Annotated in this window: 40 protein-coding genes and 1 pseudogene (2 of these 41 only partly in view); 26 read left to right on the top strand and 15 right to left on the bottom strand. The window is 72.4% G+C overall.

Annotation, left to right across the window (positions count from 1 at the left end; translation table 11 throughout):
- Positions 1–646: the 3' portion of a histidine kinase gene (locus D1J63_RS09780; RefSeq protein WP_125628598.1), read on the top strand. The gene continues 596 nt to the left of window position 1, outside the view; only the last 646 of its 1,242 coding nucleotides appear in the window; its start codon lies beyond the left edge, outside the window; the stop codon is at positions 644–646.
- On the top strand, positions 643–1,320 hold the full coding sequence (locus D1J63_RS09775; protein ID WP_164712776.1) for a response regulator transcription factor: 678 nt from the start codon (positions 643–645) through the stop codon (positions 1,318–1,320). Before D1J63_RS09780 ends, D1J63_RS09775 begins: the two co-directional genes overlap by 4 nt.
- Positions 1,321–1,372: 52 nt before the next feature.
- Here D1J63_RS09775 and D1J63_RS09770 read toward each other — a convergent pair whose 3' ends face one another.
- A complete protein-coding gene (locus D1J63_RS09770) occupies positions 1,373–4,207 on the bottom strand; it encodes a glycoside hydrolase family 3 C-terminal domain-containing protein (RefSeq protein ID WP_125628596.1) in 2,835 nt (944 codons plus the stop codon).
- 330 nt (positions 4,208–4,537) lie between these two features.
- Here D1J63_RS09770 and D1J63_RS09760 point away from each other — a divergent pair, with 330 nt between their 5' ends.
- The 6 genes from D1J63_RS09760 to D1J63_RS09735 all read left to right on the top strand — a co-directional run bounded on the left by D1J63_RS09760 (position 4,538) and on the right by D1J63_RS09735 (position 13,239).
- Positions 4,538–6,223 (top strand): extracellular solute-binding protein, encoded by a 1,686-nt coding sequence (locus D1J63_RS09760; protein ID WP_125628595.1) that lies wholly within the window; start codon positions 4,538–4,540, stop codon positions 6,221–6,223.
- Between the two features lie 27 nt (positions 6,224–6,250).
- On the top strand, positions 6,251–7,288 hold the full coding sequence (locus D1J63_RS09755) for an ABC transporter permease subunit (protein ID WP_125628594.1): 1,038 nt from the start codon (positions 6,251–6,253) through the stop codon (positions 7,286–7,288).
- Positions 7,289–7,386: 98 nt separating this feature from the next.
- Positions 7,387–8,259 carry a carbohydrate ABC transporter permease gene (locus D1J63_RS09750; protein ID WP_240798803.1) on the top strand — a complete coding sequence of 291 codons (873 nt, stop codon included), beginning with the start codon at positions 7,387–7,389 and terminating at the stop codon, positions 8,257–8,259.
- Positions 8,259–10,229: a beta-galactosidase gene (locus D1J63_RS09745; protein ID WP_125628593.1), complete on the top strand. Its 1,971-nt coding sequence runs from the start codon at positions 8,259–8,261 to the stop codon at positions 10,227–10,229. The genes D1J63_RS09750 and D1J63_RS09745 overlap by 1 nt, the downstream gene beginning before the upstream one ends.
- Complete coding sequence (locus tag D1J63_RS09740) at positions 10,226–12,478, top strand: glycoside hydrolase N-terminal domain-containing protein (RefSeq protein ID WP_125628592.1); 2,253 nt, start codon at positions 10,226–10,228, stop codon at positions 12,476–12,478. Before D1J63_RS09745 ends, D1J63_RS09740 begins: the two co-directional genes overlap by 4 nt.
- Positions 12,479–12,516: 38 nt before the next feature.
- Positions 12,517–13,239: a hypothetical protein gene (locus tag D1J63_RS09735; RefSeq protein WP_125628591.1), complete on the top strand. Its 723-nt coding sequence runs from the start codon at positions 12,517–12,519 to the stop codon at positions 13,237–13,239.
- Positions 13,240–13,295: 56 nt separating this feature from the next.
- On the opposite strand, the gene D1J63_RS09730 is transcribed toward D1J63_RS09735, so the two are convergent.
- The gene (locus D1J63_RS09730) at positions 13,296–14,309 is read right to left on the bottom strand and encodes a LacI family DNA-binding transcriptional regulator (RefSeq protein ID WP_125628590.1); all 1,014 of its coding nucleotides are present in this window, start codon (positions 14,307–14,309) and stop codon (positions 13,296–13,298) included.
- A 290-nt stretch (positions 14,310–14,599) separates the two neighbouring features.
- Here D1J63_RS09730 and D1J63_RS09725 point away from each other — a divergent pair, with 290 nt between their 5' ends.
- The 7 genes from D1J63_RS09725 to D1J63_RS09695 all read left to right on the top strand — a co-directional run bounded on the left by D1J63_RS09725 (position 14,600) and on the right by D1J63_RS09695 (position 24,408).
- A complete protein-coding gene (locus D1J63_RS09725) occupies positions 14,600–16,549 on the top strand; it encodes an acyl-CoA dehydrogenase family protein (RefSeq protein ID WP_125628589.1) in 1,950 nt (649 codons plus the stop codon).
- 554 nt (positions 16,550–17,103) lie between these two features.
- Positions 17,104–18,360, top strand: coding sequence for a 1-deoxy-D-xylulose-5-phosphate reductoisomerase (dxr, locus tag D1J63_RS09720; protein WP_102928972.1), 1,257 nt, complete (start codon positions 17,104–17,106; stop codon positions 18,358–18,360).
- A gap of 8 nt (positions 18,361–18,368) precedes the next feature.
- The gene (locus D1J63_RS09715) at positions 18,369–19,661 is read left to right on the top strand and encodes a site-2 protease family protein (protein WP_102928978.1); all 1,293 of its coding nucleotides are present in this window, start codon (positions 18,369–18,371) and stop codon (positions 19,659–19,661) included.
- A gap of 256 nt (positions 19,662–19,917) precedes the next feature.
- Positions 19,918–21,075 carry a flavodoxin-dependent (E)-4-hydroxy-3-methylbut-2-enyl-diphosphate synthase gene (gene ispG / locus D1J63_RS09710; RefSeq protein WP_087789382.1) on the top strand — a complete coding sequence of 386 codons (1,158 nt, stop codon included), beginning with the start codon at positions 19,918–19,920 and terminating at the stop codon, positions 21,073–21,075.
- Positions 21,076–21,172: 97 nt separating this feature from the next.
- Complete coding sequence (locus D1J63_RS09705) at positions 21,173–22,021, top strand: GNAT family N-acetyltransferase (protein ID WP_164712774.1); 849 nt, start codon at positions 21,173–21,175, stop codon at positions 22,019–22,021.
- Between the two features lie 64 nt (positions 22,022–22,085).
- Entirely contained in the window at positions 22,086–22,631 is a 546-nt protein-coding gene (locus tag D1J63_RS09700; protein WP_125628588.1) for a GNAT family N-acetyltransferase, read from the top strand.
- Positions 22,632–22,704: 73 nt separating this feature from the next.
- Complete coding sequence (locus tag D1J63_RS09695) at positions 22,705–24,408, top strand: proline--tRNA ligase (protein WP_125628587.1); 1,704 nt, start codon at positions 22,705–22,707, stop codon at positions 24,406–24,408.
- A 620-nt stretch (positions 24,409–25,028) separates the two neighbouring features.
- Here D1J63_RS09695 and D1J63_RS09685 read toward each other — a convergent pair.
- The 3 genes from D1J63_RS09685 to D1J63_RS09675 are packed head-to-tail and all read right to left on the bottom strand — an operon-like array spanning position 25,029 to position 27,034.
- On the bottom strand, positions 25,029–25,940 hold the full coding sequence (locus D1J63_RS09685) for an aminoglycoside phosphotransferase family protein (RefSeq protein ID WP_125628586.1): 912 nt from the start codon (positions 25,938–25,940) through the stop codon (positions 25,029–25,031).
- A gap of 39 nt (positions 25,941–25,979) precedes the next feature.
- Positions 25,980–26,504: a ferritin-like domain-containing protein gene (locus tag D1J63_RS09680; RefSeq protein WP_125628585.1), complete on the bottom strand. Its 525-nt coding sequence runs from the start codon at positions 26,502–26,504 to the stop codon at positions 25,980–25,982.
- Complete coding sequence (locus D1J63_RS09675; protein ID WP_125628584.1) at positions 26,501–27,034, bottom strand: hypothetical protein; 534 nt, start codon at positions 27,032–27,034, stop codon at positions 26,501–26,503. The genes D1J63_RS09680 and D1J63_RS09675 overlap by 4 nt, the downstream gene beginning before the upstream one ends.
- 407 nt (positions 27,035–27,441) lie before the next feature.
- Between D1J63_RS09675 and rimP the strand changes: the two genes are divergently transcribed.
- The 9 genes from rimP (at position 27,442) to D1J63_RS09625 (ending at position 40,428) form a co-directional block, all read left to right on the top strand.
- Entirely contained in the window at positions 27,442–27,945 is a 504-nt protein-coding gene (rimP, locus tag D1J63_RS09670) for a ribosome maturation factor RimP (protein WP_102930599.1), read from the top strand.
- A 2-nt stretch (positions 27,946–27,947) separates the two neighbouring features.
- A complete protein-coding gene (gene nusA, locus D1J63_RS09665) occupies positions 27,948–28,946 on the top strand; it encodes a transcription termination factor NusA (RefSeq protein WP_125628583.1) in 999 nt (332 codons plus the stop codon).
- Positions 28,947–29,071: 125 nt separating this feature from the next.
- Positions 29,072–29,377 (top strand): YlxR family RNase P modulator, encoded by a 306-nt coding sequence (locus D1J63_RS09660; RefSeq protein ID WP_125628582.1) that lies wholly within the window; start codon positions 29,072–29,074, stop codon positions 29,375–29,377.
- Between the two features lie 161 nt (positions 29,378–29,538).
- Positions 29,539–32,595 (top strand): translation initiation factor IF-2, encoded by a 3,057-nt coding sequence (gene infB, locus D1J63_RS09655; protein ID WP_125628581.1) that lies wholly within the window; start codon positions 29,539–29,541, stop codon positions 32,593–32,595.
- A gap of 152 nt (positions 32,596–32,747) precedes the next feature.
- On the top strand, positions 32,748–33,041 hold the full coding sequence (locus tag D1J63_RS09650) for a DUF503 domain-containing protein (protein WP_061442259.1): 294 nt from the start codon (positions 32,748–32,750) through the stop codon (positions 33,039–33,041).
- 77 nt (positions 33,042–33,118) lie between these two features.
- Entirely contained in the window at positions 33,119–33,601 is a 483-nt protein-coding gene (gene rbfA, locus D1J63_RS09645) for a 30S ribosome-binding factor RbfA (RefSeq protein ID WP_102928669.1), read from the top strand.
- Positions 33,598–34,503, top strand: coding sequence for a tRNA pseudouridine(55) synthase TruB (gene truB, locus D1J63_RS09640; RefSeq protein ID WP_125628580.1), 906 nt, complete (start codon positions 33,598–33,600; stop codon positions 34,501–34,503). The genes rbfA and truB overlap by 4 nt, the downstream gene beginning before the upstream one ends.
- A 255-nt stretch (positions 34,504–34,758) precedes the next feature.
- The gene (locus tag D1J63_RS37105; protein WP_241235540.1) at positions 34,759–39,315 is read left to right on the top strand and encodes a trypsin-like peptidase domain-containing protein; all 4,557 of its coding nucleotides are present in this window, start codon (positions 34,759–34,761) and stop codon (positions 39,313–39,315) included.
- Positions 39,316–39,471: 156 nt separating this feature from the next.
- Positions 39,472–40,428 (top strand): bifunctional riboflavin kinase/FAD synthetase, encoded by a 957-nt coding sequence (locus D1J63_RS09625; protein WP_102928919.1) that lies wholly within the window; start codon positions 39,472–39,474, stop codon positions 40,426–40,428.
- Between the two features lie 102 nt (positions 40,429–40,530).
- Here D1J63_RS09625 and D1J63_RS09620 read toward each other — a convergent pair whose 3' ends face one another.
- From D1J63_RS09620 to eccE, 8 genes and pseudogenes are all read right to left on the bottom strand, one after another.
- Complete coding sequence (locus tag D1J63_RS09620) at positions 40,531–41,586, bottom strand: ABC transporter ATP-binding protein (protein WP_164712773.1); 1,056 nt, start codon at positions 41,584–41,586, stop codon at positions 40,531–40,533.
- A gap of 737 nt (positions 41,587–42,323) precedes the next feature.
- A pseudogene (locus tag D1J63_RS09615) lies at positions 42,324–43,274 on the bottom strand (ABC transporter ATP-binding protein); the annotation flags it as partial.
- Entirely contained in the window at positions 43,271–44,203 is a 933-nt protein-coding gene (locus D1J63_RS09610) for an ABC transporter permease (protein ID WP_125628579.1), read from the bottom strand. The pseudogene D1J63_RS09615 and the gene D1J63_RS09610, both read right to left, overlap by 4 nt.
- A complete protein-coding gene (locus D1J63_RS09605; RefSeq protein WP_241235691.1) occupies positions 44,200–45,156 on the bottom strand; it encodes an ABC transporter permease in 957 nt (318 codons plus the stop codon). The genes D1J63_RS09610 and D1J63_RS09605 overlap by 4 nt, the downstream gene beginning before the upstream one ends.
- A 94-nt stretch (positions 45,157–45,250) precedes the next feature.
- Entirely contained in the window at positions 45,251–47,113 is a 1,863-nt protein-coding gene (locus tag D1J63_RS09600) for an ABC transporter substrate-binding protein (RefSeq protein ID WP_125628577.1), read from the bottom strand.
- 303 nt (positions 47,114–47,416) lie between these two features.
- Entirely contained in the window at positions 47,417–50,701 is a 3,285-nt protein-coding gene (locus D1J63_RS09595; RefSeq protein WP_125628576.1) for an SCO5717 family growth-regulating ATPase, read from the bottom strand.
- A 288-nt stretch (positions 50,702–50,989) separates the two neighbouring features.
- On the bottom strand, positions 50,990–51,766 hold the full coding sequence (locus tag D1J63_RS09590; RefSeq protein WP_125628575.1) for a hypothetical protein: 777 nt from the start codon (positions 51,764–51,766) through the stop codon (positions 50,990–50,992).
- Positions 51,766–53,094 (bottom strand): type VII secretion protein EccE, encoded by a 1,329-nt coding sequence (gene eccE / locus D1J63_RS09585; protein WP_125628574.1) that lies wholly within the window; start codon positions 53,092–53,094, stop codon positions 51,766–51,768. Before eccE ends, D1J63_RS09590 begins: the two co-directional genes overlap by 1 nt.
- Before the next feature lie 218 nt (positions 53,095–53,312).
- On the opposite strand from eccE, the gene eccB reads away from it, so the two are divergent.
- A complete protein-coding gene (eccB, locus tag D1J63_RS09580; protein WP_125628573.1) occupies positions 53,313–54,839 on the top strand; it encodes a type VII secretion protein EccB in 1,527 nt (508 codons plus the stop codon).
- 86 nt (positions 54,840–54,925) lie between these two features.
- Positions 54,926–56,146 carry a type VII secretion-associated serine protease mycosin gene (mycP, locus tag D1J63_RS09575; RefSeq protein WP_125635344.1) on the top strand — a complete coding sequence of 407 codons (1,221 nt, stop codon included), beginning with the start codon at positions 54,926–54,928 and terminating at the stop codon, positions 56,144–56,146.
- 62 nt (positions 56,147–56,208) lie between these two features.
- Here the strand turns inward: mycP and D1J63_RS09570 are convergent, their stop codons facing one another.
- Together D1J63_RS09570 and D1J63_RS09565 are read right to left on the bottom strand one after the other, a co-directional pair.
- Positions 56,209–56,823: a hypothetical protein gene (locus D1J63_RS09570; protein ID WP_125628572.1), complete on the bottom strand. Its 615-nt coding sequence runs from the start codon at positions 56,821–56,823 to the stop codon at positions 56,209–56,211.
- Positions 56,824–56,826: 3 nt separating this feature from the next.
- Positions 56,827–57,671 carry the final stretch of a hypothetical protein gene (locus tag D1J63_RS09565; protein WP_125628571.1) on the bottom strand. It continues 1,468 nt past the right edge of the window, so only the last 845 of its 2,313 coding nucleotides appear in the window; the start codon falls outside the window, past its right edge — the gene reads right to left on this strand; it ends in the stop codon at positions 56,827–56,829.

The following is a 57,671-nucleotide window of genomic DNA, read 5'->3' as shown; positions in this document are numbered from 1 at the left end:
CCGCGAACTGCACGACATCGTGTCCCACTCGGTGTCGATGATCGCGGTCCAGGCCGAGAGCGCCACGTACACCACGCCCGGACTCACCCCAGCGGCCCGCGACGGCTTCCAGCAGATCGCCGGCACGGCCCGCTCCTCGATGGCCGAACTGCGGCGCCTGCTCGGCGTCCTGCGCACGCCCCAGGACGGCACCGGCCCCGCCACCCTCACCGCACCGCAGCCCACGCTCGATCACCTCGCCGAACTGGTCGAGCAGCACCGGGCGGTGGGCGGCACGGCCGAGTTGCGGATCACCGGCGAGCGGGTGCCGCTGCCCGCCGCGTGGGAGCTGTCCGCCTACCGGATCGCGCAGGAGGCGCTGACCAACGCGCGCAAGCACGCCCCCGGCGCCCGTACGGTGGTCGAGGTCGACTACGGCGCCGACCGGCTGCTCACCCTCCGCGTCCGCGACGACGGTCCCGGCACCGGGCCCGGCTCTTCCGTCGGCGGCACCGGACACGGCCTGACCGGAATGCGCGAGCGGGCCGCCCTGGTCGGCGGCCGGCTCAGCGCGGGGGCGGGCCCGGACGGCGGCTTCCTGGTGGAGGCGGAGCTGCCGTGGGGGAGCGGGCGAGCAGTGGGGGACGAGCAGGGGAGCCGCGCGTGATCAGGGCACTGGTCGCCGACGACCAGGCGGTCGTCCGCACCGGCTTCGTGAACCTCCTGGCCACCCAGGAGGACATCGAGGTCGTCGCCGAGGCGGAGGACGGGGTGCGGGCGGTGCTGGCGGCCCGCGAGACCCGGCCCGACCTCGCGCTCCTGGACATCCGGATGCCGCACAAGAACGGCATCGACGCGGCCCGCGAGATCCTGGCCGCCTCCGGCGGCGCCACGAAGGTGCTGATGCTGACCACCTTCGGCCTCGACGAGTACGTGTACGACGCGCTCGCGGCCGGCGCGGGCGGCTTCCTGCTCAAGGACGCCACGTTCCCCGAACTGCTGCACGCCGTACGGGTGGTGGCGAGCGGCAACGCCCTTCTGTCGCCGGAGATCACCAAGCGGCTGATCGCCGAGTTCGTGCACGCGCGCGGTTCGCGGCTGCCCGTCCCCGCGGCCGCCGACCTCACCGCCCGGGAGACGGAGGTGCTGACCCTGATCGCGCGGGGCCTGTCCAACGCGGAGATCGCGGCACGCCTCACCATCACCGACCACACCGTGAAGACCCACATCAACCGGCTCTTCGCCAAGCTGGAGCTGCGCGACCGCGCCCAGGCGGTGATCGTCGCCTACGAGCTGGGCCTGGTCAGAGCGGGGCGTGAGTCGGGGGCCCGGTACCGGTAGTTCTTGGCCACCGGTGCCGGGCCCCGTCCCCGTGCCGGACCTCTCCGGACCCTCAACCGGAGAAGCCGACGTGCGCGAGCCGCAGTGCGCCGCGCAGTCTGATGCGGAGGTCGTGGACGCCCCCGGCGGTGAAGGCGCCGTCCAGCTCCGTGTAGTCGTACGGCCCCGCGGCCGGCGCGGACGGCGAGAGGGCCGGCGTCCACGCGCCGCCGTCGGGGGCCATCTCGACGGTGCCGGTGCCCGCGACCGACAGGGTCGTCCTCGTCACGCCGGTGCCGAAGTCGCAAGAGCGGTAGAGCAGTTCGCCCGTTCCGCCGGCCGCCGGCGTCACCGCGTCGCCCGCCGTCTTCGTCCGGTCGACGATCTGCGTGCCGCTCTGCTCGTCGAAGTCGGCCGCCTCCAGGCCGCGTTCGCCGACCGGGCGGGGTGCGGCCGGCTCGCCGTCGAGGGTGAGGGTCGTCGACAGGCGCACGTCCTCGCTGGAGGCGCCCACCAGCAGGGCGTACGGGCCCGGCTCCAGCCGCCACCGGCCGTGTGCGACGTCCCAGAACGCGAGGGCGGACAGCGGAACCTCGAAGGCGACCCGCGTCGACGCGCCCGGGGCGAGGGTGAACCGGCGGTGGGCCAGGAGCTCGCGGCGCGGACGCGGAACCGAGGGGGCCTCGGCGCGGACGTAGAGCTGGGCCACCTCGTCGGCGGCGACCTCACCGGTGTTGGTGACGGTGAAGGACACCGACACCGTCCGGTCCCCGACCTCCGCCGCCAGGTCCGCGTAGCCGAACGACGCGTAGGACAGGCCGTGTCCGAAGGGGAACAGCGGCGTCCCCTCGAAGTACAGGTAGGTCTGGCGGCCGCCGATCACGTCGTAGTCGAGGAGGTCGGGGAGGTCGGCGTCGTCGGCGTACCAGGTCTGCGGGAGCCGGCCCGCCGGGGAGACGTCGCCCGCGAGGACCCGGGCCAGTGCGGTGCCGGCCGCCTGGCCGCCGTGCGCGGTCCACAGCACCGCCGGGAGCGTCCCGGCGTCGACCGCGTACGGGTAGGCGGACACCAGCGCGAGCACGGTCGCCGGGTTGGCGGCCCGGGCCGCGCGCAGCAGCCGTTCCTGCTGGCCGGGCAGGCGCAGCGTCGTACGGTCCTCGGTCTCGCGGCCGTTGATGTGCGGGTCGTTGCCCGCGATCACGACGACCACGTCCGCCGCCGACGCCACCCGCCTCACCGCGTCCTCGCCGCGCTCGACGACCGTCAGCCCGAAGACTTCGGCGTCCGCGTCGTCCGCGGCAACCTTCACGCCGTCGGCGGCGACCTGGACCGGACGACCCGTTCCCGTGTGCCTCAGGAGGTGACCGTTCTCGTGCGGTTCCAGCCGGAACGTCTCCTGCACGACCCAGCCGCCGGGCTGGTCGGCGGAGGCGCGCACGTAGCCGTCCTCGGCGACCGACAGGTAGCGGCCGTCGGGCGCGCGCAGGGTGAGCACGCCCTCGCCCCAGTCGATCAGCGCCAGTTCGGTGCCGGTGGCGTCGGTGGTCAGGGGCGGCAGGTCGGTGCGGCCGGCGAGCAGGGCCGGGTCGAGGGCGCCCTCAGCGGCGCGCGCCCCGTCGGGGACGTCGTCCGAGGGCAGGACGTGCAGGAACGTGCCGTCGGCCGTACGCAGCCTGACCCGGTCCACGCCCTCCGCGAAGCTCACGCGGTCGGCGCCGAACCGCTCGTACAGGCCCTCCAGCGGGGTCGAGCGATGGAGGAGCGTGCCGCTGTACCAGTCGAGCTTGCACTCGTCGGCGAGCAGTCCGACGACGGCGACGCGGGTGCCGGGGGCCAGGGGCAGCACGCCGTCGTTCTTGAGCAGGACGACCGCCTGTTCGGCCGCCTCCCGGGCGAGCGCCCGGTGCTCCGGCGTGTCGAAGTGACTCTCCTTCGCGTACGGGTCGTGCTCCGGGTCGAACTCGCCGAGCCGGAAGCGGACCGACAACTGCCGCCGCACCGCCGCGTCCACGTCCGCCTCCGTCAGCAGACCCTGCGCCAGGGCGCCCCGGACCCGCGCGACGATCTTCGAGGAGTCCGTGCCGTGGTCGGTGAAGCTGTCCACCCCGGCCCGCAGCGCGGCGGCGGTCGCCTCCTCGTGGGTGTCGAAGTAGTGCTCCGAGTCGACCAGGTTGGAGGGCGCGCCCGCGTCCGAGCAGACCAGCAGGTCCTCCTCCGTCCAGGTGCGCAGGTGCCGGCCGAGGTGGGGGGAGAGGTGGTTGGGGCGGCCGTTGACCAGGTTGTAGGCCGGCATCACCCCGGCCACCGCGCCCGCCTCGACCGTTTCGCGGAAGGCCCGCAGGTCGTACTCGTGCAGGACGCGCGGGCGGACGGAGGACGAGGAAGTGTCCCGCGCCGTCTCGTTGTTGTGCGCGAGCCAGTGCTTGAGCACGGGCGCGGTGCGCCAGTACGCCGGGTCGTCGCCGCGCAGCCCCCGGGTGTAGGCGGTGGCGATGGCGGAGGTCAGCTTCGGGTCCTCGGAGTAGCCCTCCTCGTTGCGGCCCCACAGGGGGTGGCGCAGCAGGTTCACCGTCGGGGACCAGACGTTGAGGCCCACGCGCTCGTCCCGCGCGCGCATCGCCCGGGCCTCCCTGGACACCGCCTCGCCGACCCGGCGCACGAGGTCCTCGTTCCAGGTGGCGCCGAGCCCCACGGCCTGCGGGAACACGGTCGCCGGGCCCATCCAGGCCACGCCGTGCAGCGCCTCCTGGCCGGTACGGAAGGCGGCGATGCCGAGACGCTCGACCGCGGGCGCGAACTGGTGCAGGAAGGCGGTCTTCTCGTCGAGCGTGAGCCGCGACATCAGGTCGTCGACGCGCTTCGCGAACGGCAGTCGCGGATCACGGAACGGCGGCGTGGGTGCGGTCACGTGGAGGTCCCCTTGCGATGGAGCGGGTAGGACGTCGAAGCGCTTCGATGCTCCGTGCAGCCCTGGGCACGTGTCAAGACGTCGCGCTCGATCACGCTCCTGCCCCGGCCCAACTTCAACTTGATGAGGAGGAGTGTGGTCAAGACCTCTCCTCGCGCCGCCGAACAGGAATCTTGGGGACGACCCTTGTGCCCCCCGAGGGGTTAACTTAACCTCGCTGCAACATCGAAGCGCTTCGACACGAACTGGTCCCAGTTCCCTCAAGACACCGCACCCGACGGCCGCCGTCGGGTCTCCGGTGCGCCACGAAGGCACGAAGGGTTGACGCACATGACGCCGAACGCCGCCTCCGGTCCCAGCCGGAGAAGTTTCCTCGCCTCCACCGCGGTCGCCACCGCAGCGGTGGCCGGAGGGGTGCCGCTGCTCTCCGCCTGCGGCGGATCCGACGGAGGCTCGCGCGACGGCACCACGTCGGGCAAGGACGCCAAGAAGATCCTCCCGGCGTACGTGGCGAGCAACGTGGTCGCGCCCGACATCCCCAGCAAGAACGGTTCCGCGGTCGGCTTCACCGGCAAGCTCGACCTGGCGGACCTGAAGACCTCGGTGCCGAAGAAGCTCGGCAAGGGCGGCAAGGTCACCGTCATGTCGCCCTTCTGGGGCTCGCCGCCCAAGGACGGCAACGCCTACTACACGTCGATGAACGACCTCATAGGCGTCGACGTGGTCTGGCAGAACCAGGACGGCAACACCTACGACCAGAAGCTCGGCGCCGTCCTCGCCTCCAGCGAGGTGCCCGACGTCGTGGTCGTGCCCGGCTGGAACATGACCGGCAAGATCCCCAGCGCCATCATCGGCAAGTTCGCCGACCTCGGCCCCTACCTCTCCGGCGACGCGGTCAAGGAGTACCCGAACCTCGCCGCGATCCCCACCGACGCCTGGCAGCGGTCCATCTTCGGCGACAAGCTGCGCGGCCTGCCCATGCCCTCCTCCTACGTCACCGGCATCGTGCCGCTCTACCGCCGGGACGTCTTCGAGAAGGAGGGGTACGAAGTGCCCCGCTCGTGCGACGAGTTCATGGCCCTGGCCAAGGACGCCACCAGCGCCAAGGCCAAGCGCTGGGCCTGCCTGGACATGAAGTGGACCGCCTTCAACGCCTTCGGGGTGCTCTCCGGCAACGAGAAGTCCCTCGGCTGGAACGAGACCGACGGCAAGCTGATCTACCGCATCGAGACCGACGAGTACCTCGAAGCCCTGGAATGGACGCGCAAGCTGTTCGCCGCCGGCGTCGTCCACCCCGACGCCAAGCTCGGCAAGTCCAACGCCGCCGACCCCGGGCCCAAGTTCGCCGCCGGTGAGTTCCTGATCTACAACCAGGACATGTCGCAGTGGTGGAGCCGCACCGCCGAACAGGCCACCCAGAACCCCGAGTTCGAGATCTGGGGCATGGACATCTGGGGTCACGACGGCGGCGCCCCCACGCTCTGGGCGCAGAACCCGGCGGGCATCTTCGCCTTCGTCAACAAGAAGGCATCCGAGTCCGTGATCCGCGACGTGCTGGCCGTCGCCAACGTCACCGCGGCGCCGTACGGCACCAAGGAGTACATGGCCACCAACTACGGCGTGGAGGGCACCCACTACACCGTCAAGGACGGCGTCCCGACCAAGACCGACCAGGGCAACATCGACGTGATGAACGCCTACGTGATGGTGGCGAGCCCCGCCGCGACCATCGCCCACCCCGACTTCCCCCAGGTCGCCAAGGGACAGGTCGAGTGGCAGCAGCGCATGGGCGCCGTCACCAGGAAGCCGTCGTTCTACGGCATGCAGATCACCGAACCGGCCCGCTGGACCAACCTCTCCAACGACTTCGAGCAGCTGGAGGACGACGTCGTCCGCGGCCGCAAGAAGATCAGCGACGTGCAGCAGGCAGTCTCCGACTGGAAGAGCAAGGGCGGGGACAAGCTCCGCGACTGGTACCGGAAGATCCTCGACGAGAACGGACCGGCGGCCGGCTGACCGGGTACCGAGGCAAGGAGAACCGCCGTGTCCCACAGCACGGTGCCTCGGACCGACACCGAGGCCGAAGAAGGCAAGAAGAACCCTCCGAAGGCGCACGGCGGCGACACCGCGGCCCCCGGCAGACCGCCCACCGGCAGGCTGAGCCTGCGGCTGAGGTTCCGGCGCGACCGCGTCCTGCTGCTGATGACCCTGCCGGCCGTCGTGCTGCTGCTGGTCTTCAACTACGTGCCGATCCTCGGCAACGTCGTCGCCTTCCAGGAGTACGACCCCTACCTCAGCGACAACGGCGTCGTCTCCATCGTGCACAGCCCGTGGGTGGGCCTGGAGAACTTCCAGCGGATCTTCGAGGACTCCGCCTTCTGGAACGCGGTCCAGAACACCCTCGTGCTCTTCGTCCTCCAGCTCCTGCTGTACTTCCCCGTCCCCATCCTGCTCGCGCTGCTCATCAACAGCGTGGTCAGGCCCCGGGTCCGGGCGATCTCGCAGGCCATCCTCTACCTACCGCACTTCTTCTCGTGGGTGCTGGTCGTCGCCGTCTTCCAGCAGCTCCTCGGCGGTGCCGGGCTCCTCTCCCAGCTGCTGCGGCAGCACGGGTACGACGGGCTCGACATCATGACCGACCCCGAGACCTTCAAGTTCCTGATCACCGCGCAGAGCGTGTGGAAGGACGCCGGCTGGGGGATCATCGTCTTCCTCGCCGCCCTCGCCTCGGTCAGCCCCGACCTGTACGAGGCGGCCGCGATGGACGGCGCGAACCGCTGGCGCCGCATGTGGCACGTCACCCTGCCCGCCCTGCGCCCGGTCGTCGCCCTGCTCCTCGTGCTCCGCGTCGGTGACGCCCTCACCGTCGGATTCGAGCAGATCCTCCTGCAACGCGGCGCCGTGGGACCCGGCGCCGCGGAGGTCCTGGACACCTTCGTGTGGTGGAACGGCGTACGCAACCAGGACTTCGGCTACGCGGCCGCCGCCGGCCTCGTCAAGGGCGTCATCAGCCTCGGCCTGGTCCTCGCGGCCAACAAGGTGGCCCACCTCATGGGCGAGCAGGGGGTGTACAAGAAGTGACCGCCGTACCCGAAGCGACCGCCGTACGAGAGACGACGACACCCGCGGCCGGCGCACCGGCGCGCCCGCCCCGCCGGTGGGCGGCCCCGCCCCGCCCCGTGTGGGAGGAGAAGCCCAGCCGCGCCGGACTCACCGGCAAGGGGCTCGTGCTGCTCCTGGCCTGCCTGGGCATCCTGTTCCCGCTGTGGATCGTGATCGTCACCAGCCTGTCCACCCGCAGGACCATCGACGAGGCCGGCGGCCTGGTGATGATCCCCAAGGACCTCACGTTCGTCGCCTACCAGGAACTGCTCAGCGGCGGCCAGGTCACCCGCGCCGCGCTCGTCAGCATCGGCATCACCCTCGTCGGCACCCTGTTCTCCATGGCGGTGTCCGTGCTGTGCGCCTACGGACTCTCCCGCAGCGGCTCGCTGGGCCACCGCTGGATCCTCATGGTGCTGCTCGCCACCATGTTCTTCAGCGCCGGCCTCATCCCCACCTACCTGCTGGTGCAGTCCCTCGGCCTCACCGACAGCTACCTCGCGCTGATCCTGCCGAGCGCGATCAGCGTCTTCAACATCCTGGTGCTGCGCGGCTTCTTCATGGGCATCTCCCAGGAACTGATCGACAGCGCCCGCATCGACGGCGCCGGCGACCTGCGCATTCTGTGGCAGATCGTGCTGCCGCTGTCCCGCGCGGTCGTCGCGGTGATCACCCTGTTCTACGCCGTCGGCTACTGGAGCGCCTGGTTCAACGCCTCCCTCTACCTGAACGACCAGGACATGCTTCCGCTCCAGAACGTCATGATCCAGCTGGTGCAGAAGCAGGAGGCGCCGGTCGGTCTGGGCCAGGCCATCAAGACCGGTGAACTGTCCGGGCTGGCCGTGCAGATGGCGGTCATGGTGATGGCCCTGCTGCCGGTCGCCGTCCTGTCGCCCTTCGTCCAGCGCCACTTCAAGAAGGGCATGCTCACCGGGGCGGTGAAGGGCTGATGCCGCACCTGTCCGACGTCACCCGGGGCCGCATCCTCTACGGCGGCGACTACAACCCCGAGCAGTGGCCCGAGGAGACCTGGCCCGAGGACGTCCGCCTGATGAAGGCCGCCGGCGTCAACTCCGTCACCCTCGGCGTCTTCTCCTGGTCCAGACTCGAACCGCGCCCCGGCGTACACGACTTCGCCTGGCTCGACCGGCTCATGGACCTGATGCACGAGGCCGGCGTCGGCGTCGTCCTCGCCACCCCCACCGCCTCGCCCCCGCCCTGGCTGGGGCATCTGCACCCCGACACCCTGCCCCGCGACGAGGACGGCCGCACCGAGTGGTGGGGCGGCCGACAGCACTTCTCGCACTCCAGCACCGTCTACCGCCGCCACGCCGCCGCCATCACCGAGGCCCTGGCCGCGCGCTACGCCGGCCATCCGGCCCTCACCATGTGGCACATCAACAACGAGTACTGCACCTACGACCACGGCGACGAGGCAGCCACCCGCTTCCGCCGCTGGCTGAAGGACCGCTACGGCACCCTCGACGCCCTCAACACCGCCTGGGGCACCGCCTTCTGGAGCCAGGGCTACGGCGACTGGGCGGAGATCCTGCCGGCCCGCCGCACCCACTATCTCAAGAACCCGGCGCAGGTCCTCGACTTCCGGCGCTTCACCTCCGACATGCTCCTGGAGTGCTTCACCGCCGAGCGCGACATCGTCCGCCGCCACACCCCGCACCTCCCGGTCACCACCAACTTCATGCCGCTGTGGGCGGGACAGGACGCCTGGCGCTGGGCCGAGGAGGAGGACGTCGTCTCCGTCGACCTCTACCCCGACCCGCACGACCCCTCCGGTGCCCAGCACGGCGCCCTCGTCCAGGACATGACCCGCTCCCAGGCACGCGGCCCGTGGATGCTCATGGAACAGGCCGCCGGAGCCGTCAACTGGCGTGGCGTGAACCACCCCAAGCCGCGCGGGCTGCACCGCCTCTGGTCGCTGCAGGCGGTGGCCCGCGGCGCCGACGCCGTCTGCTGCTTCCAGTGGCGGCAGTCGCGGCAGGGCGCGGAGAAGTTCCACTCCGGGATGGTCTCCCACGCGGGCGAGCGGGGACGCACGTACCAGGAGGTGCGGCGGCTCGGCGCCGACCTGGCCCGGATCGCCCCGCACGTCACCGGAAGCCGGGTCGCCGCGGACGTCGCCGTGCTGCACGACTGGCACTCCTGGTGGGCCGGCGACCAGGAGGCCCGGCCCTCCCGCGAGGTCGACTACCCGGACGTCCTCGGCGCCTGGCACCACGCGCTGTGGCAGGCCGGCCTCACCACCGACTTCGCCCACCCCGGTCACGACCTGACCCGCTACCGCCTCGTCGTCGTCCCGCAGCTCTACCTGCTCACCGACGCGGCCGTCGACAACCTCCTCGCGTACGTGCGCGGCGGCGGCACCCTCGTCTGCGGCTTCCTGACCGCAGTCGCCGACCAGGACGACCGGATACGGCCCGGCGCCATGGACGTCCGGCTGCGCGAGCTGTTCGGCATCCGCACCCTGCACGAGTGGTGGCCGCTCCGGCCGGGTGAGAGGGCCGAGTGCGCGGGCGGCCTGCGCGGCACCCTGTGGTCCGAGGAACTGGAGCCCGACGGCACCGCCGACGAGACCGTGCCGTACCGGGGCGGGGAACTCGACGGACTGCCGGCCGTACTGCGCAAGGGCCGCGCCTGGTACGTCTCCACGCTCCCCGAGCCGGACGCGCTGCGTGCCCTGCTGGCCCGCGTCGCCGCCGGCGCGGGTGTCCGGCCGGTCCTCGACGCACTCCCGGACGGCGTCGAGGCGGTCCGGCGCGGCGGCCTGCTCTTCCTGCTCAACCACGGCCGTGAGCCGGTCACCGTCGACCTCCCGGGCACCCACCACGACCTGCTGACGCAGACGACGGCCACCGACCGGATCACCCTCGGCCGCTACGGCGTGGCGGTGCTGACACCGTGAGCGCCACGCCCGTCCACGGCACCTGGGAGCCCGTGCCCGCCGGCCGCTGGGAGGACGCCTTCCTGACCGGCAACGGCCACCACGGCGCCCTCGTGCACGGCGATCCCGACGCCGACCGGGTGATCGTCACCCACCACACCCTCGTCCGCCCGGACGGCGACGACGAGCACCGCCGCCCACCCGCCCTCGCCGCCCGACTCCCCGCCCTCCAGGACCGCCTGCTGGCCGGGGACCGGGCGGCCGCCGAGGACTTCACCGACGGCCGCCCCCTGCAATGGGTACGCCCCTTCCACCCGGCCTTCCAGCTCCGCCTGAACAGACCGTCCCCCGACGACACGGACGCCCCCTACCGCCGCGCCGTCGACTTCACCACCGGCGAGACCACCGCCACCCGGGCCGGCTGGACCAGCCGCGTCTTCGTCTCCCGCGCCGACGACGTGATCGTCCAGCACGTCACCGCCCCGCACCTCACCCTCGACCTGTCCCTCGACCCCCGCCTCCCCGGCGCCCCCGCCGGACTCCGCATCGGCCACGGCGCGGTCCTCACCCCCGAGGGCGCCCTGCTGACCCTGCGCGCCCGCTACCCGGGCAGCGACCTCGCCTACACCGGCGTCACCCTGGTCGCCGTCACCGGCGGCACCACGAAGCTCGTGCCGCCCGGCGTCCTCGTCGAGGGCGCCGCCGAGGTGCTGCTGCTCACCCGGGTGCACCGCCACACCGGCGAACTGGACACGGTCGCCGAGAGCCGCGCCCTGCGCGACCTGCTGCCCGTGACCCCGTCCGCGGCCCCGCAGCCGGCGCCGCACTCGGCGCCGTATTCCGCCTCGTACGACGACCTCCTCGCCCGGCACCTGACCCAGCACCGCACCGCCTACGACCGCGTCACCCTCGACCTCGCCGCCGACCCCGCCGAACGCGCCCTGCCGGGCTCGGAGCTGCTCGCCCGGCCGCACGGCACCGCCCTGCTGGAACGCCTCTTCGCCGCCGGCCGCTACCACCTGTTGTCGGCGAGCGGCCTGTTCCCGCCCCGCCTCACCGGTCTGTGGACCGGCGACTGGAACACCGCCTGGTCCGGCGCCTTTACCACCAACGCCAACCTCAACCTCCAGACCGCCTCCGCCGCGGCCGCCGCCCTCCCCGAGGTCACCGAGGCCCACGCCGCCCTGGTCCACCGCCAGCTCCCGCACTGGCGGGACAACGCCCGCGAGATCTTCGGCACCCGGGGAGCGGTCGCGCCCTCCCACACCGACGGCGAGAGCGGCCACACGTACCACTTCAGCCGCGAGTACCCCCTGCACCTGTGGACCGCGGGCGCCGACTGGCTGCTGCGACCCCTCGTCGACCACGACGAGACCTACGGCACGCGCGACCCCCGCACCACCGCCGCGCTCGACGAAGTCGCCCTCTTCTACGAGGACTTCCTCACCCGCACCGACGACGCCGGAGACCTGGTCGTCGTCCCCTCGTACTCACCCGAGAACCGCCCCGCCAACGCGAGCTGGGGCACCCTCAACGCGGCCATGGACCTCTCCGCGGCCCGGCACGCCCTGCTGACCGCCGCCGACCGACGGCCCGAGCACGCCGACCGCCGGCGCGCCCTCGCCGACCGGCTCCCCCCGCACCGGATCAACGCCGACGGCGCCCTCGCGGAGTGGGCATGGCCCGGCCTGACGGACACCTACGACCACCGCCACCTCAGCCACCTCTACGCCGTCTGGCCGCTCGACGAGATCAACCCGTACGACACCCCCGACCTCGCCGAGGCCGCCCACCGCGCCCTCGAACTGCGCGGTGCCGAGAACGACTCCGCCCACGGCCACCTCCACCACGCCCTGGTCGCGGCCCGCCTCGGGGACGGCGCCCGGGTCGCCCACGCCCTGGGGCGAGTCCTCGACGGGGACTACTTCCACGCCTCCCTGATGAGCGCGCACTACCCCCACCGCGACGTCTACAACGCGGACGCCGCCCACGGCCTGCCCGCCGTGCTCATCGACATGCTCGTGCAGTCCACCCCCGGCCGGCTGGTCCTGCTGCCCGCCCTCCCGGACTCCTGCCCCCGGGGCGAACTCAGGGGCGTACGCACCCGGTTCGGGGCGGCACTGGACCTCACCTGGGCACCGGACGGCAGCGCGAGCGCCGTTCTGCGCCCGCACCGCAGCCACCGCGTCGAACTCCGGACTCCCTCCGGCGCCGAACCGCTCGACCTCGTCGCCGGGGAGGACCGCGTCCTCAGCTTCAGGACGCGGTAACACCCGCGCACCTCCCCCCACCCATGGAAGGAAACGCCATGGCACCACGCACGCGCACCACCCGCACCCGCACGCTGACGGCTCTCCTCGCCCCGGCCCTCGCGCTCGGCGCCACCGTCGGCCTCGCCTCCGCCCCCGCCCAGGCCGCCGTCTGGAACACCTGCGACCAGTGGGGCAACACCGCCCTGGACGGCTACACCCTCTACAACAACATCTGGGGCTCCGGCGCCGGCAGCCAGTGCGTGTGGGCCAACTCCGGCACCAACTGGGGAGTCTGGGCCGACCACCCCAACACGGGCGGCATCAAGTCCTACCCGAACGCCAAGAAGGTGATCAACAAGCCGATCTCCTCCCTCTCCTCGCTCACCAGCAGCTACGACGTCACGGTCCCGTCGTCCGGCGCCTACAACACGTCGTACGACATCTGGGACACGGACTACGACTACGAGATCATGCTCTGGGTCAACCAGAACGGAGCCGTCGGCCCCCTCGGCACCTCGCAGGGCACCGTCGGCCTCGGCGGCCACACCTGGAACGTCTACAAGGGGAACAACGGCGCCAACGAGGTCTTCTCGTTCCTGCGCACCTCGGACTCCGACTCGGGCACGGTGAACATCCTGCCGATCCTGAAGTGGATCAAGGACACCAAGGGCTGGATGGGCAACGAGACCATCGGTGATGTGCAGTTCGGCTACGAGATCACCTCGTCCGCCGGCGGCCTGGACTTCCGCACCGACCGCCTGACGGTCAGCGGCGGCTGAGCGGGACCGCCCGCGCACCGTCGTGGTGCGCGGGCGGGCCTCCGGGGTCGGGGGCGCTACGGCCGCACGGGCGCCGGTCCCGAGCTGGCCCGGACGGTCAGCTCCGGCGCGAGCAGCACCACCTCGTCGCTCCCGCGGCCGTCGAGCTTGGCGACCAGCTGCTCCACGGCCCGCCGGCCCATCTCCTGCGCGGGCACCGAGACCGAGGTGAGCCGCACGGAGGCCTGGGTGGCGACCTCCTCGGGGCAGACCGCGACCACCGACACGTCCTCCGGCACCGCCCGGCCCTGCTGGCGCAACAGGGCGAGCAGCGGCTCCACCGCCGACTCGTTCTGGACGACGAAGCCCGTGGTGTCGGGGCGTTCGTCGAAGATGCGGGCCAGCGTCACGGCCATCGCGTCGTACCCGCCCTCGCAGGGCCGGTGCAACAGCCGCAGTTCGAGCTCCCGCGCACGGGTGCGCAGACCGTCCAGGGTGCGCTCGGCGAAGCCGGTGTGCCGTTCATAGACGGCGGCGGCCTCACCGATGACGGCGATGTCGCGGTGCCCCAGCTGCGCCAGATGCTCCACGCACAGCGCGCCGGTCGCCCGGAAGTCGAGGTCGACGCAGGTGAGACCCTCGGTGTCGGAGGGGAGCCCGATCAGCACGGACGGCTGGTGGGTGCCGCGCAGCAGGGGGAGCCGCTCGTCGTCCAGTTCGACGTCCATGAGGATCATCGCGTCGGCGAGACCGCTGCCGGTGACGCGGCGCACCGCGTCGGGGCCCTCCTCGCCGGTGAGCAGCAGGATGTCGTACCCGTGGGTGCGCGCGCCGGCCGCGACCGCGATGGCGATCTCCATCATCACCGGCACGTACATGTCGGTGCGCAGCGGGATCATGAGGGCGATGATGTTGGACCGGCTGCTGGCCAGGGCGCGGGCGCCCGCGTTCGGGTGGTAGCCGAGCTTCCGGATGCTCTCCTCGACCCGCCGGCGGGTGGTGGTGGAGATGGACCGCTTGCCGCTGAGGACATAGCTCACCGTACTGGCCGAGACTCCGGCGTGCTGGGCGACCTCGGCGAGGGTGACCATCCAGCTCTCCAAGCTTGTGAAGCGCTTCGACAGCGCGGGGGACCAACGGGTGTGGGTGAGAGTGGTTCGACAGTAGCCGCAGCGAGGATGCCTGTCCATAGTCTGTCGAAGCGCTTCGACACGCTTCTCTCCTGCGTTTCTCTCTTCCGCCCTCCCCACGCAGTATCGGCCGAACGGCCGCACGAAGGGTGGTCGGGTCGCCCGGGATCGGGTACATACGATCGAGTAGCACCGACAAGTAACGTACGTCCGCAAGTTCGTGCAGGACGAATCGTGGCGAGGTGAGCCTCATGTCCGCACCACCCACCCCCTCCTCCTCCCGACCCACCGTCACCGAACGTGAGGCACGCCAGGTCGCGGAGGCGGCCCGGGAACAGGACTGGCGCAAGCCCAGCTTCGCCAAGGAACTCTTCCTCGGCCGCTTCCGCCTCGACCTCATCCACCCCCACCCGCTCCCGGCCGAGGAGGACGTCCAGCGGGGCGAGGAGTTCCTCGCCAAACTGCGCGACTTCTGCGAGACGAAGATCGACGGCGCGGTGATCGAGCGCGACGCGCGCATCCCCGACGACGTGATCACCGGGCTGAAGGAACTGGGCGCCTTCGGCATGAAGATCGACACCAAGTACGGCGGCCTCGGCCTGACCCAGGTCTACTACAACAAGGCCCTCGCCCTGGTCGGCTCCGCGAACCCGGCGATCGGCGCGCTGCTCTCCGCCCACCAGTCGATCGGCGTGCCGCAGCCGCTGAAGATGTTCGGCACCCAGGAGCAGAAGGACACCTTCCTGCCGCGCTGCGCCCGCACCGACATCTCGGCCTTCCTGCTGACCGAGCCGGACGTCGGCTCCGACCCGGCGCGACTGGCCACCACGGCCGTCCGGGACGGCGACGACTACGTCCTCGACGGCGTGAAGCTGTGGACCACCAACGGCGTCGTCGCCGACCTGCTCGTGGTCATGGCCCGCGTCCCGAAGTCGGAGCAAGGCAAGGGAGGCATCACGGCGTTCGTGGTCGAGGCCGCCTCCGAGGGCATCACGGTCGAGAACCGCAACGCCTTCATGGGCCTGCGCGGCCTGGAGAACGGCGTCACCCGCTTCCACCGCGTCCGCGTCCCCGCCGCCCACCGCATCGGCCCCGAGGGCGCCGGCCTGAAGATCGCCCTGACCACCCTCAACACCGGCCGCCTCTCGCTGCCCGCGATGTGCGTCGGCGCCGGCAAGTGGTGCCTGAAGATCGCCCGCGAGTGGTCGGCGGTGCGCGAGCAGTGGGGCAAGCCGGTCGCGCTGCACGAGGCGGTCGGCTCCAAGATCTCCTTCATCGCGGCGACGACCTTCGCCCTGGAGGCCGTCCTGGACCTCTCCTCCCAGATGGCCGACGAGGACCGCAACGACATCCGCATCGAGGCGGCCCTCGCCAAGCTCTACGGGTCCGAGATGGCCTGCCTGATGGCCGACGAACTGGTCCAGATCCGCGGCGGCCGGGGCTTCGAGACCGCGGCCTCCCTCGAAGCCCGCGGCGAGCGCGCGGTCCCCGCCGAGCAACTCCTGCGGGACCTGCGCATCAACCGCATCTTCGAGGGCTCCACCGAGATCATGCACCTGCTGATCGCACGCGAGGCCGTCGACGCCCACCTCTCGGTCGCCGGCGACCTGATCGACCCCGACAAGTCCCTCTCGGACAAGGCCAGGGCGGGCGCGCAGGCCGGCGTCTTCTACGCCAAGTGGCTGCCCAAGCTCGTCGCCGGCCCCGGACAACTCCCGCGCTCGTACGCGGACTTCCACCCGTCCGGTCACCCGGACCTCTCCGCGCACCTGCGCCACGTCGAACGCGCCGCCCGCAAGCTCGCCCGCTCCACCTTCTACGCCATGTCCCGCTGGCAGGGCCGGATGGAGACCAAGCAGGGCTTTCTGGGCCGGGTCGTCGACATCGGCGCGGAGCTGTTCGCGATGAGCGCCGCCTGCGTACGCGCCGAGCACCTGCGTGCCAAGGGCGACCACGGCCGCGAGGCCTACCAGCTCGCCGACGCCTTCTGCCGCCAGTCCCGCATCCGCGTCGAGGAACTCTTCGGCCGCCTGTGGACCAACACCGACGACCTGGACCGCAAGGTCGTCAAGGGCGTGCTGGGCGGCGCGTACGAGTGGCTGGAGCAGGGCGTCGTCGACCCGTCGGGCGACGGCCCGTGGATCGCGGAGGCGACCCCGGGCGCCAGCACGAAGGAGAACGTCCGCCGGGCCATCGGCTGAGGCGGGGGCGCGGCCCGGAGACGGGCGGCGGGCCGGGGCCCCGTCGCGGGTGCGGGCCCGCCGTCGAGGCGCGCCCCGGCGTCCGGCCGGGAGCCGTGACCGTCCGCCGGTGCGGGGTGCAACGGCCTGGAGCGAGGCCGGTCGGTGTCCCGGCCGCTCGTGCGGGAGGGGCGACGCAGGGCGCCGCCCCTCGTCCTGGGCGGGGCGCGCGCCGCCGGGCCACGCTGCGGCGGGCGGAGCCGCGGCCGGGCCACGCTCGGACGCCCTGGCCCCGACCCCGGTCCACCTGGGGGTGGCCCGGTGACTTGGCCCCGCAGCGGGGCCGGGCGTCGTCGGCGGCGCCGAGCCGCGACCCGAGCGCCCCGGGGGGCTCGTGAGCCCTGCCGTCCGCCCTGGCCCGTACGGGCACGCCCCCGGATCATGCCTCCTGCCCCGACCCCTTGCGGGCGGGAGGTGGCCGGAGGGGCGTCCCGGCGATCCCCGGCGCGGGCGCGCGACACCCGACCGAGGGACGCGCTGTCCTCCCGGAGGGCCGTTGCGGACACAATGGGGGGATGAGCGACAGTCCAGCCCCACTCGCCGACCCCCACCTCGTCTACGACCCGGTGGCGGGCGACGGCCCGAAGGACGTGGTGATCCTCGGGTCCACCGGGTCGATCGGGACCCAGGCCATCGACCTCGTGCTGCGCAACCCGGACCGCTTCCGGGTCACCGCCCTGTCCGCCAACGGCGGCCGGGTCGCCCTCCTCGCCGAGCAGGCGTACCGGCTCAAGGCGCGGACCGTCGCCGTCGCCCGTGAGGACGTCGTACCGGCGCTGCGGGAGGCGCTCACCGCCCAGTACGGGACGGGCGAGCCGCTCCCCGAGATCCTCGCCGGGCCGGAGGCGGCCACCCAGGTCGCCGCCTCCGAGTGCCACACCGTGCTCAACGGCATCACCGGCTCCATCGGACTCGCGCCGACCCTGGCCGCCCTGGAGGCGGGCCGCACCCTCGCGCTGGCCAACAAGGAGTCGCTCATCGTCGGCGGCCCGCTGGTCAAGGCGCTGGCCAAGCCGGGGCAGATCATCCCCGTGGACTCCGAGCACGCCGCTCTCTTCCAGGCGCTGGCCGCCGGCACCCGCGCCGACGTGCGCAAGCTGGTCGTCACCGCCTCCGGCGGCCCGTTCCGGGGCCGTACCAGGGACGAGCTGGCGGCGGTCACCGTCGAGGACGCCCTCGCCCACCCCACCTGGGCCATGGGCCCGGTGATCACGATCAACTCCGCGACCCTCGTCAACAAGGGCCTGGAGGTGATCGAGGCGCACCTGCTCTACGACATTCCCTTCGACCGCATTGAGGTGGTCGTGCACCCGCAGTCGTATGTCCACTCGATGGTTGAGTACACGGACGGATCGACCCTGGCCCACGCCACGCCCCCCGACATGGGCGGGCCCATCGCCGTGGGCCTCGGCTGGCCCGACCGCGTCCCCGACGCCGCGCCCGCCTTCGACTGGAGCAAGGCCTCGACCTGGGAGTTCTTCCCGCTCGACAACGAGGCCTTCCCCTCCGTCAACCTGGCCCGGCACGTCGGACAGCTCGCGGGCACGGCCCCGGCGGTGTTCAATGCCGCCAACGAGGAGTGCGTCGAGGCGTTCCGCTCCGGCGCGCTGCCGTTTCTCGGGATCATGGAGACCGTCACGCGGGTGGTCGAGGAGCACGGCACCCCCCGTACGGGAACCTCGCTCACCGTCGCGGACGTCCTCGAAGCGGAGACCTGGGCACGCGCCCGGGCCCGGCAACTGGCGGCACAGACGGCGGAGGCCCGTGCATGACGACCCTGATGTTCATCCTCGGCATAGTCCTCTTCGCCGTCGGCCTGCTCTTCTCCATCGCCTGGCACGAGCTGGGCCACCTGTCCACCGCCAAGATGTTCGGCATCCGGGTGCCGCAGTACATGGTGGGCTTCGGGCCGACGCTCTTCTCGCGGAAGAAGGGCGACACCGAGTACGGGGTCAAGGCCATCCCGTTCGGCGGCTACATCCGCATGATCGGCATGTTCCCGCCCGGCCCCGACGGCCGCATGGAGGCACGCTCCACCTCGCCCTGGCGCGGGATGATAGAGGACGCCCGCTCCGCCGCCTTCGAGGAACTGCAGCCCGGTGACGAGAAGCGCCTCTTCTACACACGCAAGCCGTGGAAGCGCGTCATCGTGATGTTCGCCGGCCCGTTCATGAACCTGATCCTCGCCGTGGTGCTCTTCCTCACGGTGCTGATGGGCTTCGGCATCTCCCAGCAGACCACCACCGTGAGCTCCGTCTCGCAGTGCGTCATCTCGCAGAGCGAGAACCGCGACGACTGCACCAAGTCGGACCCGGCCTCCCCGGCCGCGGCGGCGGGCCTCAGGGCCGGCGACAAGATCCTCGCCTTCGACGGCGTACGGACCGACGACTGGGACAAGCTGTCCGACCTGATCCGCGCCAACCCCGGCCAGGACGTGCCGGTCGTCGTCGAGCGCAAGGGCGAGGAGATCACCCTCCACGCGACCATCGCCACCAACAAGGTCGCCAAGAAGGACTCCAACGGACAGATCGTCCAGGGCGAGTACGTCACCGCGGGCTTCCTCGGCTTCAGCTCCGCCACCGGCGTGGTGAAACAGGACTTCGGCCAGTCCGTGACCTGGATGGGCGACCGGATCGGCGACGCCGTCGACAACCTCGCCGCCCTGCCCGCCAAGATCCCCGCCCTGTGGGACGCCGCCTTCGGCGACGGACCCCGCGAGGCCGACTCCCCGATGGGCGTCGTCGGCGCGGCCCGTGTCGGCGGCGAGATCGCCACCCTGGACATCCCGCCCACCCAGCAGCTCGCCATGTTCGTCATGCTGGTGGCCGGCTTCAACCTCTCCCTGTTCCTCTTCAACATGCTCCCGCTGCTGCCGCTCGACGGCGGCCACATCGCGGGCGCCCTGTGGGAGTCGCTGCGCCGCGCCACCGCCAAGGTCCTGCGCAGGCCCGATCCCGGCCCCTTCGACGTGGCGAAGCTGATGCCGGTGGCCTACGTGGTGGCGGGCGTCTTCGTCTGTTTCACCCTGCTCGTGCTGGTGGCGGACGTCGTCAACCCGGTCCGCATAACCTGACCACCGGACCGAGCGCCGCCGCCGGGAACGATCACCCGATCTGCGGACCGTCCGACCGATCCGATGAGAAGCCCGATCCGGAGAGCATGTCCCTCCGGACCGGGCTTCACTCGCCTCACCCGGCAGATGGACGCCATAGGGTGCATCTCCCGTACGCCGTGTGCCCGGCGTTCACGTCGGTGCCGTAATCTCGGATGCCGGAGCCCGCCGCTGAACGGGACCGGACCTTGATCCACGACTTGGGGTTGCACAGCAGATGACTGCGATTTCTCTCGGCATGCCGGACGTTCCGACCAGGCTCGCGGAGCGCCGCAAGAGCCGGCAGATCCAGGTCGGACCCGTGGCGGTGGGCGGCGACGCCCCCGTGTCGGTGCAGTCCATGACCACGACCCGCACCTCCGACATCGGTGCCACCCTCCAGCAGATCGCCGAGCTGACGGCCTCCGGCTGCCAGATCGTCCGCGTGGCCTGCCCCACCCAGGACGACGCCGACGCCCTGCCGGTGATCGCGAAGAAGTCGCAGATCCCGGTCATCGCGGACATCCACTTCCAGCCCAAGTACGTCTTCGCCGCGATCGAGGCCGGCTGCGCGGCGGTCCGCGTGAACCCGGGCAACATCAAGCAGTTCGACGACAAGGTCAAGGAGATCGCCAAGGCGGCGAAGGACCACGGCACGCCGATCCGCATCGGCGTGAACGCCGGCTCCCTCGACCGCCGCCTGCTCCAGAAGTACGGCAAGGCGACCCCCGAGGCCCTCGCCGAGTCCGCCCTGTGGGAAGCCTCGCTCTTCGAGGAGCACGACTTCCGGGACATCAAGATCTCGGTCAAGCACAACGACCCGGTCGTCATGGTCGAGGCCTACCGCCAGCTCGCCGCCCAGTGCGACTACCCGCTGCACCTCGGCGTCACCGAGGCGGGCCCGGCGTTCCAGGGCACGATCAAGTCGGCGGTCGCCTTCGGCGCGCTGCTCTCCCAGGGCATCGGCGACACCATCCGCGTCTCCCTGTCCGCCCCGCCGGTCGAGGAGATCAAGGTCGGCATCCAGATCCTGGAGTCGCTCAACCTGCGCCAGCGCGGCCTGGAGATCGTCTCCTGCCCGTCCTGCGGCCGCGCCCAGGTCGACGTCTACAAGCTGGCCGAGGAGGTCACCGCCGGCCTGGAGGGCATGGAGGTCCCCCTCCGCGTCGCCGTCATGGGCTGCGTCGTCAACGGCCCCGGCGAGGCCCGCGAGGCCGACCTCGGCGTCGCCTCCGGCAACGGCAAGGGCCAGATCTTCGTCAAGGGCGAGGTCATCAAGACCGTCCCCGAGTCCAAGATCGTGGAGACCCTCATCGACGAGGCCATGAAGATCGCCGAGCAGATGGAGAAGGACGGCGTGATCTCCGGCGAGCCCTCGGTCTCCGTCGCGGGCTGATCCGCCCACCGAGGCCGCGTCGCCCTGGGGGCGGCGCGGCATATGCACGACAGGTACAGTGCGGAGACCAGCAGATCTCAGGGTGAGGCCCCCGCACGTGTTGACGCAGACCACTTCCCGCGTGCTCGAACCGAGCGACCTGGACGCCGCGCTCGCCGTCCTCGACCGCGAGCCGGTAGCCAACGCCTTCGTGACCGCGCGCGTCCAGATCGCCGGCCTCGACCCGTGGCGCCTCGGCGGCGAGATGTGGGGCTGGTACGAGCACGGCATGCTCACGTCCCTGTGCTACGCGGGCGCCAACCTCGTCCCCATCTGCGCCACCCCGCGCGCCGTCCGCGCCTTCGCCGACCGCGCCCGGCGGGCCGGCCGCCGCTGCTCCTCCATCGTCGGCCCCGCCGAGCCGACCGCCCAGCTGTGGCGGCTGCTCGAACCGGGCTGGGGCCCGGCCCGCGAGGTCCGGGCCCACCAGCCCCTCATGGTCACCGACCGGCTCCCCGACGACATCGCCCCGGACCCGTACGTCCGCCGCGTCCGCAAGGACGAGGTGGAGCGGATCATGCCGGCCTGCGTGGCGATGTTCACCGAGGAGGTCGGCATCTCCCCGATGGCCGGCGACGGCGGCCTGCTCTACCAGGCCCGGGTCGCCGAACTCGTCGGCTCCGGCCGCTCCTTCGCCCGCTTCGACGCCGACGGCAGGGTCGTCTTCAAGGCCGAGATCGGCGCCGCCACCGACCGCGCCTGCCAGATCCAGGGTGTGTGGGTGCACCCCGAGTACCGCGGCAAGGGCCTGGCGGCACCGGGCATGGCGGCGGTCCTGCGCCACGCCCTCGCGGACACCGCGCCGGTCGCGAGCCTCTACGTCAACGACTTCAACACGGCGGCGCGACGGACGTACCTGCGGGTCGGATTCCGGGAAGTCGGCGCCTTCATGAGCGTCCTGTTCTGAACCGCGCGGCAGACGGCGGCCCGCACCCGGACGACAACCGGAACGCCCCTGTAGGCTCCCCGGCATGGACCTCGTGATCGGCCCACTGGACCTCTCCGCGCACGTGGACGAGGCGCTGGCCGTCCAAGCCGCCGCCTTCGGCCTCGGCCCCGACGAGGTGGCCGTCCGCCGGCAGATCGTCCTGCGCCACATGACCTACGCGGGTGCCAGGGCCCTCGGCGCCACCGAGCGGGGCCGGCTCGTCGGCTTCGTCTACGGCATGCCCAACGACCGTGCCCACTGGTGGTCCACCGTCGTCGAGCCCTATCTCCGCGCCCGGGACAACGACGCCTGGCTCGACGACTCCTTCGTCATCACCGAGCTCCACGTCCACCCGGCCCACCAGAACCGGGGCCTCGGCCGCACCCTGATCACCACGATCACCGACGCCGCCACCCAGCCCCGCTCGATCCTCTCCGCGATCGACCGGGACAGCCCCGCCCGCGGCCTCTACCACTCCCTCGGCTACCAGGACCTCGCCCGCCAGGTCCTCTTCCCGAGCGCCCCCAAGCCGTACGCGGTGATGGGCGCCACGCTCCCGCTGCGCAGGCGGTCACCGGCCGGTCGATAACCGATTTCCACCGCACCGGACCACCCGGCTAACCTCCTAGCACCACCCTTACGCAGCAGGAGACACGAGAACCATGGCCAACGCACCGGTCCAGCGCATGTCGAAGTTGATGGCGAAGACGCTGCGCGACGACCCGGCGGACGCCGAGGTCCTCAGCCACAAGCTGCTGGTCCGCGCCGGCTACGTGCGCCGCACCGCCGCCGGCCTGTGGAGCTGGCTGCCCCTCGGCAAGAAGGTCCTCGGCAACATCGAGCGCATCGTCCGCGAGGAGATGGACGCCATCGGCGCCCAGGAGGTCCAGCTCCCCGCCCTGCTGCCGCGCGAGCCGTACGAGGCGACGGGCCGCTGGGACGAATACGGCCCCGAACTCTTCCGTCTCCAGGACCGCAAGGGCGGCGACTACCTCCTCGGCCCGACCCACGAGGAGATCTTCACCCTCCTGGTCAAGGACCAGGCGTCGTCCTACAAGGACCTGCCGGTCATCCTCTACCAGATCCAGAACAAGTACCGCGACGAGGCCCGCCCCCGGGCCGGCATCCTGCGCGGCCGCGAGTTCCTCATGAAGGACTCCTACTCCTTCGACGTCGCCGACGAGGGCCTCGCCGAGTCCTACGCCCTGCACCGCGCCGCCTACCAGCGCATCTTCGAGCGCCTGGGCCTCGACTACCGCATCGTCGCGGCCACCGCCGGCGCCATGGGCGGCTCCAAGTCCGAGGAGTTCCTCGCCCCCGCCGGGGCCGGCGAGGACACCTTCGCCGACTGCCCGAACTGCGACTACGCCGCCAACACGGAGGCGATCACCTACACCCTCACGCCGGTCGAGGCCACGGACGTGCCCGCCGCCGAGGACATCCCGACCCCCGACACCCCCACCATCGAGACGCTGGCCGCCTCCCTCGGCGTGGAGGCCTCCGCCACCCTCAAGAACCTCCTCGTCAAGGTGGACGGCGAGATCGTGGCCGTGGGCGTGCCCGGCGACCGCGAGGTCGACATGGACAAGGTCGAGGCGCACTTCGCCCCCGCCGCCGTCGAGCTGGTCACCGCCGAGGACTTCGTCGGCCGCCCCGACCTGGTCCGCGGCTACGTCGGCCCGCAGGGCCGGAGCGAGAAGCTCAAGTACATCGCCGACCCCCGCGTCGCGCCGGGCACTTCGTGGATCACGGGCGCCAACAAGGCCGACACGCACGCCAAGAACGTCGTCGCGGGGCGCGACTTCGAGGTCGACGAGTACGTCGACGTCGTGGTCGTCCGCGAGGGCGACCCCTGCCCGAAGTGCGGCACCGGCCTGAAGCTGGACCGTGCCATCGAGATCGGCCACATCTTCCAGCTGGGCCGCAAGTACGCCGACGCGCTCAAGCTCGACGTCCTCGGCCAGAACGGCAAGCCGGCCCGCGTCACCATGGGCTCCTACGGCATCGGCGTCTCGCGCGCGGTGGCGGCTCTCGCCGAGCAGCACGCCGACGACAAGGGCCTCGTCTGGTCCAAGGAGGTCGCCCCGGCCGATGTCCACGTCGTCGCCGCGGGCAAGGCGCTGCAGACCGAGCTGGCCCTGGAGGTCTCCGACAAGCTGGCCGCGGCCGGCGTCCGCGTCCTGGTGGACGACCGGGCGGGGGTCTCTCCCGGCGTGAAGTTCACCGACGCGGAACTCATCGGCGTCCCCCAGATCCTGGTCGCGGGCCGCCGCTCCGCCGAGGGCGTGGTCGAACTCAAGGACCGCCGCACGGGGGAGCGCGAGGAGGTAACGGTCGAGGAGGCCCTCGCCCGCCTCACCGCCTGACGCCGCGACGGACCGCGTGGCCGACGTCGCCCATGCCCCCGGCGCGGGTGCGGGGTCGGCCCACCGGCCCGGGGTTGCCTGGTCATCGGGCGTGGGCGGGGTGGGCCCACGGGCCCGGGGTTGCCTGGTCACCCGGCGTGGGTGTGGGCGCGGGGTGGGGGGACGCGGGCCGGCGCTGGCCGGGTGCCGCTGCGCCCACCCGTGCCGCCCCAGCGGCACGACTGCCCGCAGTTGGGGCGGCACGACGACTGCCCGCAGCTGGGGCGGCGGGGCGGCTGCTCGCGGCGACGGTGACGGCGGCGGGGAGCCGCGTACGGCGGGGATGGGGCAGTGGCGTGGGGCGGCCCGCAGGCGCGTACGGCGAGGAGGGGGCGGGTCGGGGGGTGTCCGCCCGCAGCGGTTGGCGCGTCAACAGAGTCCACTTCTGTGGCCGACCGATTCCGCGCCGTTCCGAGGACGGACACCCCCCGGCACGCCCCCGACCCACCCACCGAACCCAACGCGCTACGCGCACCCCCACCCCACCCGCACCGGCGCCGCAGGCACCCCGCACCACCACCGAACCCGCACCGGCGCCGCAGGCACCCCGCACCACCCACCGCCGGAGGCACCCGGCCCTGTTAGAGCCAGCCTGCGAACTCCAGCAGTAGTTCCGCGTCCTGCTCGCGGCCCACCCTCCGGGCCCGCACCCCCGACTCCACCGCCCGGAACAGCGTCCAGCCGCGCAGCCGCTCCTGATCGACCTCCAGCGACTCCGCGAGCCGCTTGATCCGCCGCCGCGTCGTCGACGCCCCCGACGGCTGGGCGATCAGATCCTCCACCCGGTCCCGCACCAGCCGCGCCAGATCGAACGCGGTCTCCCCGACCACCGGATCGGGCCCCACCGCCAGCCACGGCATCCGATCCCCGGCGAGCACCTTGCTCTGCCGAAACGTGCCGTGCAGCAGCAACTGCTCCGACGGCTCCGCCAACAACTCCGCCCGCGCCGCGAGCGCCGCCTCGACCAGCGGCGCCACCTCCGTGTCGGCCACCGCCCCCACCCGCATCGCCTCGGCCTGCCGCCCGGTCCGCTCGGCCACGGTCTCGAAGGGATGAGAGGCGGGCGGCTCCACCCACAGCCGCCGCAACGTCCCCGCGGCCTCCAGCAACGCCTTCGCCTCCGGCAACGACCGCACCGACACATCCGGATGCAGCCGCTCGAGCAGCAGCACGCCCTCCTCGGACACCCCCTCGGCATCCTCGTCGCGCACCTGCACGGCCCCCAGCCCACCCCAGTGCACCAGCGCGGCCCGCTCGCTCTCCGGACGGGCCCGGCGCGGGGCGAGCTTCAGCACCGCAGGGGAACCCCCGGCCGTCCGCACGAGCACGACCAGACTGCTGCGCCCGCCGGGCACCTGCACCCGCTCCGCGGTCAGCCCACGCACCGCCACGGCCCGCTCCGCCGCCTCGGGCAGCTTCGCCAGCCAGTCGTCACCGTCCGGTGCCGTCTCGCCGAGCGCTCGGATCAAACGCCGCGGCGGTTCGAAAGCCATGCGCGAGCCGTTCCCTTCCCGTACGGAAAGCCGTACGCGTTACGCAGTCGGTGATGCCGTGGCCGATGGAGCCGCCGGTCCCGTCGCCGTGTCGGAGACATCCGGATCAGGACGACCCTGCCCGGACGGCGTGCCGGCCCGCTCGGCGAGCCCAGGGAAGGCTACGCTCCCGCCCCGCCAGCGCGCCGCGCGGACCGCCGCCTCGCGCAGCGCCCCGGCCGCCGTGGCCCGCGCGTCGCCCTCGGCCGCCCGCACCAGGTCGGAGTAGACCCCGGCCACCCGGTCCTCCAGGTCGGCCGCCAGCCGCACGGCCGCCGCCGAGTCCGGCACCGAGAACGGCAGCGCGTACCCCGCCGCCGCGGCGACCGGCTCGCCGCCCAGGTCCCGCACGTCGCGCGCCAGCGCGTCCCGCCGCGCCCGGTGAGCGTCGTACGCCGCCCGTGCCTCGGTGCGCCGTTCATCGCCGACACGCCCACCGACGACCCCGTAGCCGTACACCGCCGCGTGCTCCGCCGCCAACGCGGCCTGGAGGGCGTCCAGCCGCCGGTCCTCCGCCTTGCTCACCCGTCACCCTCCGTCAGCAGAAACACGTGGGCCGCCCCGGCCGCGGCGACCGAGGCCAGCAGCCGCGCCGACTCGCCCGGGACGTCGAGCAGCGCCTCGGCCCGCCGGTCGGCGAGCTTCCGTTCGGCGTCGGCGAGCAGGGCCAGAGCACCCTTCTCGTCCGCCGGCACGGCACCGGAGTCACGGGCCGTCGGCCCGGCGGCCCGCGCGGAAACCGAGGGCGAGGCCGACGAGGCCGCCCGCACACCACCGAACGCCTCCGCGTGTCGTACGACCTCCTCCCGCAGCGGCCCCAGCCGCTCCGCCAGCCCGGGATGGGCCGCGATCACCGCCGCGTACCGTTCGGCCAGCGCCTCGCTGTCCCGGGCCGCACGCGCGCGTGCCCGGTCGGTGGCCGACGTCCCGGTCCCGGGATCGTCGGAGCCCGAGCCCCCGGTACAGCCGACGAGCAGCGCGGCCCCGGCGGCCGACGCGAGCAGGCTCCTTCTGCGCGGCCCCCGGGGAGGGCGCGGCGATGGGGAAAACGACACGGCAGACGACCTCGACAGGCTCGTACGGAAGCGGCGGCAGAGCGACGGGCGACGGCGGGAGCGCGATACGGCCTACGGCCTGCGGCCCGCCAGTGATCACGGTACCCGTGCCCCGCCCCACCACCCACCCGCACCGCACCACCCGCACCACCCACCCGCACCGCACCACCCACCCGAACCACCCACGCCCCCGAACCGCCCATGCACCCGCACCGGCCCCCCCACCCGAACCGCCACCCCCGGAAGCCAGACCCCACCCCCCCCGGAACCACACCCCCCACCCACGCCCCCGTCGGCGAACCCGCCCCACCCCCGGGGTGGACGGCAACACCCCCCGCGACCGGATACCCTTTGACCAGACACGCGCACCGTCCCACAACAGCACACGCGGCCGAGGAGTCACCCGGATGAGCACCACCCAGAGCGAGAGGCTGCGAGAGCTGCTGGAGCCGCTCGTCGCCTCCCAGGGACTGGACCTCGAAGAGATCGCGGTGGACTCGGTCGGCCGCAGGCGTGTGCTGAGCGTGGTCGTCGACTCCGACACCGGGGCGGACCTGGACCGGATCGCCGATGTGAGCCGCGCGCTCTCGGCGAAGCTCGACGAGACCGACGCGATGGGCGAGGGGGAGTACACCCTCGAGGTCGGCACCCCGGGCGCGGAGCGCTCACTCACCCAGCACCGCCACTACGTGCGCGCCACGGACCGCCTGGTCCGTTTCCAGCTGCACGAGGGCGGCGAACTGGTCGCCCGCATCCTCGCCGTGGACGAGGACGGGCTCGACCTCGAAGTCCCGGGTGTCAAGGGCCGCAAGGCCACCACCCGCAGACTGCCCTTCGGCGACATCGACAAGGCACGCGTCCAGGTCGAGTTCAACCGCAAGAACGACAACACGAAAGAGGAGGAGGCGTAGCCGTGGACATCGACATGAGCGCCCTGCGGGGCTTGGTACGGGAGAAGGAGATCTCCTTCGACCTGCTGGTCGAAGCGATCGAGTCGGCCCTCCTCATCGCCTACCACCGCACCGAGGGAAGCCGTCGGCACGCGCGCGTGCAGCTCGACCGGAACACCGGGCACGTGACCGTGTGGGCGAAGGAGGACCCCGACGACCTCGAGGAGGGCCAGGCGCCCCGCGAGTTCGACGACACCCCGTCCGACTTCGGCCGCATCGCCGCCACCACCGCCAAGCAGGTCATCCTGCAGCGGCTGCGCGACGCCGAGGACGACGCGACGCTCGGCGAGTACGCCGGCCGTGAGGGCGACATCGTCACCGGCGTGGTCCAGCAGGGCCGCGACCCGAAGAACGTACTGGTCGACATCGGCAAGCTGGAGGCCATCCTGCCGGTGCAGGAGCAGGTGCCCGGCGAGACCTACCCGCACGGCACGCGGCTGCGGTCCTACGTCGTCCGCGTCGCCAAGGGCGTACGGGGCCCCTCCGTGACGCTCTCCCGCACGCACCCCAACCTGGTGAAGAAGCTGTTCGCCCTCGAGGTGCCGGAGATCGCCGACGGGTCCGTCGAGATCTCCGCGATCGCCCGCGAGGCCGGCCACCGCACCAAGATCGCCGTACGCTCCACCCGCTCGGGCCTGAACGCCAAGGGCGCCTGCATCGGCCCCATGGGCGGCCGGGTGCGCAACGTCATGGGCGAGCTGAACGGTGAGAAGATCGACATCGTCGACTGGTCGGACGACCCGGCCGAGATGGTGGCGAACGCGCTCTCCCCGGCCCGCGTCTCGAAGGTGGAGGTCGTCGACCTGGCGGCCCGCTCCGCGCGCGTGATCGTGCCCGACTACCAGCTGTCGCTGGCCATCGGCAAGGAAGGCCAGAACGCCAGGCTCGCGGCCCGGCTGACCGGCTGGCGGATCGACATCCGCCCGGACACCGAGCAGCCGGACGACCAGCCGGACGACTAGCCGTCCGAGGCGCCGGGGAATAGATCCAAGCCGCAGGCCGCTGAGATCACGACAGCTTTGCTTGCGGCACGTGTTCGATTCTTGCCCCGAAGGGGTGAGGTCGATCCGGGGAGGTAGACTTAGGAGTGTCTGGCCGGACACGTACCCGTGCATGCCCCGAGCGCACCTGCGTGGGGTGCCGGGAGCGAGCGGTCAAGAGCGAGCTGCTGCGCATCGTCGCGGTCGAGGGTGATTGCGCCCCTGATCCGCGCGGTACGCTGCCCGGCCGGGGTGCGTACGTCCACCCCGTGCCGGTCTGTGTCGACCAGGCAGTGCGCCGCAAGGCGTTCCCGCGGGCGCTCCGCGTCCCGGGTCCGCTCGACGTAAAGGCGTTGCGCCACTACGTCGAGCAGGCACAAGGTTGCGACAAGGCTGCCGAAAGCAGCGTGTGAGCAACGTGGTAAGGAAGACATGCCGCGCGGAACCCCGCGCGGTCTGGTACCTCGCGAGTCGAAAGCAGGTCGAGATTGCGATGAGCACTCGATGAGTACGCGATGAGTACGCCCATGAACTAGCGACGGTCCGGACGCAACCCGGACCTCAGAGGAGCGAAGTGGCTAAGGTCCGGGTCTACGAACTCGCCAAGGAGTTCGGTGTCGAGAGCAAGGTCGTCATGGCCAAGCTCCAGGAACTCGGTGAATTCGTCCGTTCGGCGTCTTCGACGATCGAAGCGCCCGTAGTACGCAAGCTGACAGACGCCTTCCAGCAGGGTGGTGGCAACGGCCGGTCCGCCGGTCGTCCCGCGGCCCCGAAGAAGGCTGCCCCCAGGCCGTCGGCGCCCTCCCCGGCGCAGGCGGCCCGCCCGGCTGCGCCCCGTCCGGGCCCCGCGGCTCCGGCGGCTCCCAAGCCGCCGGCCGCCGAGCAGCCCGCGGCACCGTCCGCCCCGGCGCCGGGCCCGCGTCCGACGCCGGGTCCGAAGCCCGCGCCGCGTCCGGCCCCGGCCGCCCCGGAGTTCACCGCTCCGCCGGCCGCTCCGGCAGCCCCGGCCGCTTCGTCCCAGGCTCCGGCCGGTCCGAAGCCCGGTGGCGCGCGTCCCGGTGCCCCCAAGCCCGGCGAGCGCCGTCCGTCCGGTCCGGGTCAGGACCGCGGTCAGCAGGGCGGCCAGGGCCGTCCCGGTGGCCAGCGTCCCGCCGCCCCGGGCCAGCGTCCCGGTGGTCGTCCCGGCGGTCCGCGTCCGGGCAACAACCCCTTCACCTCCGGCGGCAACGCCGGCATGGCGCGCCCGCAGGCGCCCCGTCCGCAGGGCGGTCCCCGTCCGGGCGGTCCCGGTGCTCCCGGCGCCGGTCCCCGTCCGCAGGGTCCCGGCGGCCAGGGCGGCGGTCCCCGTCCCCAGGCTCCGGGCGGCAACCGTCCGAGCCCGGGCTCGATGCCCCGTCCGCAGGGCGGCGGCGCCGGTCCCCGTCCCGGCGGCGGCCCGCGTCCGAACCCCGGCATGATGCCGCAGCGTCCCGCTGCCGGCCCGCGTCCCGGCCCCGGTGGCGGCGGGCGCGGTCCCGGCGGTGCCGGTCGTCCCGGCGGCGGTCGTCCCGGTGGCGGCGGCGGCTTCGCCGGCCGTCCCGGTGGCGGCGGCGGTCGTCCGGGTGGCGGCGGCGGCTTCGCCGGCCGTCCCGGCGGTGGCTTCGGTGGCGGCGGTGGCCGTCCCGGCTTCGGCGGTCGTCCCGGCGGCCCCGGTGGCCGTGGTGGCACGCAGGGTGCCTTCGGCCGTCCCGGCGGTCCCGCGCGGCGCGGTCGCAAGTCGAAGCGGCAGAGGCGCCAGGAGTACGAGGCCATGCAGGCCCCGAGCGTCGGCGGCGTGATGCTGCCGCGCGGCAACGGCGAGACCATCCGTCTCTCCCGCGGCGCGTCGCTCACCGACTTCGCGGAGAAGATCAACGCCAACCCGGCGTCGCTCGTCGCGGTCATGATGAACCTCGGCGAGATGGTCACCGCGACCCAGTCCGTCTCCGACGAGACGCTCCAGCTCCTCGCCGACGAGATGAACTACACGGTTCAGATCGTCAGCCCGGAGGAGGAGGACCGCGAGCTGCTCGAGTCCTTCGACCTGGAGTTCGGCGAGGACGAGGGCTCCGAGGAGGACCTGGTCGTCCGTCCGCCGGTGGTCACCGTCATGGGCCACGTCGACCACGGTAAGACCCGACTGCTCGACGCCATCCGCAAGACGAACGTCATCGCGGGCGAGGCCGGCGGCATCACCCAGCACATCGGTGCCTACCAGGTCGCGACCGAGGTCAACGACGAAGAGCGCAAGATCACCTTCATCGACACCCCGGGTCACGAGGCGTTCACCGCCATGCGTGCCCGTGGTGCCCGGTCGACCGACATCGCGATCCTGGTCGTCGCGGCCAACGACGGCGTCATGCCGCAGACGGTCGAGGCGCTCAACCACGCCAAGGCGGCCGAGGTCCCGATCGTCGTCGCGGTCAACAAGATCGACGTCGAGGGCGCCGACCCGACCAAGGTGCGCGGTCAGCTGACCGAGTACGGCCTGGTGGCCGAGGAGTACGGCGGCGACACCATGTTCGTCGACATCTCCGCCAAGCAGGGTCTGCACATCGACTCCCTGCTGGAGGCCGTGGTCCTCACCGCGGACGCCTCGCTCGACCTGCGGGCCAACCCGGTCCAGGACGCGCAGGGCATCTCCATCGAGTCCCGTCTCGACCGCGGCCGCGGTGCCGTGGCGACGGTCCTCGTGCAGCGAGGCACCCTGCGGGTCGGCGACACGATGGTGGTGGGCGACGCCTACGGCCGCGTCCGCGCCATGCTCGACGACAACGGCAACAACGTCGCCGAGGCGGGCCCGTCCACGCCGGTCCAGGTGCTGGGTCTGACCAACGTCCCGGGCGCCGGTGACAACTTCATCGTGGTCGAGGAGGACCGTACGGCCCGCCAGATCGCGGAGAAGCGCGCCGCCCGCGAGCGCAACGCCGCGTTCGCCAAGCGCACGCGCCGCGTGTCGCTGGAGGACCTGGACAAGGTGCTGAAGGCCGGCGAGGTCCAGCAGCTCAACCTGATCATCAAGGGCGACGCGTCCGGATCGGTCGAGGCGCTGGAATCCTCCCTGCTCCAGCTGGACGTCGGCGAAGAGGTCGACATCCGCGTCCTGCACCGCGGCGTCGGTGCGGTCACGGAGTCCGACATCGACCTGGCGATGGGCTCCGACGCCATCGTGATCGGCTTCAACGTGCGCGCCGCCGGGCGTGCCGCGCAGATGGCCGAGCGCGAGGGTGTGGACGTCCGGTACTACTCGGTCATCTACCAGGCGATCGAGGAGATCGAGGCGGCCCTCAAGGGCATGCTCAAGCCGGAGTACGAAGAGGTCGAGCTGGGCACGGCGGAGATCCGCGAGGTCTTCCGCTCCTCCAAGCTGGGCAACATCGCGGGTGTTCTCATCCGCTCCGGCGAGGTCAAGCGCAACACCAAGGCGCGCCTCCTGCGCGATGGCAAGGTCATCGCGGAGAACCTCAACATCGAGGGTCTGCGTCGCTTCAAGGACGACGTCACCGAGATCCGCGAAGGCTTCGAGGGCGGTATCAACCTTGGAAACTTCAACGACATCAAGGTCGACGACGTCATCGCGACGTACGAGATGCGCGAGAAGCCGCGGGTGTAAGCACCGCGCCTTCCGGGAGTGACCGGTCCGGGGCCGGTCGGCGGAGCACAATATCCGTCGATCGGCCCCGGCCGTTCGTTGTACGGTTCTGATGTCCCCGCCCGTTCGCGGCGGGGCCATCGATCCCGGACCGGCGGGTGAACCGGTTTCACATGTATGTGGGGACGCTGTCCTTCGACCTCCTCCTCGGCGACGTACATTCGCTGAAGGAGAAGCGCTCCGTCGTCCGTCCGATCGTCGCCGAACTCCAGCGGAAGTACGCGGTGAGCGCGGCGGAGGTGGAGCACATGAACCTCCACCGCCGGGCGGTCGTCGGCCTGGCCATGGTGTCCGGCGACGCGGGCCACCTCAGCGACGTACTCGACCGGTGCGAGCGGCTGGTGGCCGGCCGCCCCGAGGTGGAACTGCTGTCGGTGCGACGGCGCTTCCACGGCGACGACGACTGACCAGATCGGGCAGAGGACCGACCGGATCGGGCAAGAAGCCGGATCAGGCAAGAGAAGAAAGAACGGGAGACGGACCAGTGGCCGACAACGCGCGGGCGAAAAGGCTGGCGGACCTCATCCGAGAGGTGGTGGCCCAGAAGCTGCAGCGCGGGATCAAGGACCCGCGGCTCGGCTCGCACGTCACCATCACGGACACCCGGGTCACGGGTGACCTGCGGGAGGCGACCGTCTTCTACACGGTCTACGGGGACGACGAGGAGCGCAAGGCCGCCTCGGCGGGCCTGGAGAGCGCCAAGGGCATCCTGCGCTCCGAGGTCGGCAAGGCGGCGGGCGTGAAGTTCACGCCGACCCTGACCTTCGTCATGGACGCCCTGCCGGACACCGCCCGCAACATCGAGGACCTCCTCGACCGGGCGCGCCAGTCCGACGAGAAGGTGCGCGAGGCGTCCGCGGGCGCCGCGTACGCCGGTGACGCGGACCCGTACCGCAGGCCGGGCGAGGACGAGACCGACACCGAAGGCGCCGTCGAGGCCGACGAGACGGACGACACCGCTAAATGACCGACAAGCACACCACGCCCGACGGCCTTGTCATCGTCGACAAGCCGTCGGGCTTCACTTCGCACGACGTCGTCGCCAAGATGCGGGGCATCGCCCGCACCCGGCGCGTCGGGCACGCCGGCACGCTCGACCCGATGGCGACGGGCGTCCTGGTCCTCGGGGTGGAGCGGGCGACCAAGCTCCTCGGGCACCTCGCCCTCACCGAGAAGGAGTACCTGGGCGCCATCAGGCTCGGGCAGACGACGCTCACCGACGACGCCGAGGGCGAGATCACGGGGTCGCGGGACGCCTCGAAGGTCACCCGGGAGGCGATCGACGCCGGTGTCGCCAAACTGAGCGGCGACATCATGCAGGTGCCGTCCAAGGTCAGCGCCATCAAGATCAAGGGCGTGCGCTCCTACAAGCGGGCCCGTGAGGGCGAGGACTTCGAGATTCCCGCCCGTCCCGTCACCGTCTCCTCCTTCGCGGTGTACGACGTCCGGGACGCCGTCGCCGAGGACGGCACCCCGGTGCTCGACCTGGTGGTCTCGGTGACCTGCTCCTCCGGCACCTACATCCGGGCCCTCGCCCGCGACCTGGGCGCCGACCTCGGCGTCGGCGGGCACCTCACGGCGCTGCGCCGCACCCGCGTCGGGCCGTACAAGCTGGACAGCGCCCGGACGCTGGACCAGCTCCAGCAGGAGCTCAAGGTCATGCCCGTCGCGGACGCGGCCGGCGCCGCCTTCCCGCGCTGGGACGTGGACACCAAGCGGGCCCGGCTGCTCACCAACGGCGTACGCCTGGAGATGCCCGAGGAGTACGCGGGCGCCGGTGCCGTCGCCGTCTTCGATCCCGACGGGCGCCTCCTCGCGCTCGTGGAGGAGCAGAAGGGCAAGGCGAAGAGCCTGGCCGTCTTCGGCTGAGCCGGTACACCGCCGGGGCCGCCCGTGGAGCGGCGATCACGGGGACTACCACTGTCGCCGCTCCACGGTCCCCCCTCGGTTCCCCCACCCCCTAGGGTCTATCCAACCCACCCCTTGTGTTCACCCGTCCGGGCAGGCGCTCGGAGTGAACCGGGGGAGTGGAAGGGGGCGCGTTGGCCACGGCGTCTGTCCCGCTGATCATCACGCGCCTACCGTCGAACACACAGCACGGGTGTACGGCGGGGAGGTTCGACGATGGCGTCGCGGAACCGGTCCCGGGGGGCAGCGGGCGGCACGGCGGGGGAGCGGCCCGGGGACGGCTCCCGGGAAGCGCGGAGCGGGCTCCCGGCGGTCCGTGAGGCCGCGCCGGTGGAGTATCCGTCCGACCAGGCCGGGTGCGCGTCCGACGACGCCTCCCTGATCCGCTTCCACGACCTCGCCGGCCGCCCCCGCGGCACCGGGTTCGTCGCCGACCACCACGGCACGGTGCTCACCAGCCACGAAGCGGTCGACGGCCTGTCCCGGCTGGTCCTGAGCACCGCCGGTGACCGGCGTCGGGTCGTGGCCGCCGCCGATGTGACCCCGCTGCCCGCCCTCGGTCTGGCCCTCGTCCGCACCGGGGGCCTCGGCGTCGACCCGCTGCCCCTCACCACGCGGGACCGCGTCGAGCCCGGGACCTACGTCCGCATCGCCGCCGGCGGCTGGCGCGAGGCCCGCGTCCTGGGCGCCACCGACGTCACCTACGCCGCCACCGACCGCTTCCACCTCGTCGGCGACGCCCTGGAACTCGCCGTCGGCACGGCCGGGCGGGACGCCCTGCGACTGGGCGGCGGCGCGGCCGGCGGCCCCGTGCTCGACGCGGCGACCGGCGCCGTCCTCGGTGTCCTCGGCACCGCCCTCAGCTCCGGCCACAGCGACGTCGGCTTCGCCCTCCCCCTGCGCCGCGCGACCACGGGCCCGCTCGCCGGCCTCCTCGCCGAGAACGCGGCGACGGTCCCGGCGTACGGCGCCGACCTCAACCTGCCCGGTGTGCTCGCCCTGACGGCGACCTCGGTGCGGGAGGGCCGCCCCGCCGCCGGTCCCGGGACCCCGGAACCGGTCGAACGCGCGGGAACGGCCCGCGAGTTCGCCGCCTTCGCCGCGAGCCGCGCCCACGTCCTCGGCCTGGTCGGCGCGCCGGGCAGCGGCCGTACGACGGAGCTGGCGGCCCTCGCCGCCCGCCGTGCCGGGGGCCCGGAGCCGGCGCCCACGCTGTGGCTGCGCGGGGCGGACCTGCACGACGACGACATGTCGGTGGCGGACGCGGTCCGCCGGACGCTGGCCGGGGCGGCCCGCATCGTGGGCGCCTCGGACCCCTCCCGCCCGGCCCGCCTCGGCGACATCACCCCGGAACGCCTCGCCCACCTGGCCGGTGCCGCCGGCCGGCCCCTCCTGGTCCTCCTCGACGGTCCCGAGGAGATGCCGCCCGTCCTGGCCCACCGCCTCCCCGAGTGGACCGAGGGCACGGCCACCTGGCTGCGGGAGACGGGGGCACGGCTCGTGGTGGCCTGCCGCCCGGAGTACTGGGAGCACGCGGGGGCGGAGTTCCCGGGGGAGCTGCTGTACGGGGCGGTTTCGGGCACGCCGTCGTCGATCCCTCGGTCCACCGGTGGGCCGACGTCCGGTCCGGCGGCCGCGGCGGGGGCGTCCGGGTGGGTGGCGGAGCTCCCGTCGCCCCGGGGGGCCTCCGCAGGGGGGACGGGGGAGGCGGGTGCAGTGTCCCCGTCCGGAAGCGGCTTCCGGGGGCAGGCGCCGGGGGCGGACCCCGGCGCGGGGACGCGCGGGATGCTCGACGGAACCCGGTCGGCGGAGGCGGCGGCCGGTCATGTGCCGGTCGGTGGTGTGTCGCCCGGAGGCGTGACCTTTGGTCGTGTGCCGGTGTCCCGGGCGGGGGAGGGGGCGTCGGGCTGGGCGGAGAACGGGGTGCCCCGGTCCGGGACGGTCGGCGGAGCCGCCGCGCCCGGGGCGACCCGCGGAACACCGTGGCCGCGTCGCACCGGCGACGCGGGAGGACCTGAATCGCCGGCCGGAACGGCCGCCACAGCCACGCGAGGAGGGCCCGAAGCCACCGACCTGCGCCCGGTGTCCGCCGAGCCGGCGTGCTCCGGGCGGGTGTCAGCCGAGGCGACGCGCTCCGGGCCGGCCTCCGCTGAGGTGACGTGCTCCGGGCCGGCCTCGGCCGAGTCGGTGTGCCCCGGTTGGGTGTCCGTCGAGGCGACGTGCTCCGGGTCGGCTTCCGCCGAGCCGACATGCCTCGGGCTGGCCTCCGCCGAGTCGGTGTGCCCCGGTTGGGTGTCCGCCGAGGCGGCGCGCTCCGGGTCGGCTTCCGCCGAGCCGACGTGCTTCGGGCTGGCCTCCGCCGAGCCGACGTGCCCCGGTTGGGTGTCCGCCGAGGCGACGCGCTCCGCGCTGACCACGGCCGAGTCGGTGTGCCCCGGGCGGGTGTCCGTCGAGGCGACGAGCTTCGGGTCGGCCTCCGCCGAACCGGCGTACCCCACGCGGGCGTCCGCCGAGGCGGCGCGCTCCGGGTCGGCTTCCGCCGAACCGACGTACCCCAGGCGGGCGTCCGCCGAGGCGGCGCGCTCCGAGACGGTGTCCGCAGGCCCTCTGGGGCGCGGGCATGCCGGGCTTCCGCCCTGTGTCCGCCTGGGGGATCTGCGTGACGACGAGGCCCGCGAGGCGCGCGCACGCCACGGTGTGCCGGAAGGCGTCCTGGCGGAGGCGGACGCCGGGCACCCCCTCACCCTCCGTCTGCTCGCGGAGGTGCACGCCGCCCTCCCCGGCCCCCCGGCCCCGGTCCCCGTCACCCGGGACACCGTCTACGCGGCATACCTGGACCTGATGTGCCTGCGCATCGCCACTCGCCTGGCCGGGGAGAACGGCCTGCACGGCACCGCGGTGCGCCGGCTCGCGGCGAAGGTCTCCGGGCAGGTGCACGAGGCGGCCCGGCGCAGCCTCGGACCCGGGCAGGGCGGACTGGACCGGGAGACCTTCGGGGCGCTGTTCCCGTGGGGACCGGCCCCCGCCCGGCTGGGCGGCGGCACCGGCTGGGCCTCGGCCGTGCTCGCCGAAGGCCTCTTCGTCCCCGCGGGCAGCGGCTACCGCTTCGCGCACGAGGCGCTCGCCGACTGGATCCAGGGCACCCACCTCGACCTGGACGAGGCCCTGCGCGCCCTCGTCCACCGCCGTGACACCCCGCACGGCACGCACACCCTCCCCGTCCCGCACCACCGCATCGGCTCCGTCGTCGAGGCGGTCCTGCTCCTCGCCCGGCAGCACGGCGTCCCCCAACTCGCGCTGACGCTCGAGGAGCTGGTGCACGCCCTCGACCTCGACCCGCACTCCTGGTGGGCCGCCCGACTCCTCGCCGGGGTGCTCACCCGCGTACCCGACGCGACGCCGTACACGGAGGTCCTGCGACTGCTCGCCGACGGCATCGCGGAACGGGGAGCGGAGGGGCAGCCGACGCCACAGGTGTTCGGGCCCGGCTTCTGGACGGCCCTGCGCCTGCCCGAGTCCACCCGCCTGGACCTGCTGCGCCGCCTCGTCCTCGCCGACCGCCCTCCGCACGAGCCCGGCCCCCGCCACCTCGACACCGTGGCCGGGCTGCTCACCGCCGACCCCTCGGCCGTACAACCGCTCCTCGTCCGCTGGTTCGACGACGAGCGGCCGTTGCCCGCCACCCCGCACGCCACCGTCGCGACGGCCGCGCAGGCGCTGCTGCACACCCACCGCCACCGCGGTCTGGACGGCCTCACCGAGGTGCTCGTCGACAGCGCGCACCGGCGCGCCGACGAACTGCTCGCCGTCCTGGCCGAGGAAGAGCCGTCCGCGCTCTGCCGCGCCGTGGAGCGCTGGGCCCGCGACGAGCGCCCGGCGCGGCAGACCGCGGCCGTCACCCACGGACTGCGCACCGCCCCGCACGCCCGCACCGGCGCCGACCGCACCCTGCTCCGCCACGCCGCCCTGGTGCTGCTCGCCGGCCCCTCCCACAGCCCCCTGCGCGGTGGCGCGCTCGCGCTGCTGGTCCAGGACCCCGATTGCCGCGACCGCCACCTCCCCAGAGCCCTCGACCACTTCGCCGCCTGCGACCCGTACCTTCCGCCGAGCGCGGTGGCCACCGCCCTGCCGACGCACCCCGAGCCCGTCCTGGAGGCGTTCCGGGCCCGCCTGCTCGGCCCGGACGCCGGGGAGGCGCTGCGCAGGCTCGCCGACGCCACCACACCCGAGCTGACCCACCGGGTGGCCGCCCTCGTGGGGCGGGCCGTGGCGGAGCGCCCCGAGACCGCCGGGCACCTGGCCGCGTACGTCGACCGACGCCTGGACCGGGACCCGGCACCCCGCGCCGTACTCCTCCCGCTGGTCACCCGCCTCCTGGACGACGGTCCCGAGCCCGCGCGGGCCGCGCTCGCCACCGTCCTCGCCGCCGACGGGGCCACGGCGGGCGCCCCGCTGCGCCGCGCACTGCGGGAGCATCTGTTCGCCCACGAGCAGGACCCCGCCGTCCTGGACGCGCTGCTGCACGCGGCGGCCCGGTGCGACCGCGGGGAACTGCGCGCCCTCGTCCACCGCACCGGGCAGATCCTGGTACGCACCCCTGAGGGCGCCACCCGCTTCGACCGGGGCCTGGTCGACCTCGCCCGCCACGTCCCCGGGTTCGCCACCCGCCTGACCGGTTGGCTCACCGACGCACCCGGGGACTGGGCCGCGCTGGTGGGCCCCAGCACCCGCCGCACGATCGAGCAGCTGGCGGGCGCCCGAGTCCCCGCCTGACCCGGCCGCGACCGCCCACCGGGCCCGCACGGCGTGCACCCGGTCACAGCGCCGATGCCGATGCGGGCGGGAGCCGGACGGCATGGCACCCTTAGTCCTGCGCAAGGGTCACCACGGAAACCATGGAAACCACGGAAGCACCAAGGAGCGGACACAGTGCAGCGCTGGCGTGGCTTGGAGGACATCCCCGAGGACTGGGGACGCAGCGTCGTCACCATCGGCTCCTACGACGGCGTCCACCGCGGGCACCAGCTGATCATCAGGCACGCCGTGGACCGCGCCCGCGAGCTGGGCGTTCCGGCCGTCGTCGTCACCTTCGACCCGCACCCCAGCGAGGTCGTCCGCCCCGGCAGCCACCCGCCGCTGCTCGCCCCGCACCACCGCCGGGCCGAACTGATGGCGGACCTGGGCGTGGACGCGGTGCTGATCCTCCCCTTCACCAAGGAGTTCTCGAAGCTCTCCGCGGCCGACTTCGTGGTCAAGGTCCTGGTCGACCGGCTGCGCGCCAAGGCCGTCGTCGAGGGCCCCAACTTCCGCTTCGGCCACAAGGCCGCCGGGAACGTGGACTTCCTCGTCGAGCAGGGCAAGGTCTACGACTTCGAGGTCGAGGTCGTCGACCTGTACGTCACCGGCGAGGCGGGCGGCGGCGAGCCGTTCTCCTCCACGCTGACCCGGCGCCTGGTCGCCGAGGGAGACGTCGCGGGCGCCGCCGAGATCCTGGGCCGCCCGCACCGCGTGGAGGGCGTGGTGGTGCGCGGCGCCCAGCGGGGCCGTGAGATGGGCTTCCCCACGGCCAACGTCGAGACCCTCCCGCACACCGCGATCCCGGCCGATGGCGTCTACGCCGGCTGGCTGCACGCCCAGGGCGAGGCGATGCCGGCCGCGATCTCCGTCGGCACCAACCCGCAGTTCGAGGGCACCGAGCGCACGGTCGAGGCGTACGCCATCGACCGCGTGGGCCTGGAGCTGTACGGCCTGCACGTCGCCGTGGACTTCGTGGCCTTCGTACGCGGACAGGCGAAGTTCGAGACGCTGGACGCGCTGCTCGCGCAGATGGCCGAGGACGTCGACCGGTGCCGGGAGATCACCGCGGCGGACGCGCCCGGGCGCTGAGCCCCGGCGGTCTTCCCGCCGCCGGGCGCCGACGGCGGTCCTCGTCGTCACCGCCGGCTTTTCCGCCGTCCCCGTCGGCTTCCCCGCCCGGTCGACGCCCCGTCAGCCCGGCCGCCCGGCCGCGGACCGGTCCGCCCGGGCCCAGTGGCAGGCGACCTGCGACGCGTCGCCGCCGCGCAGGATCTCCAGCTCCGTGGTCCGGCACGCGTCCGCGACCCCGGCGCGTTCGGCCTCGCCGCCCGCCAGGACCGGGCAGCGTACGTGGAAGCGACAGCCGCCGGGGACGTACGACGGGTCCGGCGGCTCGCCGGTGAGCACCACCGGGGTGCCGGGCGCCTCCGGAAGCACGGACAGCAGGGCCCGGGTGTAGGGGTGCCGGGGCGCCGTCAGCACCTGCTCCACCGGCCCCGTCTCGACGATCCGGCCGAGGTACATCACGGCGACCCGGTCGGCGATGTTCCAGGCCAGCCCCAGGTCGTGGGTCACCACCAGCGCGGCCAGCCCCAGCTCGGTGCGCAGCCGCAGCAGCAGGGCCAGGATCTCGCCGCGCACCGACGCGTCGAGGGACGCCACCGGCTCGTCGGCGACGAGGAGTTCCGGCCGCAGCACCAGCGCACCCGCGATGACGACCCGCTGGCGCTGGCCGCCGGACAGCTCGTGCGGGTAGCGCAGGAAGAACCGCTCCGGTGGCCGCAGCCCGGCTCGCGCCAGCGCCTCGGCCACCGCCGTCCGCTCGTCCCCGGCGCGCCCGTGGATGCGCAGGCCCTCGGCGACGATGTCGTACACCGTGTGCCGCGGGTTCAGCGAGCCGCTCGGATCCTGCAGGACCAGCTGCGCCCGCCTGCGGTACGCCTTCAGCGCCCGGGCGGAGTACGCGAGGGACGCGCCGTCGAAGGCCACGCGCCCGCCGGTCGGCCTGACCAGGCCGAGCAGCGCACGGGCCAGGGTCGTCTTGCCGCAGCCCGACTCGCCGACCAGCGCGACGATCTCGCCCCGCCGGATGTCGAGGTCGACCCCGTCCACGGCCCGCGCGGCGGCCGCCCCGCGCCGCCCGGGAAAGGCGATGTGCAGACCCCGGACGCTCAACAGCGGGGCCTCGGTACCGGTTGTGCTGCTGCCCTCGCCGCCGCCCTCGCTGCCGCCCTTGCTGCCGCTCATGGGGCACTGCTCCTCACTCCGTCGTCCCGCACCGCCGCGTCCCCGCCGGCCCCACTCGCAGGGTCGTCCACGGCTCCGCGCCCGGCCCTTGTCCCGTTCCCGTCGGCGCCGCCGGCCCCCTCTGCGGCAGCACCGGCACCAGGTTCCGCGGCGACCTCGGCGCCCTCGCCGGGCGTCCCGCTGTCGATGGCGGCGCTGTTGCCCACGGGTCCCTCATCGTCGGCAGCGTCCCCGGCCGAGGTCTCGGCAGTGGGTCCGGTCCGGAGGGCGGGGTCGCCGGAGTTCACCGGCCGCCCGCCCGCCGTCTCGCCGGATGCCGCGGCCTCGGCGGCGGTCCGGCCGGGGGCGGTGGCTGGTCCGGCGGTGGGTGCGGGGCTGTTCCCGGTCGGTTCGGTGCTCTCGGTGGCCGCCCCGGTCGCGGGGCCGGCCTCGCTCTCCGCGTTCCCGCTGTCGGCGGAGCCTGTGCTCGTGCCGGATGCCCCGGCCTCGGCGGCGGTCCGGCCAGGGGCGGCGGTGCCGCTTCCCGAGGGCTTGCCGGGCTCGGCGGTCGGGCCGGCGACGGAAGCGGCGCCGTTCCCGGCCGGCTCGGCGCTCTCGGTGGCCGCCCCGGTCGCGGGGCCGGCTCCGCGCTCCGCGTCCCCATTGTCGGCAGCCTCCCCGCCCTCGTTGGGCACCCCGCCCCCGTCGGGCACTCCGGCTTCGGCGACCGCCCCGCCGTCGCCCGGCGTCCCCGTGCCGTCCGCCCCCACGTGCACGCACGCCGCACGGCGTCCCGGCCCCGCCGGCCGCAACGCCTGGTCCTCGGTGGCACAGAGGTCCAGCGCGACCGGGCAGCGCGGATGGAAGGCGCACCCCGACGGCACCGCCGCCGGGTCGGGAGGGTCGCCCGGCAGGCCGCGCGGCGCGAACCGCGAGGCCGGGTCCCCGATCCTGGGGAACGCCCCGGACAGGGCCCGGGCGTAGGGGTGCCGGGCGTCGGCGTACACCTGCCGGGCCGGGCCCTCCTCGACCACCCGGCCCGCGTACATCACCGCGAGCCGGTCGCAGGTGTCGGCCAGCACCGCGAGATCGTGGCTGATCATGACCAGGCCGACGTCCTGCGCGCCCACCAGGCCCTCGATCAGCCGCAGGATCTGCGCCTGGATCATCACGTCGAGCGCCGTGGTCGGCTCGTCGGCGACGATCAGCCGCGGGTCGCAGGCCAGCGCCATCGCGATCATCACCCGCTGCCGCTGACCACCGGACAGCTCGTGCGGGTAGGCACTCGCCCGCGCCGCCGGCAGACCCACCTGCTCCAGCAGCTCACCGGCCCTCCTGCGCGCACCGGCCGCGGTGGCCCTGCGGTGCAGCACGACCGGCTCGGCGATCTGGTCGCCGACACGGTGGACCGCGTTCAGCGAGTGCATCGCGCCCTGGAAGACGATCGACGCCCCCGCCCACCGCACCGCCCGCAGCCGGCCCCACTTCATCGTGAGCACGTCCTCGCCGTCCAGCAGGATCTCCCCGCCGCCCCGCGCACCCGGCGGCAGCAGCCGCAGCAACGCCAGTGCCAGCGTGGACTTGCCACAGCCGGACTCGCCCGCGATCCCGAGCTTCTCGCCCGCCCGCAGGGTGAGATCGACCCCGCGCACGGCGGCCGCACCCCCGGGATACGTCACCCTCAGGTCCCGGACCTCCAGCAGACTCAACGGGACACCCCCAGCCTGGGATTGAGAACGGCCTCCACCGCACGCCCGCACAACGTGAACGCCAGCGCCACCACCGCGATCCCGACGCCCGGCGGCACCAGGTACCACCAGTCGCCGGAACTCACCGAGCCCGCCTCCCGCGCGTCCTGCAGCAGCCCGCCCCAGGACACCACCATCGGATCCCCGAGCCCGAGGAAGGCCAGGGTCGCCTCGGCCAGGATGGCGGAGGAGATGATCAGGGTGGTCTGCGCGAGGATCAGCGGCATGACGTTGGGCAGCACGTGCCGCGACATGATGTGCCAGTGCCCGCCCCCGAGTGCCTTCGCCCGCTCGATGTACGGTCGCGACTCCACCGCCAGCGTCTGCGCCCGCACCAGGCGCGCCGTGGTGGGCCACGTCGTCACGCCGATCGCGAGCACGATCGTGCCGAGCGACCGGGACAGCACCGTCGCCAGCACGATCGCCAGCACCAGGGTCGGCATCACCAGGAACCAGTCCGTGATCCGCATCATCACCGTGGCGTACCAGCCGCGGAAGTGCCCGGCCGTGATGCCGATGAGCGCGCCGATCAGCACGGACAGCACCGCCGCGAGCAGCCCGACGAGCAGGGAGACCCGCGAGCCCCAGACCAGCAGACCCAGCAGGTCCCGCCCGAACTGGTCGGTGCCCAGCGGGAACCGGCCGCTCGGGCTCTGCAGCGGCTGCCCGGGCGCGTCGGTCACGCTGTCCACGTCCGACCCGACGGTCAGCGGCGCGGTCAGGGCCACGAGCACGAACAGCACCAGCGCGGCCAGCCCGAACACCCCCGCGCGGTGCTTGCGGTACTCCCTCCAGAAGCGTGCCGCGGAGGCACGGCGCCGCCGCCGGGCGAGGGCACGCGGCCCGGGCGTACCCGGCTTCACAGCAGGCTCGGTGGTTTCGGCGGTCATCGGCCCACCCTCGGATCGAGCATCGGATACAACAGGTCGGCCAGCGTGTTCATCAGGATCACCGCGGCGGCGAAGACGAAGAACAGCCCCTGCACCAGCGGCAGATCGGGCACGCTGAGCGCCTGGTAGAAAAGCCCGCCGAGACCCGGCCAGGAGAAGACCGTCTCGACGAGGATGACTCCCGCCACGGTCCGCCCGAGATTGACGAAGACCAGCGTCACCGTCGGCAGCAGCGCGTTGGGCACCGCGTGCCGGCGCCGTACCAGGTCGTCCCTGAGCCCCTTGGCCCGCGCGGTCGTCAGATAGTCGCTGCCCATCTCGTCCAGCAGCGCCGACCGGGTGACCAGCAGCGTCTGCCCGTACTCCACGGCGACCAGCGTCACCACCGGCAGGACGAGATGGTGCGCCACGTCCAGTACGTGGGCGAGCCCCTCCTCACGGCCCGACTCCATCCCGCCGGTCGGGAAGAGACCCGGAATCGGGTCCACGCCCACCGACAGCACGATGATGAGCAGCAGCCCCAGCCAGAAGGACGGGATGGAGTAGAGCGTCAGCGCCAGGCCGGTGTTGAGCCGGTCGCCGAGCCCGCCGTGCCGCCACGCCGAACGCGTGCCGAGGAAGGCACCCAGCGCCGTGTACAGCACGAAGGCCGTTCCGGTCAGCAGCAGCGTGTTCGGCAGCGCCTCGGTGATCTTGTCGACGACGGGCGAGTGGAACTGGTACGACGTGCCCAGGTCCCCGGTCAGCGCCTTGGCGCAGTAGTCCGTGAACTGCTGCCACATCGGCAGGTCGAGCCCGAACTCCTCCCGGTACACGGCGAGCTGCTCGGCCGAGACCGGACGGCCACCGGTCATGAACTTCACCGGGTCGCCGGGGATCAGCCGGAAGAGGAAGAAGCTCGTGACGAGGACGGCGAACAGGGAGACGACCGCGCCCGCCAACTTGCCCGCCACGTACCGCGGATACCCGCCGCGGGAGCGCCCCCGCGGTGCCGCGGACGCCCGCTTCCCGTCCTCCTCGCGCTTGTCGACGACCCGGCCGGTGACGCTACTCACGGTCGTCGGCCGACGCACGGCGGCGGACGGCGAAGAGCACGCCGAGGCCGACGAGGACGACGGCGCCGGCCGCGATCCCGATCACGGTCCCGGTCGACGACGAACTCCCGCCGGAGCCCCCGGAGTCCGCGGGCACCGCCGACCACCAGCTCCAGTAACCGTCCTGCCCGTAGATGTTGCCCGCGTCGGAGGGCATCGTCGTGATCGACTTGATCTGGTCGGTGCGGTAGGCCTCGACGGCGTTCGGGTACGCCATGACGTTCATGTACCCGGTGTCGTACAGCCGGGACTGCATCCTCTTGACGATCTCCGCGCGCTTGCCGGCGTCGTACTCGGCCAACTGCTTCGCGTACAGCTCGTCGTAGGTCTTGTCGCAGATGAAGTTGTCCGTGGCCCCGGTGTCCTTCGGCGTCGCCGGGAGCGCGTCGCAGGTGTGGATGGAGAGCACGAAGTCCGGGTCCGGGTTCACGGACCAGCCGTCGAAGGCGAGGTCGTACTCGCCGGCCAGCCACGGGTCGGTCACGTTGTCCAGGCAGTCGAGGGTGAGGGAGATGCCCAGCTCGCCCCACCACTCCTGGAGGTACTTGCCGACCGCCTTGTCGTTCGGGTCGGTGGCGTGGCACAGGACGCGGTAGTTCAGCGGCTTGCCGTCCTTGCCGAGGCGCTTGCCGTCGGCGTTCGTCCGGTAGCCCGCCTCGTCGAGCAGCCTGGCGGCCGCCTCCGGGTCGTAGGCGAGCTTCTGGTCCGCCGACGGCTCGAAGAAGTACGAGGAGAAGCGCGGCGGAATGTAACCCGCCCCCTCGACCGCGTGCCCCTGGAAGACCTTGTCGACGATCGCCTTGCGGTCCACCGCCATGAACAGCGCGTTGCGCACCCGCTGGTCCAGCAGCGACGGATCGCCGTCACCGAACTTGGTCCCGTCCTTCGCCCGCGCGCCCGGGTTGGTGGCGAGGGCGTAGAAGCGGCGGCCGGGGGCGTCGTTGACGTGGATGTTCTCCTCGTCCTTGAGCGAGTCGGCCTGGGCCGGGGTCAGCGACGGCGACCCGGCGACGAACGACACCTCGCCCTTGCGCAGCGCGGCGACGGCGGCGTCCTGGTCCTTGTAGTAGCGGAAGACCAGCTCGTCGAACTTCGGGGCGCCGCGCCAGAAGTCCTTGTTGGCCTTCAGCCGCACATAGCTGTCCGGCTTGTAGTCGGTGAGCACGAACGGCCCGTTGCCGACGATCGGGAACCGCTTGTCGTTGTTGAACTTCGAGAAGTCGTCGACCTTCTCCCACACGTGCTTGGGCACGATCGGCACGTCCAGCGCCGTCATCGTGGCCTGCGGCTTCTTCAGCCGGATCACCAGCCGGGTCGGGCTGGGCGCGGTGACCTTCGCGAAGTTGCCGACGAAGCTGCCGTTGGCGGTGGCGGCACCCGGGTCGGTCATCATCTTGTTGAACGTCCACGCCGCGTCCTCGGCGGTGGCCTGCTGCCCGTCCGACCACTTGGAGTCGGAGCGGATCGTGTACGTCCAGGTCAGCTTGTCCGGCGAGGACTTCCACTCGGTGGCGAGCCCCGGTATGACGTGATTGTCCTTGGGGTCGTAGTTGGTCAGGTACTCGTACGTCAGCCGGTGAATGCTCGTGCTGAGCAGCCGCACCGCCAGGAAGGGGCTGAGCGAGTCCACGCTCTGCGCCACGGCGACGGTGAGCACCTTGTCGCCTCCGTCACCCCCGTCGTCCTTCGCCGCGGCCGAGGGGGCGAGCGTCCCCGACGCGAGAAGCAGCGCGCCGGCGCCCGCTGCCGCGAGGAGGCGGGTTCTCCACGACCGGTGGCCGGTCCGTCGGCTGCCGTGCTGATCCTGTCTGTTCATGGCTACCTGACCTCGCGTCATCGCACGCGCAGACGCCGGGCGTCCTCGCGTGGGGCGGGCTTGAACGGTGGTGAACGCCGAATGAAGTGTGTGTCTACCAGCGGCAGTCTGCGCGCGTCAACGGTGTGTCAAACCCCATGTGGCCTGCGGAAACGGCTACTTGACCAACGTGTGACCCTCATTGGCGCAGACCACTGGCGCCTTCCTGGTGAGAGCGTGGCGGCTGGGGCGGACGTTGCCGTTCGCAACGCTCGAAGGCCCGCGCCGTCGGGGACGGCGCGGGCCTTCGGAGGTGGTGTGGAGCTACTGCTGGGGCGGGGGAGGGGGCGTCTGCCCGGGCTGCCCCGGGTGACCCGGCTGTGCCTGCTGCCCCGGCAGTCCTTGCTGCGGGTATCCGTAGCCGGGCTGGGCGTAGGGCTGCTGCCCGTAACCGGGCTGGGGGTACGGCTGCTGCCCGGCTCCGGGCTGCGGCGGGTAGGGCTGACCCGGCTGCGGCTGCCCCGGCTGCTGCGGCTGGGGCGGGTAGGGCTGCCCCGGCACCGGCTGGCCGGGCACGGGCTGGCCGGGTGCCGCCTGGCCCGGCATGGGCGGGGCGGCGACCGGCGGCGGGTTGCCGTCGGAGGTCCACAGACCGTGCGACTGCTGGTGGCGGACGAAGTCCTCGGCCACCATCGCCGCGAGGTTGAAGTACGCCTCCCGCACCTTCGGCCGCATCATGTCGAGGTCGACCTCGGCACCGGCGGCGAGGTGCTCGTCGAACGGCACCACGACGACACCGCGGCACCGGGTCTGGAAGTGCCCGACGATGTCGTCCACCTTGATCATCTTGCCGGTCTCGCGGACCCCGGAGATGACCGTGATCGACCGCGAGACGAGGTCGGCGTATCCGTGCGCGGAGAGCCAGTCCAGCGTCGTACTGGCGCTGCTCGCACCGTCCACGGACGGCGTCGAGATGATGATGAGCTGGTCGGCGAGGTCGAGCACGCCGCGCATGGCGCTGTAGAGCAGACCGGTGCCCGAGTCGGTGAGGATGATCGGGTACTGCTGTCCGAGCACGTCGATCGCGCGCCGGTAGTCCTCGTCGTTGAACGTCGTGGACACGGCCGGGTCCACGTCGTTGGCGATGATCTCCAGACCGGACGAGGCCTGCGAGGTGAACCGCCTGATGTCCATGTACGAGTTGAGGTACGGGATCGCCTGGACGAGGTCACGGATGGTGGCCCCGGTCTCCCGGCGCACCCGGCGGCCGAGCGTACCGGCGTCCGGGTTGGCGTCGATCGCGAGGATCTTGTCCTGCCGCTCGGTGGCGAGCGTGGAGCCGAGCGCGGTGGTGGTGGTCGTCTTGCCGACACCGCCCTTGAGGCTGATCACGGCGATGCGGTAGCAGGACAGCACCGGGGTGCGGATCAGGTCCAGCTTCCGCTGCCGTTCCGCCTCCTCCTTCTTCCCGCCCAGCTTGAACCGCGACCCGGCGGCCGCCGGACGGCTGCTCTTCGCCTTCTGCCGCTTGTTGTTGAGCAGCCGGTCGGACGACAGCTCCACGGCCGCCGTGTAACCGAGCGGCGCGGCCCCCGGGTTGGTGGGCTGTCGCTGGTCGTGCTGCATGGGCTGCGGCCAGGCGGCACCGAGCCGGGGATCGGCGGGCGGCTGGGCCTGGGGCTGCGGCTGAGGCTGCGGTGCCTGCTGCTGCGGCTGGGGTTGGTACTCCGGCTGCGGCGCCGGGGGTGCGGGGTGCTGCCCGGGCTGCTGCATCGGCTGGGGAGCCTGCGGGGCCTGGGGGGCCTGGGGAGCGGCCGGCTGGGCCGCGTGGGGAGCCTGGCCCGGCTGGAGCGGCGGTACTTGTTGCGGCTGCTGCTGCGGCTGCTGCGGAACGCCGGGGTACGGCTGCTGCGGCGCCTGCCCGTGCGGTGGCTGCGGGAAGCCGTACCCGCCGGCCTGGGCGGGGGAGTGCGGCTGAACCGGCGGCTGCGGCTGGGGAGCCTGCGCACCGGGCTGCGGGAAGCCGTACCCGGTCTGCGGGGCCGGCGGAGCGGGCGGTGCGGCCGACTGGTCCGGCGCGGCGGCCGGCTGGTGCCATGCGGCGGGCGCCGGCTGCGGAGCCTGCGGCTGGAAGGGAGGCTGCTGGGCCGGAACCGCCGGCTGCTCGGGAGCGGCGGGGGCGGGCTGCGGCTGTGCGGGCCACTGCTGGGCCGGCGCGGGCGCGGCCGGCGGGTACGACGGAGGCAGCGGCGGCATTCCGCCGGGCGCCTGCGACGGTGCGTCCTGCGGAACGGAGTCCTGCGGAACGGCGTCCTGCGGAACGGCGTCGGCCGACGGCGCGGCGTCGGAAGGCACCGCGTCCTCGGGCTCGTCCACCGACGGAAGGCTGTCCTCGGGCTCCTCCCCGGGCGCGTCATCGGCCACGGGATCGGGGTCGGGTACGGCGGTCAGGGCGACCGGCTCCGGTTCGGCGTCCCGGGCCGGCCCGTCGATGCGCGGGTCGCTCACGTCGCCGTCCTCGGCACCGGTGACCTCGTCGGAGGCCTTCCCGGGAACGCCGTCGGTGTCCGTGTCGTCCAGTGCGGGGGACTCGACAACATCGGCGTCATCGGACCGAGAGGCGTCCTCGGCAAGCACGGACACCTGGTCCGGGGCGTCGTCGACCGCGTCGGAACCGTCGGCCGGCTCCCCCTCGGTGCCGTCCTCGATGCCGTCCTCGGCGGCGGCCCGTTCGGCGATCTCACGCTTGAGCGCGGCCGAGGAGAAGCGCATGGTGGCACCGCTCTCGAGGTCGCCGTTGCCGAGACCACCGGTGTCGGGCTCCAACTCGGCGACCGCCTCGGGCTCCTCGGCCGACGGCGGGGGCGGAGCGGGAGCCTGGAGCTGGAACCCGCCGGCCGGAAACGCCGGCGGCTCGGTGGGGAACGCGGGATCCGCGGCAGGCGCCGGGGCGGCCTCCGGCTCGGGCTCGGGCGTCCGAGCCTGCGGCTCCGGCTCGGCCTCGGGCTCCGTCGGCGCCGGTGACTGCGGAGCCGACAGCTCAGGCTGCGGCTCGAATCCGCTCCCCACCGGCAGCCTGGGCACCCCGGCCGTCGGCGCGGGCGGCGTGAACGGCGCACCAGGCCCCGTCGGCGGCGGTGGCGGCGTGAACGAGGCCTCCGGCGCGGGCGCCGGGGGCGGGGGCGTGAAGGGGACACCCGGAGCAGGAGCCGGCGGTGGCGACGTGAACGGCGCCCCCGGAGCGGAAGCCGGAGCGGCGGAAGCCCCGTTGGGCGTCGCGTGCGGCGGCGGAGTCAACCCCGGCAGCGGCGGAACGGGCCCACGAGGAGCAGGCGGAACGGCCGGACCGGAAGGGGAGGAAGGAGCGGCCGAACCGGAGGCGGCAGCGGACGCGGCGGACGAACCGGAACCGGACCCGGAAGACGACCCGGACCCCTCACCCTCACTCTCCCCCTGCCCGCCGTCGCCGGACGCGTTCTGCGTGTACCAGGCGGGCGGCGCGTAGTCGATGGTGAACTCGCCGGTCGTCTCGACGGAGGACTCCGCGTCGGGTTGGTCATCGCCGGGTGTAGCCCAGCCCCCGCGGATCCCGTCCCGATCGCTGCTCACAGTTCCTCCTGGTGTGGTCGAGCACCCTCAAGCCGTGCTGGGGCGACCCTTGCTAGTCATCCGAAGTTGTCCGAGGTCGTCCGATCCACCGGTTCTCCCCCTGAGACGCCGACGCCCGCTCCACGGGTCCTGATGTCGCGCCCGACACCAGCCTAATCAAGAGTGGCCCGACCCCGTCAGCTCCCCGGGCCCCGTCCGTCCCGGTGCCCGACGTCACAACTCGCACTAATGCCATGCGATTTCCGGCCATAGCGGACACATCTTGATGCTCATGTCGACCGTGTGTGGTCAGTCCATGCGCCGGGGCATGCCCAGGAGCCCGGCCTCCACGTCGGTCGGCTGGGTCATCACGTACTGTCGGTCGCGTTCGGTACACCACAGGGTGACCCCGTCGGCGAGGGTCGGCAGTGCCTCGTACTCGGAGCGGGGCAGGTCGGTCACGCGTCCGATCTCCACCGCCTCGTCCGGCGAGACTCGTTGCACACCCACCAGGCGGGCTTGACGCATCAGCCGCGGGGCGAGGGGACTCAGATAGGGAAGCAGCGTCAGCACGGACTGCCAGGGTGCCGAAACCACCCGGCCACGGGGCGGACGCATGCCGCAGTCCCGGATGACCAGGACTGGTGCCGTCGCCGAGGCACCCTGCGGAGGGACCCGGCCCACCTCGTGCACCGTCATGCCCGACTGGCCGCCGCCGACCGCCTGCACCACCTGCGCCCAGTGAGCGGGACGGCCGGTCTCCACGGCCACTCGGGCGCCGGTCGCCGCCACCCGCAGTGCGAGCACCTGGGTGGTCCAGAGCCCGCCGATCAGCAGGATGTCGAAGGGCGTCGGACGGTTCACCCCCAGCACGGCGGGCTGCCCCTCGCTGTTGACCCCCACCACGACACCGTCGTCCCCTACGGGCAGACCGAGCGTGTCAACCTGCGCCATGGAGAGCGTGTGCCGCGGATGACGCGGCCCGAGCAGCCCGAACCCGGTGCGCAAACGTTCCCGAAGCGCCGTCGCCGGCTCTCCGGGAGCGGCCGGCGCGTGCACGGGAGTGGTGGGCGGCGTGGCGGCCATCAGCGGGCACCTCCGAGGGGCAGGGTGGCGAGCACGCCGGGCAGTTGTTCGCGATCCAGGCGCACGAGTCCGGTCTGGGCCTGGCGCGCGGCGCTCTCCAGGCCCCGACGGGCGTCGGCCAGCTCCGTGCTGCTGCGGCCGGTCACCCGCACGTGTCCGGTGATCGCCACGTCCTGGCGGCCGCTCGGCACCATGGCGAGACTGAACGTCGTCGCCAGCGCGGGCACGGCCGTCAGCTGGGCCACCAACTGGGGCAGCCCCACCCCCTGACCGCCCAACTGCGGCCAGCGGCGTACCCAGTACGTGGTGTGCCGCCGGTTGTCGCAGCGCCAGCTGCGACTCGACTCCTCGGTCCGCCGACGGGGCGTGTCACCCTGTCCCGACTGGACGGTCACCATCGGGTTGGCGCACATCGAGGTGGCGAGGGCGGACGACACCTCCTCCTCCGTCAGCACGTTCACCCGGAAGCCGGCACCCGTCAGCCGGCTGGACAGGTGCTCGGCCGACCGCACCAGGCACTTCTGCGCCCCCGTCAGCCCGCCGCCGCGCGCGGCCACCGCGTCCGGACACAGTTCGGGATCGAGCTTCAGCGCGATCCACATGATACGGACGGCCGGGGAGGCGATCTCGGACTGCAACTGCGCGTAGTTGGTCACCACGACCGACTGCCGCGGCAGATGGGGCGCGGGCGCGGTCTGCGTGTGCACCACGATCTGCGCCGACTCCAGACGGATCCCGTCCACATCGAGCGCGTCCCGTACCAAGGCGAGGGGAAGGGGCCTGCGCCCGCGCTCGGCACGCAGCGCCCCGGCGTCGGCCTCGACCTGCAACACGGCGGTGATGAAGCTCCCGTCGCCCACCATGCCCACCGGCCGACGGTCGCGCTCGTCGCGGTGGACGAAGCTGTACGTGCGCAGATTCGGCTCGCACTCCACCGCCGGGGCCAGACCGGCGTCGATGCCCTGCGCCACCGCGACCTGCAGTGCCGCGCGTCGGCGTGCACGCAGCGCGAGGTGACTGGCCAGCCACTCTGGCAGCGAGCGCCGGCGCCGCCGTACCACCGCCAGAAGCATCAGCACCACGGCGACGGCCACCGACGGCACCATCGCCACCGGCCCAATGAGCCAGCCGCACACCGCCAAGGCGGCGGCCAACTCCAGCAGGACCAGCCGCTGCAGGGTGGAGGAACCACCACGTGCCGGACGCGCCTGCAGATGCGGTGCGACCGAGGCCCGGGCAGCCCACGCCGCGCGTCCGGCATCCGTCGGCGCGTCGGAACGACGGGATGCCGATTGCGTGCGTGACCGGGATCGCGACGCGGAAGCCATCACTCCAAATCCCCCGAACTCTCACCAAAGATATTGTGCTCAGCACACGACAGGCTCCGGAAGCCTACCCGTGCCCCAAGCACCGTCCGGCAACAGGCATAGTAGGGGTCGGGTCTGACAGCCGAGGTTCCGGAGGCGACCGGAGCGGGAGAGGGAGCAGTGGCGACCACTGTCCCGCCGTTCCGCCACGCCCTCGTACGGGGAGAGAACGAAGACACATGGCATCACGGCGCGATGAACTGAACGCCTACACCTTCGCGAAGCGCCGCACCCTCGCGTCTTTCCTGCAGCCGTCACCCTCGGGTTCGGAGGAAGGCGCCCCCAAGCCGCTGCGGGCGATCGTGCCCGGTGCGGTCGTCGGCGTCGTCGTCCTGGCGGTGTTCGGCGCGATCGGCCTGTTCAGCCCGACCGCTCCGAAGGGCTGGGACCAGGTCGGCGGGCACGTGATCGTGGCCAGTGACTCCACCACGCGCTACGTCGTCCTGAAGACCGACGGGAAGAAGCAACTGCACCCCGTCCTCAACATGGCCTCCGCCAAGCTCCTCCTCGACCCCGACAAGGACAGCGTCATCACGGTCGACGAGGGAGTCCTCGACAGCGGCAAGCCTCCGCACGGCGCCACCATCGGCATCCCCTACGCCCCCGACCGCCTGCCCGTCCCCGACGACGCCGAGCAGGCCAAGCGCTGGGCAGTCTGCGAACGCCCCGGTCCCGGCGGCCGGGCGATCCAGAAGGCGGCGTTCGTGTTCGCAGAGAAGGACTGGCCCAAGACGGAGGGCGAGAACAAACTCGCCGGCGGCGACCTGATGTACGTCGTCGGACCGGACGGCACCTCCCAGTACGTGGTCGACTCCCGCGGCTTCGCTTACCCGCTGGCCGACCCGGCCGACAAGGAACTCCTCAAGGCCCTCGACACCCAGGGCCGGGTCCCGCAGCGGGTCTCCCAGGAGTGGCTGGACACCCTCCGCAAGGGCGACCCGATCGAGATCCCACAGATCAAAGGCACGCCCGGTGCGGCGGCGGGGGCCTCCGACATGCTCGGGGAATACGACCGGATCGGCATGGTCATCAAGGCGTACGACGGCCGGCGCATGCAGTACTACGTCGTGCAGAGCGGAGCCGTCGCCCGTATCTCCGAGTTCACCGCCACCCTCCTCCTCAACAGCGGCGCCCTCGTCGACGTCGGCCAAGCCGGCGAAGCCCAGCAAGTCAGCCCCGGGGCGGTCGTCGACAGCGTCGAGTTCGAAGGGCAACGGAACTGGCCTACGGACCGTCCGAAGACGGTGAACGACGGCACTTCCGCGACCTCCGGCCGCAACACCGTCTGCAACGTCCTGCGCGCGGTGAACGCCAAGAACGGCACGACGACCCTGTCCGCCTGGGCGAGCACCGACTTCCCGGCCCAACTGCCCACCGGCTCCTCCAGCGCGTACGTGACCCCGGGCTCTGGCCAGCTCTACCGGCAGTTCCAGGGCAGCGAGACGAAGGCGGGCGGTGTCTTCCTGGTCACCGACACCGGGTTGCGTTACGCCCTGCAGTCCAACAGCGACAGTGCCGGCGACGACAAGGGCATCGGCACGTCCGACAAGAAGCGCGAGCAGCAACTGAGCGAGTCCCGGATCGCCCAGACACGGCTCGGATACGAGAACGTCGAACCCTCACCCGTTCCGGTGCAGTGGTCCACATTCCTGCCCACCGGCCCCCGCTTGTCCGAGGCGGCTGCACGCCAGCCGCAGGGCTCGTGACGACCGTGGCTCCCCGGAAGACGGAAACCATGCAGAAGCAGAAGGCCACCCGCGCCAGCGCCTGCACCCGGAGCATGACGACAGCCATGCTCGCCGCCACGGTGCTGGCCGCACCGACCGTACTCACGCTCCTCCCGGCCGCCCCCGCGGCCCGAGCGGCCGACAGCGGACAGTGCACCTTCCCCTCCAAGGACTACGAGGGCAAACCCTGGTCCCTCCAGCGCGTCAACCTGGACGAGCTGTGGGCACAGTCGAAGGGCAAGGGCGTCCAGGTCGCCGTGATCGACACGGGCGTGGACGTGAAGAACCCCCAACTCACCGACGCCGTCAACGCCTCCAAGGGCAAGAACTACCTGCCCAAGAAGAATGACAAGGGCGAGAAGATCGACCGGGGCAACGACCACGGCACCACCGACACCGTCGGCCACGGCACACGCGTGGCCGGCATCATCGCGGCCCGCCCCGCCGAAGGCACCGGATTCGTCGGTCTGGCGCCGGAATCCACGATCATCCCCATCAAGCAGAACGACGCGGAGGGCAACGGTACGGCCGCCACGCTTGCCACGTCGATCCGTTACGCCGTGGACGCGGGCGCTGACGTCATCAACATCTCCCAGGACACGGCCAAGGCGGTGAAACCCGACTCGACCCTGGAGTCCGCCGTCGACTACGCCCTGGGCAAGGAGGTCGTGGTCGTCGCCTCGGCGGGCAACGACGGCCTGGGCGGCAAGGGCAAGACGACCTACCCGGCCTCGTACGACGGTGTCCTCGCCGTCGCCTCCTCCGACCGCAACAACGAACGCGCGTCCTTCTCGCAAGCCGGTGAGTTCATCGGCGTGGCGGCCCCCGGCGTCGACATGATCTCCACCGTCCCCGGCGGCGGCCACTGCTCCGACAACGGCACCAGCTTCTCCGCGCCATACGTGGCGGCGGTGGCGGCACTGCTGAAGTCGGCCTACCCCAAGTGGACTGCCGAGCAGATCGTCGCCCAGATCGAGCAGACGGCTGAACGCTCCATCCCCGGCCACGACCGCCTCGTCGGCTGGGGCGTGATCGACCCGGTTAAGGCCCTGACGGACGTGGACCCGGCCCGCCCGGTGGAGTCCCCCACCGCCGAACAACCAGGCAGCCTCGCCAAGGCCCCCGACGTCCCACCTCTCCACGCCGGCGAAACCGCAGCGGAACGCAACACCCGCCTCGGAACCTACGTGGCCGTCGGCGCCTTGGTCCTGACAGTCGCCCTGGGCGGCACGGCGGTGGCGGTACGGGACTCACGGCGGCGGGGAAGCAAGTCGCCGTCAATTTGACCACGGCGATCACGCGACCAGATCCGCGAACGCGGGCCGGTACGTGCTGTCTCTCCTCTCAGTCAGCTCAGCGGGATGTCGCACTTTGCCTTGTCGTGCGCAAAAGAGGCCGCACTCTTCGCCAGCTCGACAAGACCCGCTCGCGTTTCGAGAGTTCCTGCGTTGCCTGCCTCTTCGAGGTGGATGACGACACTCAGGTTGTACTGACCGCCAGGGATGTTTCCGGCCGAAGTACAGGGCAGGAAGACGGCAGCCACGGATGACGAGGCGACACCATGGACGTCCGAGGAGAACGGCTTCAGCTGGTCCGTCTTTCCGGCCACTTCGCCATCGATCCAGCTTTGGGTCGGCTCGTCGCGCATCATCTGCGTACGTGCTCCCAGGAGCTGGCGGCCACCGGCCGAGACGAAGCAATCCGAGCGGTAGCTGTCGTCGTGGATGTCCACGCGAACGTTCACGTCGTCGGTGAAAGAGTACGACGGTTCTTCCGGGAGGACGGACCTCAGTGCGTCGACAGACTGAGATGCCGGTCCCAGCGACTCGCACACCTCACTTGCCTCAATTTTACCCGCATCATCGCTGAACGGCGGGATTTTGAGGAGGGCAGCGGCCACGCACACGCCTGCGAGCGCGACGGCGGCGATAGCGGCCACATACCCGTTGCGTTTGGCATTCACAGGTCAGTTTTCCTTTTCCAGCTGCCGAGGAATGCCTTCGCCGTCAAGAGCGTCGTGGACATTCTTCCCTGCATTGTTGAAGCCTTGTTCTGCTGCTGTAGCCGCAGCAGATACGATCATGGGAGAGGGATTGTCGGTGTTCTCGCCGGCCTTCTTGGCTGCTGACTCAACCAGCATGTAGGTTGAGTCCTTGGTGCCTTCGAGATCCTGCCCGTTACGATAAATGACTTCTTCTGAACTATCCTTGACAGTGCCGCCGATGATGGCACCGATGATCTCATCCGCCGCCGTTCCAGCTACGCCGCCTGCAACCACACCGCCAGGTCCAGTGAACGGAGCAGTGCCGAGCCCGACGCCGATTCCGACAGCGGTTCCACCCCAGGTGCCGATCTTATCGATGACTGCGTTATAGTCCTCGTCCTTCTTGCCCCCTTCGAGTTCACCTTCGTAGGCTCGACCCGCCCCGATCATTCCCTCGATCTCACCAGCAGTGCGTGCAACATCTTCGATGGTCTTTTTAAGATTCTCATCTTGCGAGAAGTTCGGATCGTTGAGATACGCGTCCGGGTGTTGGAAGTGGTACTGCATGAGGCTTGTCGTGTAACTGTGTTGACCCAGGTTGACGGCCGCGTACCCCTCCGGATTACGGCCCACAGAGTACAGAAAACGGGTGGTATCCGTCTCGCTAAGTTGGGCTGCCGCTCCCGCGACAGGAAATAGTTTCTCCTCGCCCTCCGTTCCTGGGTGCAGGGCGCGATGAATATCCGGCATATATTCGGCAGCGATCTGACCCATGCTGTCGGACATATAGCTATTCTTTGTAAGTCGGGACGGGTCGTCAGCGATGG

The organism is Streptomyces sp. KPB2 (assembly GCF_003950055.1).
Taxonomy (GTDB): domain Bacteria; phylum Actinomycetota; class Actinomycetes; order Streptomycetales; family Streptomycetaceae; genus Streptomyces; species Streptomyces salinarius.
The sequence above is the reverse complement of the archived record's forward strand: the minus strand, read 5'-3'. Positions and strand labels throughout refer to the sequence as shown.

Excerpts from the sequence above, each read along its gene's own strand:
- D1J63_RS09760 (WP_125628595.1), top strand. The coding sequence starts at position 4,538 with ATGACGCCGAACGCCGCCTCCGGTCCCAGCCGGAGAAGTTTCCTCGCC.
- D1J63_RS09745 (WP_125628593.1), top strand. The coding sequence starts at position 8,259 with ATGCCGCACCTGTCCGACGTCACCCGGGGCCGCATCCTCTACGGCGGC.
- D1J63_RS09735 (WP_125628591.1), top strand. The coding sequence starts at position 12,517 with ATGGCACCACGCACGCGCACCACCCGCACCCGCACGCTGACGGCTCTC.
- D1J63_RS09730 (WP_125628590.1), bottom strand. The coding sequence starts at position 14,309 with ATGGTCACCCTCGCCGAGGTCGCCCAGCACGCCGGAGTCTCGGCCAGT.
- D1J63_RS09725 (WP_125628589.1), top strand. The coding sequence starts at position 14,600 with ATGTCCGCACCACCCACCCCCTCCTCCTCCCGACCCACCGTCACCGAA.
- dxr (WP_102928972.1), top strand. The coding sequence starts at position 17,104 with ATGAGCGACAGTCCAGCCCCACTCGCCGACCCCCACCTCGTCTACGAC.
- D1J63_RS09715 (WP_102928978.1), top strand. The coding sequence starts at position 18,369 with ATGTTCATCCTCGGCATAGTCCTCTTCGCCGTCGGCCTGCTCTTCTCC.
- ispG (WP_087789382.1), top strand. The coding sequence starts at position 19,918 with ATGACTGCGATTTCTCTCGGCATGCCGGACGTTCCGACCAGGCTCGCG.
- D1J63_RS09700 (WP_125628588.1), top strand. The coding sequence starts at position 22,086 with ATGGACCTCGTGATCGGCCCACTGGACCTCTCCGCGCACGTGGACGAG.
- D1J63_RS09695 (WP_125628587.1), top strand. The coding sequence starts at position 22,705 with ATGGCCAACGCACCGGTCCAGCGCATGTCGAAGTTGATGGCGAAGACG.
- D1J63_RS09685 (WP_125628586.1), bottom strand. The coding sequence starts at position 25,940 with ATGGCTTTCGAACCGCCGCGGCGTTTGATCCGAGCGCTCGGCGAGACG.
- rimP (WP_102930599.1), top strand. The coding sequence starts at position 27,442 with ATGAGCACCACCCAGAGCGAGAGGCTGCGAGAGCTGCTGGAGCCGCTC.
- D1J63_RS09650 (WP_061442259.1), top strand. The coding sequence starts at position 32,748 with ATGTATGTGGGGACGCTGTCCTTCGACCTCCTCCTCGGCGACGTACAT.
- truB (WP_125628580.1), top strand. The coding sequence starts at position 33,598 with ATGACCGACAAGCACACCACGCCCGACGGCCTTGTCATCGTCGACAAG.
- D1J63_RS37105 (WP_241235540.1), top strand. The coding sequence starts at position 34,759 with ATGGCGTCGCGGAACCGGTCCCGGGGGGCAGCGGGCGGCACGGCGGGG.
- D1J63_RS09620 (WP_164712773.1), bottom strand. The coding sequence starts at position 41,586 with ATGAGCGGCAGCAAGGGCGGCAGCGAGGGCGGCGGCGAGGGCAGCAGC.
- D1J63_RS09610 (WP_125628579.1), bottom strand. The coding sequence starts at position 44,203 with ATGACCGCCGAAACCACCGAGCCTGCTGTGAAGCCGGGTACGCCCGGG.
- D1J63_RS09600 (WP_125628577.1), bottom strand. The coding sequence starts at position 47,113 with ATGAACAGACAGGATCAGCACGGCAGCCGACGGACCGGCCACCGGTCG.
- D1J63_RS09590 (WP_125628575.1), bottom strand. The coding sequence starts at position 51,766 with ATGGCCGCCACGCCGCCCACCACTCCCGTGCACGCGCCGGCCGCTCCC.
- eccE (WP_125628574.1), bottom strand. The coding sequence starts at position 53,094 with ATGGCTTCCGCGTCGCGATCCCGGTCACGCACGCAATCGGCATCCCGT.
- eccB (WP_125628573.1), top strand. The coding sequence starts at position 53,313 with ATGGCATCACGGCGCGATGAACTGAACGCCTACACCTTCGCGAAGCGC.
- mycP (WP_125635344.1), top strand. The coding sequence starts at position 54,926 with ATGCTCGCCGCCACGGTGCTGGCCGCACCGACCGTACTCACGCTCCTC.